This window comes from Maritimibacter sp. 55A14, assembly GCF_003122205.1.
Lineage (GTDB): Bacteria > Pseudomonadota > Alphaproteobacteria > Rhodobacterales > Rhodobacteraceae > QEYE01.
In genome coordinates, this window is record NZ_QEYE01000002.1 from 57,062 (window position 1) to 111,717 (window position 54,656).

A 54,656-nucleotide genomic window follows, 5' to 3' on the forward strand; every position below is an offset into this window, starting at 1 on the left:
CTCCTTGGCGTCGCCCGGAGGGAAACCGGCGCGCAGCGCCAGTTGCGGGCGGCCTTCGGTATTGACGAAGAGTCCCTGCTCCTCGGTATAGGCGGCACCGGGCAAGATCACGTCGGCGCGGTGCGCGCCGCGGTCGCCGTGGCTGCCCTGGTAGATCACGAAGGGACCCTCGGCGATCTCCAATTCGTCGGCGCCGAGATTGTAGATCACCTCCGCCCCGTCCAGCGCCGCGCCGATGCCGCCTTCGGTGGTGCAGCCCGCATCCATCGCGCCGACACGGCCCACGGCCGTGTGCAGCACCAGCAGGCCCGCCCCGGTCTGGTCGGCCAGCTTCATCGCGGCGGCCAGCACCGCCTCGCCGTCATCGTCCTGCAGTGCGCCCTGCCCGACGATAACGATGGACGGCTCGTCGCGTTTTGCGCCGTGGTCCCCGTCAAGCAACCCTTGCAGCGCCTTCCGATCGGTGCCGGCATGGTTGTACTCATAGGTCAGGTCCACCGCCGCGCCCACCAAGGTAACGTCGGCGCCCGCCGTCCACGCCTTGCGGATGCGCGCGTTGAGCACCGGGGCCTCGGCGCGGGGATTGGTGCCGATCAGCGTGATGCGGCGGGCGCTGTCGATATCCTCGATCGCCGCTGTGCCGACATAGCCCGACCGGTTGCCCGCCGGCAGCTTGGCACCGTCGGTGCGGCATTCCACCGTGCCGCCCTGCCCCTCGACCAACTGGCGCAGCGCAAAAGCCGCCTCGACCGGGGCCAGATCGCCCACCAGCCCAGCAACCTTGCGGTCCTTCATCGCCTGCGCCGCGGCGGCCAGCGCCTCGGCCCAGCTTGCCGGCCTCAGCTTGCCGTTCTCGCGCAGATAGGGCCGGTCCAGCCGCTGCTTGCGCAGCCCGTCCCAGACGAAGCGGGTCTTGTCGGAAATCCATTCCTCGTTCACGCCGTCATGGTTGCGGGGCAGGATGCGCATCACCTCGCGCCCCTTGGTGTCGACCCGGATCGAGGCACCCATCGCGTCCATCACGTCGATGGTTTCGGTTTTCTTGAGTTCCCAGGGCCGCGCGGTGAAGGCATAGGGCTTGGAGACCAGCGCGCCCACCGGGCAGAGGTCGATGATGTTGCCCTGCAACTCGCTGTCGATCAACTCGCCCAGATAGGTGGTGATCTCGGCATCCTCGCCGCGGCCGGTCTGCCCCATCACGGTCACGCCCGCCACCTCGGAGGTGAAGCGCACACAGCGCGTGCAGGAGATGCAGCGCGTCATATGGGTCTCGACCAGCGGCCCCAGATCGAGGTCCTCGGAGGCGCGCTTGGGTTCGCGGTATCGGCTGAAGTCCACCCCGTACGCCATTGCCTGGTCTTGAAGATCGCATTCCCCGCCCTGATCGCAGATCGGGCAGTCAAGCGGGTGGTTGATGAGCAGGAACTCCATCACCCCCTCGCGCGCCTTCTTGACCATGGGCGAGTTGGTGCGGACCACCGGCGGCTCCCCCTCGGGGCCGGGCCGCAGGTCGCGCACCTGCATCGCGCAGCTTGCCGCGGGCTTGGGCGGGCCGCCCACGACCTCGACCAGGCACATCCGGCAATTGCCCGCGATGCTGAGCCGTTCGTGATAGCAGAAGCGCGGGATCTCCACCCCGGCCTGTTCGCAGGCCTGGATGAGCGTCATCGCCGGATCGACCTCGATCTCGGTGTCGTCGATGATGATCTTGCGAAGATCAGACATGGCTTGCGTCCCTTTGCGTCAGCATGCGGACCCGTCCGGCCGGGCGCATCGCGCCCCGCTGCCGGACCGGCCCGCAGGTTCCTCTTTTCGTTCCGTCACCGCGTTCGGTCATGACCGGCACCGCCCCCGAAAGACCATTGCGTTGCCCTCGATCGGCTCGGCGATCTCGCCGGTGGCCGGGTCGATCACCCAATCCACCTCCGACGAGCCGATGCGCCCGATGCAATGCTGGGTCGCAGCATAGCGCGCCTCGGCCCGGATCTCGCGGATATCGGCCAGGACCGGCGTCACGCGGATACGGAAATTCCGCTTGTCGCCCAGCGTTGTCAGCTTCGCCTCCACGCCGCGGCCCTGGGTTTTCGTGTCCGGCCCGAACGGGTTGAGCCGGGCGACCGAATCCCCCAGCCGGGCGCAGCCCGCACCCAGCGTCAGCCCTGCGAGCAGAGAGGCTATGACAAGGGTCCGGGTCACTCGGCGGCCACCGCGCTGTTGCGTGCCATCCGCTTGCCCTTGATGCGGTCCTCGATCTCGTCGCGGAAATGCCGGATCAGACCCTGAATCGGCCAGGCCGCCGCATCGCCCAGCGCGCAGATCGTGTGGCCCTCGACCTGCTTGGAGACATCGAGCAGCATGTCGATCTCCTCGGGCTCGGCGTCGCCGGTCACGAGGCGGTCCATCACCCGCATCATCCAGCCCGTGCCTTCGCGGCAGGGCGTACACTGGCCGCAGCTTTCATGCTTGTAGAACTTCGACAGCCGCCAGATCGCCTTCACCACATCGGTGGACTGATCCATCACGATCACCGCCGCCGTTCCCAGGCCCGAGCGCTGTTCGCGCAGCCAGTCGAAATCCATGATCGCATCGTCGCAGAGCGAGCCCGGCAGGCAGGGCACCGACGAGCCGCCGGGGATCACCGCCTTGAGGTTGTCCCAGCCGCCGCGCACGCCGCCGCAATGGCGGTCCAGAAGCTCGCGCAGGGTGATCGACATCTCCTCCTCGACCACGCAGGGGTTGTTCACATGGCCCGAGATCGCGAAGACCTTGGTGCCGGAATTGTTGGGCCGTCCCATGCCTGCGAACCACTGCGCGCCGCGCCGCAGGATCGTGGGCACCACAGCGATGGATTCCACGTTGTTCACCGTCGTCGGGCAGCCGTAGAGCCCCGCGCCCGCCGGGAAGGGCGGCTTCATGCGCGGCATGCCCTTCTTGCCTTCGAGGCTTTCCAGCAGCGCCGTTTCCTCGCCGCAGATATAGGCGCCCGCGCCGTGATGCAGGTAGAGGTCGAAATCCCAGCCCGACCCGGCGGCGTTGCGCCCCAGCAGGCCCGCGTCATAGGCCTCGTCGATGGCAGCCTGCAGCGCCTCGCGTTCGCGGATATACTCGCCGCGCAGATAGATGTAGCAGGTGTTGGAATTCATCGCGAAGGAGGCGATCAGGCAGCCCTCGATCAGCGTATGCGGATCGTGGCGCATGATCTCGCGGTCCTTGCAGGTGCCGGGTTCCGACTCGTCGGCATTCACCACCAGATAGGCCGGCCGGCCGTCGCTTTCCTTGGGCATGAAGGACCATTTCAGGCCGGTCGGGAAGCCCGCACCGCCGCGCCCGCGCAGGCCCGAGGCCTTCATCTCGTCGACGATCCAGTCGCGCCCCTTGGCGATGATCGCGGCGGTGCCGTCCCAATGCCCGCGGGCGCGTGCGCCTTTCAGCGTACGGTCATGCATACCGTAGAGATTGGTAAAGATGCGGTCTTCGTCCTTGAGCATGCCCTACTCTCCATCTTCCCGGCGTTGCCGCCAGACCCTGTAAAGGACGACGAGCGCCCAGAAAAACGCGGCCAGCGCGGCCAGATCGAAAAGGAAGGCGTAACGCGGTGGCAGGCCCAGCCGGCCGCCCAGGAAGGACGCCGCCATCCACAGGATCATCGTCACGATGATGACCCCGGCGGCCAGCCGCATCTGCGTGCGGTGTGCGCTCCTGTCTTCCGTCTTCACGGTCAATACACGTCGCCCTTGTCGACCTTCTTCGAAAATTCCGTCTCGCCACCCTGGGCGAGGATGCGGGCCTGCTCGACCCAGTTGTCGCGCTCCACGCGGCCCTTGAAGCCCCGAAGATTGGCGTCCACCCAGGCGGCGTCGTCGGCGCTCCAGCCCGCGATCTGGTCGAAATGCCAGAAGCCCAGGCTGTTGAGTTGCGCCTCCAGCTTGGGGCCGACCCCCTTGATCCGCTTGAGATCGTCCGCCTGGCTGCCGCGCGGGGCTTCCAGCCGCTCCGGCGCGCCCGTCCCGGACGCGGCCTCACCGGGCTGCGGCGCGGGTGGCTCGTCGCGGTCGAAAGGCGAGGGCACCGGCACCACGCCGGCTGCCGCGCTCTCGGCCATGGCGCGTTCGTGCGGCGTCTCCGCCACGTCCGCCGTGCTAGTCTCGATCCTGCCGGGCTCATCCTCCTTCGCCACATTGCCCTTCACGCCACGCGCGACCCGGCCCTCCGACTGCACATCGGCGCCGCCGCAGACAAACCGGATCAGCAGCCAGCCCGCGGCGATCGCCCCCGCGACGCCGAGCACGAAAGCCAGCAGTCCCGGCATGTCGAGACCCGCCGCGAAGAGCCAGACCGCGATCAGGCCCAGCACGACCGCCGCAACCCAGCATTTCGTGCGGCACGCCGCAGCATCGGAATTCAGCTCTGGCATCTCTCTCTCCCCCCTATGTCGCAATGCGCCACGCCGCGCTCGGCAGAGCCCGGCTGCGCACCGCCCCTGCGGTGTCCTGCCTGCCCGTCTCTCTGCCTTGCCGTCATAAGCACAACTCGTTCTTCAGGGGCGGGGGCGATCAGTAAATGTCGCCCTTCTCTACCCGTTTGGAAAATTCGGTCTCGCCACCCTCGGCGAGCGTCCTGGCCTGTTCGACCCAGCCGTCGCGGCTGACGCGGCCCTTGAAACCCTTGAGGTTCTCGTCGACCCAGGCGACCTCCTCCGCGCCCCAGGCGGCCACCTGCGCGAAATGGAACACGCCCAGCTCATGGAGCTGCTTTTCCAGCGCCGGGCCCACACCCTTGATCTGTTTCAGATCGTCGGGCTGTCCACCTTCCGGCGCCGGGAGCGCCGGCGGCCGGATACCCGGCCCGGCATCGGCCGGACCTTGCGCTACGCTGCCGGTGTCGGGCTTGGCGCGGGGTTTCTCGCGCGCCTCCTGTTCGGTCACGCCGGTCCCGTTCACGGGCTTGCCGCGCGCGGGCCTCGGATCGGCCGCTTTGCGGCGCGTGCCCTTCATCTCGTCACCCAGCCAGGGCGTCAGAACCGGCATCTCGCTGCCGTCGATTCGCTTCACGGTATCGCCCAGTTCGACTGCGCGCGCGACGGAGGCGTTGTATTGCGTGCGCCCGCTCTCGAACTCGGTCAGGCTGGTCAGCCCGGCCAGCGGCTCCGAGGCGTAGCGGCCGTTCTGCGGACCCGGCACCGGAACCTTGCCCGCCGCCAACTCATCGAGGATTTCACCGAAGCGCGCGGCGGTCAGATCCTCGTAGTAATCCTTGCCGATCTGGGCCATCGGCGCGTTGGAGCAGGCGCCCAGGCATTCCACCTCTTCCCAGCTGAATCGACCGTCGGCGGACAACTCATGCGGGTTGGCGGCGATCTTGTCACGGCAGACCGCGATCAGATCCTCGGCGCCGCAGATCATGCAGGAGGTCGTGCCGCAGACCTGCACATGCGCGACCGAGCCCACGGGCGCGAGTTGGAACATGAAATAGAAGGTCGCCACTTCCAGCGCGCGGATATGGGCCATGCCCAGCATGTCGGCGATATGCTCGATCGCAGGGCGCGACAGCCAGCCTTCCTGCTCCTGCGCGCGCCACAGCAGCGGGATCACAGCGCTGGCCTGGCGGCCCTCGGGAAATTTGGTGATCTGCGCCTCGGCCCATTTCTGGTTGGCCTTGGTGAAGGCGAAGCTCTCCGGCTGGTCGTGATGCAGTCTGCGCAGCATTACTCGCAAACCTCCTTGTGAAGGGTCAAACGGTCGTCGTCGGACATCGTCGCCGCGCCGCTCGCGATGAGATCCTGGACGATGGCGCGCACGATGCGCGGCTCGAAGCCGGCCTCGTCAAGCTGCACCTGCGCCTCAGAGCGGGTGAGCGAACAATCGACAGAGGCCATGTAGTCGATGAATTTCCCACGCGCCGCATCCATATCCGTCGCGGCGTCCTCCACCTCGCGGTTATGCGCGTCCGCGGCAACGATCTCGGCCGAGAGGCCGGCGAACTTCTCGCACAGGCCCTGCTCCAGATAGACCGTGCGCTCGTCCTCCGAGAGCGACACCTCGGCCATCGAGACCATGCGCGCCATCAGGAGCCGCACCTCCTGCATCTCCACGCCGACGCGCGGCAGCAGGAAGGCGGCCTGTTTGCTGTCCATCTTGCAGCCATTGTCGGCGAGCACCGCGAAGAACCGTTCACGGCCGGTGAAACCCGGCCCGGACGGACAGTCGCCGCCGAAAACCACGAGCTGGCCGTCGAGAATGCGCGCGCGCCCGGTCTCGATCAGTTGCCGGGTCAGCGCCTTGGTCTCCGTCTTGTCCGGGAACCCGGCCTCGGGATAGACGAGGTCCGCCCGCCGGTTGGTCATGCGGCAGTCATTGGCCTTGATGACATCGACGAAAGCCTCAACCCGTTCCGGCGACACCGCCGTTTCGGCGCGCAGGGGAAGCGCGGCCAGCGCCGCCAGCAGCAGCGCCGCGAGAGCCCCCGCGCCGCGACGCGCAGCAAGGTGGCGCGCGCCCGATCTCACCTGTCGATCTCCCCGAAGACCACGTCCATCGTGCCAATGATTGCGGCCACGTCGGCCAGCTGGTGGCCACCCGCGACATGGTCCATCGCCTGGAGATGCAGGAAGCCCGGCGCACGCAGCTTGGCGCGGTAGGGCCGGTTCGTCCCGTCGGCGACCATGTAGACGCCGAATTCTCCCTTCGGCGCCTCGACCGCGGCATAAACCTCGCCCGGCGGCACGTGGAAGCCCTCGGTGTAGAGCTTGAAGTGATGGATCAGCGCCTCCATCGAGGTCTTCATCTCGGTCCGCTCGGGCGGGGATATCTTGCCGCGCGCCATCACCGGTCCGGGCTCCGCCCGCAGCTTCTCGATGGCCTGGAGGATGATCTTAACGCTCTCGCGCATCTCCGCCATGCGGCAGAGGTACCGGTCGAAACAATCGCCGTTCTTGCCCACCGGCACCTTGAACTCGAACTCGTCGTAGCATTCGTAGGGCTGCGCGCGCCGCAGGTCCCAGGCCAGGCCCGAGCCGCGCACCATCACGCCGGAAAAGCCCCAGTCGAGGACGTCCTGCTCGCTCACCACGCCGATATCGACATTGCGCTGCTTGAAAACCCGGTTCTCGGTCAGAAGCTCGTCGATATCGTCGAGCACGGCAGGGAAGGTGCCGCACCATTCCTCGATGTCATCGAGCAGTTCCTCGGGCAGGTCCTGATGCACACCGCCGGGCCGGAAATAGGCCGCGTGCAGGCGCGCCCCGCAGGCGCGCTCGTAGAAGATCATCAGCTTCTCGCGCTCCTCGAAACCCCAGAGCGGCGGGGTCAGCGCGCCCACGTCCATCGCCTGCGTGGTGACGTTGAGCAGATGGCTCAGCACACGCCCGATCTCGGAATAGAGCACCCGGATCAACTGGCCGCGCCGCGGCACGGGCGTGCCGGTCAGCCGTTCGATCGCCAGGCACCAGGCATGTTCCTGGTTCATCGGCGCCACGTAGTCGAGCCGGTCGAGATAGGGCAGGTTCTGCAGGTAGGTGCGGCTTTCCATCAGCTTCTCGGTGCCGCGGTGCAGCAGGCCGATATGCGGATCGCAGCGTTCCACGATCTCGCCGTCAAGTTCCAGCACCAGCCGCAGAACGCCGTGTGCAGCAGGGTGTTGCGGGCCGAAGTTGATGTTGAAGTTGCGGATTTTCTGCTCGCCCGTCTGGGCGTCTTCGAATTTCGTTCCGTCCATCACGCCCGGCCCCCCAGTTTGTCGCGGAAAGCCATGATCCAAAGCAGGATCAGCGCACCGAGCGGGATAATCGCCACCAGCGAAATCCAGTTCGGAATGCCGAATTTCGGCAGCAGCCGCCAGAACGGCACAACCACGAGAATGGCGTAGATCAGCAGCCAGACCAGACCGCCGCCGCCCATGCCGCCATAGGCCGATCCCATCATTTCGCCCCCTCCTTCTCGTCACCCGGCAGGATGTATTCCGCCCCCTCCCAGGGAGACATGAAATCGAACATCCGGTATTCCTGCACCAGCTTCACCGGCTCGTAGACGACGCGCTTCTGCTCCTCGTCATAACGCAGCTCGGTATAGCCTGTGGTGGGGAAGTCCTTGCGCAGCGGATGGCCGCGGAAGCCGTAATCGGTGAGGATGCGGCGCAGGTCCGGGTGGCCCGAGAAGAGGATGCCGAACATGTCGAAGACCTCGCGCTCGAACCAGTTGGCGCACGGGTAAAGATCGGTGATCGAGGCGACCTTGGTCTCCTCGCGCACCTTGATCCTCACGCGGATGCGGTGGTTCCGGTACATCGACAGGAAATGATAGACCACGTCGAAACGCTTCTCCCGCTCCGGGTGGTCGACCGCGGTGATGTCCACGAGGGTCGTGAACTGACAGGCCCGGTCGGTCTTGAGATACTCGACGAACCCGACAAGGTCGCTGGCGCCGATGGTGACGGTCAACTCGCCCAGGGCGATCTCCGACGCGCTGACCGCATCGGGCTGCTTGGCCTCGATCTGGGCGGCCAGTTCCTGAAGTGCCTCGCTCATCTCGCCCCCTTATCTGACGATCGTGCCGGTGCGGCGGATCTTGCGCTGCAATTGCAGGATGCCGTAGACGAGTGCCTCCGCCGTCGGCGGGCAGCCGGGCACATAGATGTCCACCGGCACGATCCGGTCGCAGCCGCGCACCACGGAATAGCTGTAGTGATAATAGCCGCCGCCATTGGCGCAGGACCCCATCGAGATCACATAACGCGGCTCGGGCATCTGGTCGTAGACCTTCCGGAGCGCGGGCGCCATCTTGTTACAAAGCGTCCCGGCCACGATCATCAGGTCGGACTGGCGCGGGCTGGCGCGCGGCGCCGTGCCGAAACGCTCCAGATCGTAGCGCGGCATGGAGGAATGCATCATCTCCACCGCGCAGCAGGCCAGGCCGAAGGTCATCCAGTGCAGCGACCCGGTGCGCGCCCAGTTGATGATGTCCTCGGTCGAGGTAACGAGGAAGCCCTTGTCCTGAAGCTCGCGGTTGAGCGTCTGGGTGGCGACCTCGGGGTCGCGGCCGGCGGAATTGGCTGTCGTGCTCACTCCCATTCCAGCGCTCCTTTCTTCCATTCATAGGCGAAGCCGATGGTCAGCACCGCCAGGAACACCATCATCGACCAGAAGCCCAGCAGCCCGACATCCTGGAACGCGACCGACCAGGGAAAGAGAAAGGCCACTTCCAGGTCGAAGATGATGAACAGGATCGCAACCAGGTAGTATCGCACGTCGAACTTCATCCGCGCGTCGTCGAAGGCGTTGAAGCCGCATTCGTAGGCCGAAACCTTCTCGGGGTCCGGGTCCGATGGCGCCAGCATCACCGCCGCCAGGATCAGGACCAGGCCAAGTCCGACGGCAACGCCCAGAAACACGAGGATGGGGAGATATTCTCTCAGCAGCTCTTCCACGCGGCGCTCCTTCTGCGGCTGACCTGTCCCAGCGGTTTAAACCCGCGTCCGGGGGAGGTCAACAGAACGCCACCCACATTGGGGCCGATATGACGCGCCAAATCGGGGACTTGGCGGCTCAGCCGGCCCAGCGCGGCTTGCGTTTGCCGAAGAAGGCGTCGATTCCCTCCACCGCCTCGTCGGTCTCCCACGCCGCGACAAGCTGGTCGATCGTGGCCGCGATAACCGCCTCGTCGATGTTTGGACCCAGCATTCGCGCCAGCCGCTTGGAGGCCGCCACCGCACCCGGCGCGCAGGCCAGGTAAGGTACGACCTCGGCCTCCACCGCCGCATCCAGCGCCTCGGGCGCGACAACGCGCGCCAGGAGCCCCAGTTCTACCGCCTCGGCCGCATCGAAGAGCCGCGAGGACATGAAGACCCGCCGTGCCCGCGCTTCGCCCATCCGGGCGATCACATAGGGCGAGATAGTGGCCGGGATCAGACCCAGCCGGGTCTCCGTCAGCCCGAAGGTCGCGCCCTCGGCGCCCAGAGCCACGTCGCAGACAGACATCATGCCGACGCCGCCGCCGAACGCGTTGGCGTGGACCCGCCCGATCAACGGCTGCGGCAGGGTGTTGAGCGCGTGCAACATCCGCGCCAGCTTCGTAGCCTCGGCGCGGCGGGTTTCGGCATCGGCCTGCATCTGCGCGCGCATCCAGCCCAGATCGCCGCCGGCGCAAAAGCTGCGCCCCTCGGCGGCCAGCACCACAACGCGGATCGCACCGTCGCCGGCGATGCGCGCCGCAGCCTGCGTCAGTTCCGCGATCATCTGCGCGGACAGCGCGTTGTGCTTCCCGGCCCGCGCGAGGGTCAGCGTCGCCACCCCGCGCCCGTCCACATCCAGCCTGACCGTGTCCATCGCGTTCTCCCCGCTCTATTGCGCCCGCATCACGCGGGCCATCTCCGCCGCCGCCAGCAGCCGCGCGCGGTCCAGCCCGGTTGCGTATCCCAGCGCTTCCAGCCGCTCCTGCACCGCCTCGCTGGCCACGTTGCCGGTGGCGCCCTTGGCATAGGGGCAGCCGCCCAGCCCGCCCACGGCGGCATCGAAGACCCGCAGGCCGCGATCGAGCGAGACCTCGATATTCTCCAGTGCGCGGCGGCCGGTATCGTGATAATGGCCCGCCAGCCGGCCGGCCGGCACTTCGCCCAGCACCGCGTCGAGCATCGCTGCAATGGTCTCGGGCGTACCCTGCCCGATCGTGTCGCCCAGGCTGATCTCGTAGCAACCCATGTCGCGCAGCGCCGCGGCCACGCGCGCCACCGACCCCGGCGGCGTCGGGCCGTCATAGGGGCAGTCGGTGACGCAGGAGATATAGCCGCGCACCGGCACCCCATCGGCCGACGCGGCCTCGGCCACCGGACGGAAACGTTCCAGGCTTTCGGCGATGGAGGCGTTGATATTGGCGCGCGAGAACCCCTCCGAGGCCGAACCGAAGATCGCTACCTCGTCGGCACGGGCGGCGCGGGCGCGCTCGTAGCCCTTCATGTTGGGGGTCAGCGCGGCATAGCGCACCCCCGGCGCGCGGTCGATCCCCGCCAGCACCTCGGCCCCGTCGGCCATCTGCGGCACCCATTTGGGGCTGACGAAGCTTGCCACCTCGATGCGCCGGAACCCGCAGGCCGAGAGCGCGTCGACAAGTGCGATCTTCTCGGCCGCAGGGATCATCCGGGCCTCGTTCTGCAACCCGTCGCGCGGGCCGACCTCGAAAATCTCCACCGTCTCAGTCATCCGGGGCCTCGTAGAAATCGCGGGTGTAGATCTGGCTCTCTCCATCCTCGGCAAGGGCCGCGCGGAAGGCGGGGCGCCGCGCCAGCCGCGCGTGATAGGCCTTGACGTTGGGCAGCCAGTCGAGCGGCACGAACCGGCGCGCGATCTCGACGCCGTAGCCCACATTCGTGTCCACCGCCGAAAACCCCGAGGGCAGGAGCCAGTCATGCCGTGCGACAACCCGTTCCACGACCTCCAGCACCTTTTCCAGCCGCTTGGCCTCCAGCCGCATGACGGTGGGCGAACGCATTTGGTCCTCGCGCAGCACGATATGCTGCTGGGTCAGGTTCGCGATATGCTGGCCGATGGTTTCCGCGAAATGCAGCCATTCGAGCCATTCCAGGCGTTCGGCGTCGGGCGGCAGCCGGCCCAGCCCCGCCTCGGGCCGGGTCTCGCAGAGATATTCGGTGATCGCTCCGGATTCGAAGAGCACCCGTCCGTCGATCTCCAGCGCCGGCACCCGGCCCGCGGGCGAAAGCGCCAGATAGTCCGGGTCGCGCAGCGAGCGGTCGAAGAAGCTGTGATGGACGACCTCGACCTCCAGCCCCATCTCGTGCATCAGCCAGAGCGTGCGGAATGACCGCGCCTGCGCCACATGGTGCAACCGGGGTTTCATGCCGCGTCCTTCTCTTCCGCCTCGAAACGGATCAGCGCGGCGCCGGCCTCCACCTGCGTGCCCGCGCCGGTCAGCACCTCGGCCACCGTGGCGTCGTGGCTTGCGGTCAGCGTATGCTCCATCTTCATCGCCTCCAGCACCGCCAGGCGCGCGCCCGCTTTCACGGCCTGTCCGGGCTCCACGAAGACCGCCTTGACCATGCCGGGCATCGGCGCCTCGACAATATCGCTGCGCGCGCCGGCGGCCTCGGCCCGTTCCAGCGGGTCGATCATGCGGAACCGGTGCGCCAGCGCGCCGAAAACGCTGATCTCGGCCCCGTCGCGGCGGATGCGGGCGCGCGCCGGGCCATCGTCCACCCACCAGCCGCCGGGCCGCAGATCGCAGTCCATCGCGCTGCCCGCGATCTCCACCGTCACGCGGCCGGGGCCGCGCGGCGCCAGGCGTGCGGCAATCTCCGCCCCGTCATGCTCCAGCAGAAAGGTCTGGCGCAGCGGCGCCCAGAGCGTGAAGCCCTGCAGGGGTTCCGCGCCTGCCTCCAGCCCCGCCGCGGCGAGCGCGGCCAGCGCGACCATCGCGCGCGGCGTCTCGGGGACATGGGTCAGCGCGTCCAGATCACGGCCGATAAGTCCGGTATCGACATCGCCCGCGGCAAAGCCCTCATGCCGGGTCAGGGCCGCGAGGAAGGCCAGGTTGGTCACGCTGCCAACCACCTCGGTCTGCGCCAGCGCGCTTGCCAGACGCCGCAGCGCCACCGCCCGCGTGGGACCATGCACGATCAGCTTGGCGATCATCGGGTCGTAGAAGGGCGAGATCGCGTCGCCCGACCGCACGCCGCTATCGGCGCGCACCCCGTCGGGAAAGCGCAGATGCCTGAGCGTGCCCGTCGCCGGCAGGAACCCCGCCGGCACGTCCTCGGCATAGAGCCGCGCCTCGAAGGCGTGGCCGCCGATGGCGAGCGCCTCCTGACGGACGGGCAGCGGTTCGCCCGCAGCGACGCGCAACTGCCATTCCACCAGATCGACCCCGGTGATTGCCTCGGTCACGGGATGCTCCACCTGAAGGCGGGTGTTCATCTCCATGAACCAGAACCGGTCGGGACGCAGCCCCTGGGAGGCGTCCACGATGAACTCCACCGTGCCCGCGCCCCTGTAGCCGATGGCCCGCGCCGCGCGCACCGCCGCCTCGCCCATCGCCGCGCGCATCTCCGGCGTCATGCCCGGCGCGGGGGCTTCCTCGATCACCTTCTGGTGGCGGCGCTGGAGCGAGCAATCGCGCTCGAAGAGATGCACCGCATCGCTGCCGTCGCCGAAAACCTGCACCTCGATATGGCGCGGCTTGGAGACGAATTTCTCGATCAGCACCGTGTCGTTGCCGAAGGCCGTCCGGGCCTCGCCGCGGGCGCTGGCCAGCGCGTCGGCGAAATCGGCAGGCTTTTCGACCAGCCGCATCCCCTTGCCGCCGCCGCCCGCGACGGCCTTGATCAGGACCGGATAGCCGATCGCATCCGCCGCGCCCGACAGGTGCTCGTCATCCTGGTTGTCGCCGTGATAGCCCGGCACGACGGGCACGCCCGCCTCCTCCATCAGCTTCTTGGCGGCGTCCTTGAGGCCCATCGCGCGGATTGCCGAAGCCGAAGGCCCGATGAAGGTCAGGCCGGCGGCTTCCACGGCGTCCACGAAATCGGGGTTCTCCGACAGGAAGCCATAGCCGGGATGGATCGCCTGAGCCCCGGTGGCCAGCGCGATATCCACGATCCAGTCACCCTTGAGGTAGCTCTCGGCGGGCGGCGGCGGGCCGAGGCGCACCGCCTCGTCGGCCATCTCGACATGGCGCGCCTGCGCGTCGGCGTCCGAGTAGACCGCCACCGTCGCCACGCCCATCGCGCGAGCGGTCTCGATCACCCGGCAGGCGATCTCGCCCCGGTTGGCAATCAGGATCTTGGAAAACATCAGAGCGCCTCCAGTGCCGCGCGGTGATGCTCCGCGTCGGATTCAGAAAAACAGCAGAAGATGACATGCGGCCCGTCCCCGTCGCGCAGCCCGGCGGCGACTGTTTCCACCGCGATCCGCGCCGCCTGATCGGGCGGGTAGCCGTAGACGCCGGTCGAGATCGCCGGAAAGGCCAGCGACGCCGCGCCCAGATCGCGGGCGGCGTCGAGCGCATTGGCATAGCAGGCCGCCAGCAGCGCCGGCTCACCCGCCTCGCCGCCGCTCCAGACCGGTCCGACGGCATGGATCACCCAGCGCGCGCGCAGCCCGTGGCCGCCGGTCACGCGGACCTCGCCAGTGGGGCAGCCGCCCAGGGCACGGCATTCCTCCAGCAGGCCGGGCCCCGCGGCGCGGTGGATCGCGCCATCGACGCCGCCCCCGCCCCTGAGCCCGCTATTGGCCGCGTTCACGATGGCTTCCACGTCGAGCGTGGTGATATCGGCGACGATCACCTCCATCAGCGCAGCGCCCCGTTCCAGCCGCCGTCCAGCAGCGCCTCCGCCCCGTCGGCGATGCGCGCCATGATCTCGGCCACGGGCGGGCGGTCGTGGATCAGGCCCGCGGCCTCGCCCACGAAGGTGTTGGAGGTTTCCGGATCGCCGGCCTCCCAGCCCGCGCGCCAGGCCGCCGCGATTTGCCCCGCGTGGGCCTCCATGCCCTCCGGATCGTCGTGCCAGCGCTCGGTCACCGGGTTGCGGAGCACCCGCGCAGTGTAGCGCTCCGGCCAGTTCAGCCCGCGCGCGCGGTCCATCACGGAAGAGCGGATCGTGTCGTCGCCGGTCGCCGCGATCGCCGCATCGGTCATCGCGTCACTGACCAGGCATTCGCGCGACGCCCAGAGCCGCGAGCCGATCAGCACACCGTCCGCGCACAGCATCAGGCAGGCCGCCAACCCGCGGCCGTCCGCGATGCCTCCGGCGGCCACCAGCAGGGTCTGCGGCGCCTCGCCGGCCAGCCAGTCCGCGACCTCGGGCACCAGGGTCAGCGTCGCGCGGGACTGCCCGTGTCCGCCGGCCTCGCCCCCCTGGGCCACGATCACATCCGCCCCCGCCCCGGCCGCCGCTTGCGCGTCGCGCAGCGTCTGCACCTGGCAGATCAGCGGCACACCCGCGGCCCGCAGCGCCGGCGCGAAAGGCGCGGGATCCCCGAATGACAGGAAGATCGCCGCCGGTTCATGCTCCAGCGCGCGTTCCAGCAGTTCCGGCTGCTCGGCCAGCTTCCAGGTGATGAAGCCGCAGCCCACGGCGGCGTTGCCGGCCTGGGCGAACTCGCGTTCCAGCCAGGCGGGATCGCCATAACCCCCGCCGATGAACCCCAGCCCGCCGGCCCGCGTGACCGCCGCCGCCAGTCGCCCGCCCGCGGCCATCGCCATCGGCGCCGAGAGGATCGGCACGTCGAGCCCGAAGCGCGTGGTCAGTCTGGTCTCGATCATCTTTTCCTCCCGTGGTCCGGGCGCCGCGCGCCTCTCACATCCGGAAGACGCCGAACCGCGTCTCCTCGATCGGCGCGTTGAGGGAGGCGGACAGCGACAGCGCCAGCACGTCGCGGCTCTTGCGCGGGTCGATCACCCCATCGTCCCAGAGTCGTGCCGAGCCGTAAAGCGGGTGGTTCTGTTGCGCGAACATCTCCAGTGTAGGGCGCTTGAACTCGGCCTCCTCCTCCGCCGACCAGCTTCCGCCCGACCGTTCGATTGCGTCGCGCTTGACGGTGGCCAGAACGCCCGCGGCCTGTTCCGCCCCCATGACGGAGACGCGGGAATTGGGCCAGGTCCACAGGAAGCGGGGCGAATAGGCGCGCCCGGCCATGCCGTAATTCCCCGCGCCATAGGAGCCGCCCACGATCATCGTGATCTTGGGCACTTTCGTGGTCGCCACCGCGGTGACCATCTTGGCGCCGTGCCGCGCGATGCCCTCGTTCTCGTAGCGTTTGCCGACCATGAACCCGGTGATATTCTGAAGGAAAACCAGAGGGATGTTGCGCTGGCTGCACAATTCGATGAAATGTGCGCCCTTCACCGCGCTTTCCGAGAAGAGCACGCCATTATTGGCGACGATCCCCACCGGACAGCCCATCAGATGCGCGAAGCCCGTGACCAGCGTCTCGCCGAAACGCGGCTTGAACTCGTCGAAGCGCGAGCCGTCCACCAGCCGCGCGATCACCTCGCGAATGTCGTAGGGTGTGCGCAGGTCGGTCGGCACGACGCCGAAAAGCTCGGCCGGGTCATAAAGCGGATCCTCCGGCGCCTGCCATTGCACGCTGGCCGGGCGGGCGCGGTTGAGATGGCTCAGCGCGCGGCGCGCCAGGGCCAGCGCGTGGGCATCGTCCTCGGCCAGGTAGTCGGCCACGCCCGAGAGCCGCGTATGCGCGTCGCCGCCGCCCAGCTCCTCGGCGCTCACGACTTCGCCCGTGGCGGCCTTCACCAGTGGCGGGCCGGCCAGGAAGATCGTGCCCTGTTCCTTGACGATGATGGTGACATCCGACATTGCCGGAACATAGGCGCCGCCGGCGGTGCAGGACCCCATGACCACGGCGATCTGCGGAATGCCCTTGGCCGACATGTTGGCCTGGTTGAAGAAGATGCGCCCGAAATGGTCGCGGTCGGGGAAGACCTCGTCCTGGTTGGGCAGGTTCGCGCCGCCGCTGTCCACCAGATAGACGCAGGGCAGGTTGCACTGTTCGGCGATCTCCTGGGCGCGCAGGTGTTTCTTGACCGTCATCGGATAATAGGTGCCGCCCTTCACGGTGGCATCGTTGCAGACCACCATGACCTCGGCCCCATGGACCCGCCCGATCCCCGCGATCACACCCGCGCAGGGCGCCGCGCCGTCATACATGCCATGCGCCGCGGTCGCGCCGATCTCCAGGAACGGGCTGCCCGCGTCGAGCAGGTTGGCCACCCGTTCGCGCGGCGGCATCTTGCCGCGCTCGCGGTGGCGGTCGCGGGCCTTCTTGCCGCCGCCTTCCGCCGCCGCGGCAGCCGCCTCGGCGATCTCGGCCAGCGCGGCCTCATGCGCGGCGCGGTTGGCCTGGAACGCGTCGGAGGAGGGGATCACATTGGATTTCAATTGCATGTGCGGGCCTTCAGCTGATCGGCGACGGGATGGGCAGCACCGGGTGGCCGCGTTGGGACAGGCGGCGTGTGCTCATGCCCGATGCTCCGGGTTCTCGAAATCGAAGCGGCAGCCCGCATCCCAGGCGCGCCGGTCGTTACCATGGGCGGGGAAGCCGCCCGCGTCCTTTAGCATCCGCGCCATGTGCAGCAGGTTCCATGTCATGATCGTGGTGTTGCGCTGGGTGAACTCATTGTCGAAACCCGCGCGCCCGCCGTCAACCTCGTCGCCATAGGACGGCCCCGGACCGGCCTCGCCGATCCAGCCGCAATCGGCCTGCGGCGGGATCGCGTATCCCAGATGCGACAGCGCGAAGCCGATGGTCATGGCCGCGTGTTTCACGCCGTCCTCGTTGCCGGTGATGACCGCCCCGCCGGTCTTGCCATAGAAGACCGACTGGCCCTTGTCGTTGAGTTCGCCCGACATGCCATAGAGCCTCTCGATCAGCACCCGGCAGACCGAGCTTTCCTCGCCCAGCCAGAGCGGCGTGCCAATCACCAGAATGTCGGCGGCAAGCACCTTTTTCCAAAGCGCCGGCCAGTCGTCCCGGTCCCAGCCATGGTCCGTCATGTCGGGAAAGACGCCGGGTGGGACGGCATGGTTGAGCAGGTGGATATGCTCCACCCGCACACCGCTTCTGGACATGATTTCCGCCGAGGCATTCAGGAGCAGCTTGGTATGGCTTTCCTCGGGTGTCTTCTTCAGCGTGGTGTTGATGAACAAAGCCCGGATATCCGAGAAATCGGTCCGGTTTTCGGCGCAGAGCTTTTCCTGGCGGTCGTTGAGCGGCATGATCGTCCTCCTGTCCTGCGGCGACGGATCACCCCATCGCCCCCATCATCTCGCGTCCGATCAACATCCGGCGTATCTCGGAGGTTCCCGCGCCAATTTCCATCAGCTTGGCGTCGCGGAAGAGCCGGCTGACCGCGGTGTCGTTCATGAAGCCCGCGCCGCCCATCGCCTGTACCGCCTGATGCGCCTGCTTCATCGCCTCTTCCGAGGAATAGAGCACGCAGGCCGCCGCATCCTGGCGCGTGACCTCGCCCCGGTCGCATGCCGCTGCCACGGCATAGACATAAGCGCGGGCGGAATTCATCGCCGTGTACATGTCGGCGATCTTGCCCTGCATGAGCTGGAACGACCCGATGGGCGCGCCGAATTGCTTGCGCTCGGCGAGATAGGGCATCACCTCGTCCAGGCAGGCGGCCATGATGCCGATGCCGATGCCCGCCAGCACCACGCGCTCGTAATCGAGGCCGGACATCAGAACGCGCACGCCGCGCCCCTCCTCGCCCAGCACGTTCTCGAACGGCACTTCCACATCCTCGAAGATCAACTCGGCCGTGTTGGAGCCGCGCATCCCCAGCTTGTCGAAATGCGGGCTGGTGGAAAACCCCTTCATCGACTTCTCGACGATGAAGGCGGTGATGCCCTTGGAGCCCGCCGCCGGATCCGTCTTGGCATAAACGACCAGCGTGTCGGCGTCGGGGCCGTTGGTGATCCAGTATTTCGTGCCGTTGAGCTTGTAGTACCCATTGCCCTTCTCGGCCTTGAGCTTCATCGACACCACGTCGGAACCCGCACCGGCCTCGGACATGGCCAGCGCGCCCACATGCTCGCCCGACACGAGGCCGGGCAGGTACTTGCGCTTCTGCTCGTCGCTGCCGTTCAGCTTGATCTGGTTGACGCAGAGATTGGAATGCGCGCCATAGGACAGGCTGACCGAGGCCGAGGCACGTGCGATCTCCTCCACCGCGACGACATGGGCCAGATAGGACATGCCGGCGCCGCCGAATTCCTCGGGCACGGTGATGCCCAGCAGGCCCAGTTCGCCCATCTCGCGCCAGAGATCGGGCGGGAAGACATTCGTCGCGTCGATCTCGGCGGCCATCGGCTTCAGCCGCTCCTGCGCCCAGCGCTGCACCATATCGCGCAGCGCCTGGATGTCCTCGCCCAAACCGAATCCCATCGTCGCGGTGAACATGCCCCAGCCTCGCATTAATTGAACGTGTGTTCATTTCTAGCGCAATCGCGGCATCCGGTCAAGCGCCGCCGCGCGTCTGCGGCGGGGGTTCGGCCCCTCCGCCGGTCAGGCCGCGGCGCGGGCGATCCGGGTGGCCTCCCCGCGGACGATCCGGGCGATCAGCGCGCAATCCTCAAGGCTGAAGGTCAGTGGCAGGCGCATGTCCAGAAGCCCGGCCAGAACGCGGTCCGTGCGCGGCAGGCATTGCGGCGGGGCGTACCGCCAACTGTCATGGCGCGAGGTGAAGGCCGCAGGCTCCGCCGCGCCGAACCATTTCAGTTCCACCCCGCGGTCGCGGCAAGCGGCGATGAGCGTTTCGATCGCCTTCGTGCCCAGCCCCGGCATCAGGAACTGGATCGAGGAGCCGACGAAGCCTTCCGCCGCCGGCCGCTGGATGAGGTGAAGGCCCGGCGTGTCGGCAAGCCCCGCCTCGACGGCGCCGTAGCGCGCGTTCCAAGCCGCGCATTGCCCGGCAAGCCGGGCGAGTTGCGGGCGCAGGATCGCGGCCCTGAGATTGTCCATGCGGCCCGAGCAATTCGGCGTTTCGTAGCGGATTGTATCGAATATCTCTGCCGCCGGACCGGCGGGGTGGCGGTCGTAGAACATATAGCTGCCCGAGAACATCGTGGCCCGCGCCATCAGTTCCGCATCGTCGGAGATCAGCAAGCCGCCCTCGCCCGAGTTGACGTGTTTGTAGGTCTGGGTCGAGAAGCACCCAACCCGGCCGAAACGGCCCGAGGGCACGCCCGCCCAACTCGCGCCCATCGTGTGGGCGCAATCCTCCACTACCGTGACACCGGCCCGGTCGCAGAGCGCCATCAGCGCCTCCATGTCGCAGATATGCCCGCGCATATGGCTGAGCATCAGCACGCGGGCACCCGACGCCTCGATCTTCGCGGCCAGATCGTCGAGGTCGATCACCAGCGCCTCGGTCACTTCCACGAAGACCGGCACCGCGCCCGCGCCCGCTATGGCGCCGGGCACCGGGGCGAGGGTGAAGGCATTGGTCAGCACCGGATCGCCCGGCGTCACGCCGCAGGCGCGCAGTGCACAGGTCAGCCCGTAGCCGCCCGACGCGAGGGCCAGGCAATAGCGCGCGCCGGTCAGCGCTGCAAAATCACGCTCCAGCGCGGCGGCCTCGGCCTCCTCGCCGGGCGCGGTGTTGTAGCGGTGCAGCCGCCCGCTGCGCATCACCTCCAACGCGGCCGCGACGGCTTCCTCGGGGATCGGCTCCTGCTGTGTGAAACTGCCGGTGAAAACCTCCGCCATGCGCACCTCCTGCATCCCCGGACAGGGCCGAGAGTGCGGCGCGCCGGTCAGCCGGTCAAGGGGCGCGCGTCGCGGTTCAGCCTATCAGTCCAGAGACCACACCGCCCAGATCGCGGTAATGGTCCAGCAGCCCGTCGGGATCGTGACGGCGCACGCCTACGCCTTCGGGCCCGAAAGTGACCAGCACGCAGGGTACGCCCGCGGCACGCGCGGTGGCACGGTCGGTTTCGGTGTCGCCCACCAGCAGAGAGCGGCCCAGCGTGCCGCCCGCCCCCTCCACCGCAGCGCGGTATGGGGCCGGGTCGGGCTTGCGCACCGGCAGCGTGTCCGCGCCGATCACCGACGCGAAAAGCTCCCGCACCCCGAGCCGCATCAGCAGTGTCTCGGCCAGTTCCGCGGGCTTGTTGGTGCAGATGCCCACCCGGTAGCCCGAGGCCGCCAACGCCTCCACCGCGGCCACCGCACCGGGATAGAGCCGCGTGTGCCGGTCTATCGCATCGGCGTAATGGCGCAACAGCAGCGGATATTGCGCCTCTACCGCGGCGATGTCCCCGGCCCGGCCCAACCGCTCGTAGCCCAGGGTCAGCATCGCCTTGCCGCCACGCAGCGCGGTAAACTGGTCGCGAGCCGGGTCCAGCAACTCGCCGTGGCCCAGCGCCCGGAAACAGGCATTGGCCGCGGCGATGAGGTCGCCGCTCGTGTCGGCCAGCGTCCCGTCGAGATCGAAGATCACCGTTCGCATGTTGCAGCCCGTCCCTGCTATGGATGCCAGCCGGTGCTGAAACCCGTGGTAAACATTCTTGATGTGCCGCCCCGCCGATCCGGCCTTGCGCCACGCCACCCGCTCGATAAAACGGAGAGGCGCGGAAGGAAAGACAAGACGACATGGCGACAGCCCTTATCATACTGGCGGCCGGCCAGGGGACGCGGATGCGCTCGGCGCTGCCGAAAGTGCTGCACCGGGTCGGCGGCCAGCCGCTGCTCTGCCACGCGCTCGACGGTGCCGCGCCGCTGGACCCCGAACGCACGGTGGTCGTGGCCGGCGTCGGCGCCGAGGCGGTGGAGGCCGCCGCCCGCGCCCACAGCCCCGAAGCCGTGACCCTGCGCCAGGACGAACAGCTCGGCACCGCGCATGCCGTGCTCCAGGCGCGCCCGGCGCTGGAAGGGTTCGAGGGCGACGCGCTGGTGCTTTACGGCGACACACCCTTCATCCGCCCCGAGACGCTAGAGCGGATGATCGCCGCGCGGCGGGCGGGCCACGCAGTTGTCGTGCTGGGATTCGAGGCGGCGCGGCCGGGCCGCTACGGGCGGCTGGTGATGGCGGGCGAAACGCTCTCACGGATCGTGGAGGCCAAGGACGCCACGGATGAAGAGCTTTCCATAAGTCTTTGCAATTCAGGCGTTGTCTGCGCGGATGCCGCAACACTGATGGAGCTTGCGGCCGCGGTCGGCAACGACAATGCCAGTGGTGAGTATTACCTGACCGACATCGTGGCGCTGGCCAATGCGCGCGGGCTGGGCTGCACCGCCATCACCTGCCCCGAGGCCGAGACGATGGGCGTCAACACCCGCGCCGACCTGGCCGGGGCGGAGGCCGTCTTCCAAGCCCGCGCGCGCGCCACTGCGATGGCGGCGGGCGTGACCCTGACCGCGCCCGAGACCGTGTTCCTGTCGCATGACACGGCGATCAGCGCCGATACGGTGATCGGCCCGAATGTTGTGATCGGGCCCGGCGTCACCATTGGCGAGGCGGCCGAGATCCGCGCCTTCTGCCATCTGGAGGGCTGCCGCATCGGACCCGGAGCGCAGATCGGCCCTTTCGCACGGCTGCGCCCCGGCGCGGAACTGGCCGAAGGCGTCCATGTCGGCAATTTCGTGGAGGTGAAGAACACCACGCTGGGCCCCGGCGCCAAGGCCAATCACCTGACCTATCTGGGCGACGCCAGCATCGGCGCGGGCACGAATATCGGTGCGGGCACAATTACTTGCAACTATGATGGCGTGATGAAATACCGCACCGAGATCGGGCGCGACGCCTTCATCGGCTCCGACACGATGCTGGTCGCCCCGGTGCGCGTCGGCGACCGCGCGATGACTGCGACCGGCGCGGTCATCACCGAGGACGTGCCGGACGAGGCGCTGGCCGTGGCGCGCGCGCGCCAGGAGAACAAGCCGGGACTGGCGGTGCGGCTGATGGAACGTCTGCGCGCGGCCAAGGCTCGCGACAAGGGTTAGGAAAGAGTACGAAATGTGTGGAATCGTTGGAATACTCGGAACCCATGAGGTCGCGCCGATCTTGCTGGACGGGCTCAAGCGGCTGGAATATCGCGGCTATGACAGCGCCGGCATCGCCACGGTCAATGACGGGCATCTGGACCGCCGCCGCGCCACCGGCAAGCTGATCAACCTGTCGGACCTGCTGGTCAACGATCCGCTGCGCGGCAAGGCCGGAATCGGCCACACGCGCTGGGCCACGCATGGCGCGCCCAACACGATGAACGCGCACCCGCACAAATCCGGTCCCGTGGCAGTCGTCCACAACGGAATCATCGAGAATTTCAAACCGTTGCGGCAGGAACTTGAAGAAGCGGGCTACGCATTCGAGACCGACACCGACACCGAGACCATAGCGGTGCTGATCCGCAGCCTGCTCGATGCGGGGCGGGATGCGCGCAGCGCCGCTGCCGAGGCCATCGGACGGCTCGAAGGGGCCTTCGCGCTACTGCTGCTCTTCGAGGGCGAGGACGACCTGATGATCGCGGCGCGCAAGGGCTCGCCGCTGGCCATCGGGCATGGCGACGGCGAAATGTATGTCGGCTCCGACGCGCTGGCACTGGCCCCGATGACCAGCCGTGTCACCTATCTGGAGGAAGGCGACCGCGCCGTCATCACCCGCGCCGGCGCCGAGATTTTCGACACCGCGGGCCGCCGCGCCAACCGGGACATGGAGGTGATCCAGCTCGACCTCGCGGCGAGCGAGAAGGGCCAATACCGGCATTTCATGGCCAAGGAAATCCACGAGCAGCCAACCGTGGTGGGCAACGCGATCTCGCATTACCTGACGCCCGATTGCGACGACACCCGCCTGCCCGATGGCGGGCTCGACTTCGCTTCGGCGGACCGGGTGATCCTGGTGGCCTGCGGCACCGCCCATTACGCTTGCCTGGTTGCGAAATACTGGTTCGAGCAACTCGCCGGCCTGCCTGTGGACATGGATATCGCCTCGGAATTCCGCTATCGCGAGCCGCCGGTTTCGGACCGGTCCATCGCGATCTTCGTCAGCCAGTCGGGCGAGACCGCCGACACGCTTGCCGCGATGCGCTATGTCCGCGGCAAGGCAGCCCGGATCGTCTCGGTCGTCAATGTGCCGACCAGTTCCATCGCGCGTGAAAGCGATCTCGCACTGCCGATCCTGGCGGGAACGGAAATCGGCGTGGCCTCCACCAAGGCCTTCACCTGCCAGCTCGCCGTGCTGGCCGCGCTTGCGATCGAGGCCGGGCGCCAGCGCGGGGCGCTGGATGCGGGCCGCGTCGCCGCGCTCTGCCAGTCGCTGCGACGGGTGCCGGGGCTGATGAATATCGCGCTGGCCTGCGAGTCGGAGATCAAGTCCATCGCCGCGCGCATATCCGAGGCCCAGGACGTGCTCTTCCTGGGCCGCGGCGCGATGTTCCCGCTGGCGCTGGAAGGTGCGCTGAAACTCAAGGAAATCAGCTATATACATGCCGAGGGCTATGCCTCGGGAGAATTGAAGCACGGCCCCATCGCGCTCATCGACAAGAAGGTGCCAGTGGTGGTGATGACCCCCCATGACGCGCTGTTCGAGAAGACCGTCTCCAACATGCAGGAGGTGATGGCGCGCAAGGGCCGGGTGCTGCTGATCACCGATGCGACGGGTGCTGCGGAAGCCGGCGAAGGCATCTGGCGCAGTATTATCATGCCTGAGATCGACCCGATTTTCGCACCCATCCTCTATGCCATCCCGGCGCAACTGCTGGCCTATCACGCCGCCGTCACCAAGGGCACGGACGTGGACCAGCCGCGCAACCTGGCGAAATCGGTGACGGTGGAATAGGCGCCCGCGGTCAGCCCCGGTCGCGCAGCGCGCGGCGCATGATCTTGCCTGTGGCCGTCATCGGCATCTCGTCGATCGCCTCAATGCTGCGGGGGGCGACATGGGGCGAGACGCGCGCGCGCACCCGCGCGATCAGTTCTGCCTCCAGCCCGTCGCGCGCCGCCCCCTCGCGCAGCACGACATAGGCTTTCACCACCTCGGTACGCTCCGGATCGGGCACGCCCACCGCGGCGGCCATCACCACGTCCGGGTGGCCCGCCAGGCAGGTCTCGATCTCGGTCGGCCCGATCCGGTAGCCCGCCGAAGTGATCACATCGTCGTCTCGCGCCACGAAGGTGAAATAACCCTCGGCATCCCGTCGGCCCAGATCGCCGGTGCGCATCCAGTCGCCGGTGAATTTCCCGGCGGTCTTCTCCGGTTGCTTCCAGTAACCCAGGAACATCACCGGATCGGGCCGCCGCACGGCGATCTCGCCGATCTCGCCGGGCGGCATTTCGCGTCCGTCCGCGTCGATCACGGCGACCTCGTGGCCCGGCACCGCCTTGCCCATCGAACCCGGCCGCACCTCCATCGTGCCGTGGCACGACGCCAGCACCAGGTTGCACTCCGTCTGGCCGTAGATCTCGTTGATTCCCACCCCCAGCATCTCGCGTCCCCAGGCCAGGATTTCCGCACCCAGTGACTCGCCGCCCGATCCGATGGTGCGGATATCGACGCCCGCGGGCACCTCCGCCCCGCGCATGAGCTTGAGCGCCGTGGGCGGCAGGAAAAGGTTGCGGATGCCCTCGTGCGCGATCAGCGCCCAGGCCGCGGCGGGGTCGAATTTCGCCATCCGGTGCGCGACCAGCGGCACCCCGTAATAGAGGCAGGGGATCGCCATATCCATCAGCCCGCCGATCCAGGCCCAGTCAGCCGGTGTCCAGCCCTTGTCGCCGGGCTGCGGAAAGCCTTCGTGATGGCATTCCATCGACGGCAGGTGGCCGATCAGGAACCGATGCGCGTGGAGTGCCCCCTTGGGCGGCCCGGTCGTGCCGGAGGTGTAGATCAGCACCGCCGGATCCTCGGCCATCGTTTCGACCGGGGTGAAGTCCGGCGAGGCCTCGGCCTGTGCCCCCTGCCAGTCGAGCGCGCCTTCGGCCGGGCCGTCCACGCTCAGCACCAGGCGGAGGTCCGGAAGGCGGTCGCGCAGCCCGGCCAGCTTGGGCAGGTTGGCGCGGTCGCTCACCACCGCGGCGGCACCGCTGTCGGCCAGCCGGTATTCCAGCGCCTCGGCCCCGAAGAGCGTGAAGAGCGGCAGAACGATCGCACCCAGTTTGTAGGCCGCCATGTGGGCGATCAGAACCTCCGCCGATTGCGCCAGGTAGACTGCGACGCGGTCGCCCTGCCCCACGCCCCCGTCCCGCAGGACGTTCGCCAGCCGGTTCGATGCCTCCGAAAGCGCACCATAGGTAATCTCGCGGCGTGCGCCCCCAGCCCCGATTTGCACAATTGCGACTTTTTCAGGGCAAAATCTGGCCCATTCCTCGCAACACACGTCAGCAATGTTGAACCTTTTCAACACCGGCCAGCGGAACGCCTTCCGCATATCCTCCCAAGGCGCGAGCGCGGGAACCAGGCGGCGTTCGGGCTCGCTCATCGCGCATAGACCTTCAGTTCGGGCAGGTCCGTTAGCGGCAGATCCAGCACCCGCATCGCGGAAAGCGAGATCAGGCTGCCGCCCTGATGCGGGATCAGCACCACCTGCGCCGAACGGCCCGCGGCGCTGACCACGCGGCCGGGCCGCTCACGCGTGACGAGCGGGGTCTTCACCCAGAAGCCTTCGGTGCGGACATCGCCCAGCGCCGCCACGGTCGTGCCAAGAAGGCGGCCGGCGCCGCCCTGTCCGGCCGCGGCCTGTCGCTGCGCCGCGCTGGAGGTGTCGAATTCTTCGGCCGTGCGGGCCTGCGGGTTCGCCGGCGCCGGTGCGGGCGCCTCGGGCGCGGTGGCGGGCGCAGGCTCGGGCGCCTTGCGCCACGGAAGCTTCGGACTCCAGCTGCAGCCTGCCAGCGAAAGAACCAGAACGATAAAAGCGAGACGAACAGGCAAACCGGACCTCCCAGCGGTTGATGCGCCCAAGCTAGGCTGCCCTTGGGACCAGTTCAACGCAGGATCGCGCTTGCCGCGGCGGGACCGCGCGCATAGGTTACCGGGCATGACATCCGCACCGCTCATCGACCCGTTCGCACGCCCGATTACCTATCTTCGGGTGTCGGTGACCGACCGCTGCGATTTCCGCTGCGTTTATTGCATGTCGGAGAACATGACGTTTCTGCCCAAGCGCGAGCTTTTGACGCTGGAGGAACTGGACCGCATGTGCACCGCCTTTATCGGGCTGGGGGTGGAGAAGCTGCGCATCACCGGCGGTGAGCCGCTGGTGCGCCGGGGCATCATGACATTCTTCGAGTCGATGGGCCGGCATCTGGAGAGCGGCGCGCTGAAGGAACTGACGCTGACCACCAACGGCTCGCAGCTTCGCCGTTTCGCCGCCGATCTGGCCGCTTGCGGGGTCCAACGGGTCAATATCTCGCTCGACACGCTCGATGACAGGAAATTCTCCGACATCACGCGCTGGGGCCGGCTGGCGCAGGTGCTTGACGGGATCGACGCGGCGCAGGATGCGGGGCTTCGGGTGAAAATCAACACCGTGGCGCTCAAGGGTTTCAACGAGGACGAGCTATTCAGCCTCGTGGAATGGTGCGAGGGCCGCGGCATGGACCTGACCTTCATCGAGGTCATGCCGATGGGCGATCTCGGCAACGAGGACCGGCTGGACCAGTACTGGCCGCTCTCCGACCTGCGGGGCCGGCTGGCGGAACGCTTCACACTGCAGGATCTGGCAGAAAGCTCCGGCGGGCCTGCGCGCTATGTCCGCCTGATCGAGACTGGCCAGAAGATCGGCTTCATCACGCCGCTCACGCATAATTTCTGCGAAAGCTGCAACCGGGTGCGGATGACCTGCACGGGCGAGCTTTACATGTGCCTGGGCCAGGAGGACAGGGCCGACCTGCGCGCGCCGCTGCGCACCAATCCCGAGGACGACGGCCCGCTTCTGGACGCGATCCGAGAGGCGATCGGCCGCAAGCCGAAGGGTCATGATTTCGACTATTCGCGCCAGCGCGTGGACGGGCAGGTCTCCCGCCACATGAGCCATACCGGCGGCTAGCCGGCCGTGGCCCGCAAGAGCCGCGCGCGGCCGGGCGGGATGGCGCGGATTTCCAGTCCGGTGAAGACATGCAGCGTGTTGAGTTCCCGGTCCACCACGGCATGGTCGCTGACCCAGCCGCCCATCAGCAGATAGGTTCGCAGCAGGGGCGGCATCCGGCTCATCGCGAGCTTCAAATCGGGAGTGGAACGTCCGAGCTTGCGCGCGAAACGGAAGACCGCCGGCGCCTTGACCCGCGGCAGCCAGCGTTTCGGCGCAAGGTGGCGTTCGGCCAAAAGCGCGAAGGCGTCCATATAGGCCTCGGCCTCGGTCCCGTCGAAGGAGGAGCAGCCGAAGAGCATCTCCACCCCCTGCGCGTCCACATAGCGCGTCATCGCCGCCCAGGCCACGCGCAGCACGTCCGGGTCGTGCACGTCGGGATGGATGCAGAACCGGCCCATCTCGACCATGGGGCCGTCAAAATCCTCCAGTGCAGACAATTCGTAATACTGCGCCGAATAGCTGCGCCCGATCTCGGCGCCGCCGCTAAGATGCAGGATACGGAAGCAGCAGACCAGCCGCCCGGTGCGCGTGTCCTCGACCAGCACATGGGCGCAAGCGGCGTCGAAGGCGTCGGCGTCGCGGCCCTCCTCGCACGCCAGGCCACGTCCCGCCCCGCGCGCCGCGATGAACGCGGCGTAGCGAAGGCGTTGCGCCGCCTCGACATCTGCCGTCCCTTCGGCGAAGCGGGCACGGTACCGCCCCTTGGAAAAGCCCCGCATGCTCAACGCCTCCACTCGGCCCGGACGCGGCCGACGCCGCGCCACGTCCCTGCCGGGCACAGTCTATCCACAAAAGCCGCTACAGGGAAATTACAACCGGCCCGGCGCCGGGGAATTGCCGTCGCGTCAGCCGTTCGGTCCGGGTTGGCCGCCCCCGATCGTATCGGCCAGGCCCAGCCGGCCGAAGTTTCGCGTGAGCTGTTCGAGCAGCGTCATGTCGCGGATCGAAGTCTCCGTGACCCGGCGCGACAGCGCGACGACCCGCCCGTCTTCCAGCCCGAAGCGCTCCACGTTGCTCACCACGTCGGCATCGTCGAAGGAGATCGCGACGATCTCGCGCTGCACTTCCTTGGGCTTGAGCGCCCCGAAATGGCGCATCCGGCTGGAAACGTAGTACCAGGCCGAATCTTCCAGAACCCCGGTCGAGGAGGGCCGGCCGATCGTCTCCTCCACGGAGCCGCGCGTGTCCACGCCGACGATGACATTCTCCAGCTCCGTCTCGGGCGGGGTGTATCCGTGGTCACGGTATTGCGTGGCGCAGGCGGCAAGCCCGGCCAGCCCCAACGCCGCCACGAGCGCCCGTCCCAACCGGAGAATCCCATGCATGCCGCCCTCTTGCCTCGCCTGCAAATCCTTCGTATCCGCTTATAGAAGACAGCCAACGCATTCAAGGACGCAAAACCCTGCAACAACGCGGGGCAGCGCCGCCGGATACGAACATGACCGATACCTCTCCCCGCCCTGGCCACCGGCTACGCCCCGGCGAGCTTGCGACACGGCGCGAAACTCCCTTCAGGGTGGAGCCCGACGCCGCCGCGCGCGCCGCGATGGCGGACGAACTCGATGTGCTGAACCTGGCCAAACTGCGGCTGGAGGGCAGCCTCGGCCCCAGCGGGCGGCGCGACTGGCTGCTGCGCGCGCAGCTTGGCGCGACCGTGACGCAGGCCTGCGTCGTGACGCTGGCACCGGTGACAACGCGCATTGACGTGCCGGTGCGCCGCCTCTACCTCGCGCAGATGGAAGATCCCGGCAGCGGCGAGGTCGAGATGCCCGAAGACGACACGCGCGAGCCGCTGCCCGAAGAGATCGACCTCGAGGCGCTGATGCTGGAGGCGCTGGCGCTGGCCATTCCGCCCTATCCGCGGGCCGAAGGCGCGGCGCTGGACCAGGCCATTTTCGCGCCGCGCGGGGCCGAACCGCTGACCGACGAGGCGATGCGGCCCTTCGCCGGTCTGGCGGGGTTGAAGAAGAAACTGGACGAATAGCGCCGGGAAAGACGAAAAGGGGCTTGCGAATTCATCCTATCGCAGTATGTTCCCGGCCTCGTTTGCACGCAGGATCGAAGGCGGTGACGCACCGGGTGCGATCCGAACATCACGCCCGAATTCCGGGCAAGTCACAGGGGTTCCGACCCCACAAACCCGAGGTTGAGATATGGCAGTCGGTCAAAACAAGGTTACGCGCTCCCGCCGGAACATGCGCCGTGCGCATGATGCGCTGACGGCCGAGAATCCGAACGAATGCTCGAACTGCGGCGAGCTGAAGCGTCCCCATCACGTCTGTGCGGCCTGCGGCCATTACGACGACCGCGAGGTTGTCGCGCTGGCCGATGAGGTGGAACTGGACGACGAAGACGCTGCGTAACCCGCAAGGGCGCAGGCGCGCATGACAGTCGATCCCGTCCGCAAGGCCGCGAAGGCCCCCGACACCGTCATTTCCATCGATGCGATGGGCGGTGACAAGGGACCGTCTGCGGTCGTTGCCGGCATGGCGAAATCGGCTGAGAAGAATCCGGATATCCGGTTCATCGTGCATGGGCCGGAACCCAAGCTGCGCGCCTTGATCGGCCGCCGCCGCGGCCTGGCCGAACGCTGCGAAATCAGGCATTGCGACCTGGCCGTGTCGATGGGCGAGAAGCCCAGCCACGTGATGCGCCACGGCAAGGGCACCTCCATGTGGTCGGCCATAGAATCGGTGCGCGAGAAGGAGGCGACGGTCTGCGTCTCCTGCGGCAATACCGGCGCGCTGATGGCACTGTCGATGGTACGGCTGCGCAAGGTGCCGGGCGTGAACCGGCCCGCCATCGCCTGCCTGTGGCCCTCGCGCAATCCCGGCGGTTTCAACCTCATGCTCGATGTCGGCGCCGATATCCGCGCGGATGCCCAAGACCTGCTGCAATACGCGATCATGGGCGCCTCCTATGCGCGCAACGGCCTGAACCTGACGCATCCGCGCATCGGCCTGCTCAATGTCGGCACGGAAGATCACAAGGGGCGCACCGAACTCAAGGCCGCGCATGAGCTGATCGCGGCAAGTGCGGCGGATCACGATTTCACCTATGTCGGCTTCGTGGAGGGCGGCGACATCCCCTCCGACCGGGTGGACGTTGTCGTGACCGACGGCTTCACCGGCAATGTCGCGCTCAAGACCGGCGAAGGCACCGCGACTCTGGTGCGCGACCTGCTGCGCGATGCCTTCAAGCACTCGCCGCTGTCGCGCATTGGCGCACTCTTCGCGTTGACCTCGCTCAAGCGGCTGCAAAAACGCATCGACCCGCGGCGGGTGAATGGCGGGGTTTTCCTCGGGCTCAACGGCACGGTGATCAAGTCGCACGGCGCGGCGGATGCGACGGGGGTCTCGGCGGCGATTAAGCTGGCCTTCCAACTGGCCCAGTCGGGCTTTACCGAAAGGCTCGCGGCGCGGGTTGCAACCGGGATACCGCCGCGCCATGATCCCGAAACGGAAATATCGGAAAGCGGTTCGAATAAATGACCATAACACGGGCCGTCATAAGAGGTGTCGGGCATTACCTCCCCACGCGGGAAGTTCCCAACAGCGAGTTCGAGAAGACCCTCGACACCAGCGACGAGTGGATCCGCTCCCGCAGCGGAATCGAGCGGCGGCATTTCGCGGCCGAGGACGAGACGACGGCCAGCATGGCGCTGGAAGCCGCGCGCGCGGCCCTGGCCGATAGCGGCGTGGACGCGGCCGATCTGGACGGCATCATCGTCGCCACTTCGACCCCCGATCTGACCTTCCCCTCGACCGCGACCAAGGTTCAGGCGGCGCTCGGCATGACCGCCGGCTTCGCTTTCGATCTGCAGGCGGTCTGTGCAGGTTTCGTCTATGCGCTGGCCAATGCCAACGGCATGATCCTCTCCAACCAGGCCAAGCGGGTTCTGGTGATCGGTTCGGAGACCTTCTCGCGCATCCTGGACTGGAGCGACCGGACCACCTGCGTGCTCTTCGGCGACGGCGCCGGCGCGGTCGTGCTGGAAGCCGCCGAGGGCGAGGGTACTCCGGAGGATCGCGGCATCCTCTCGGCCGATCTGCATTCCGACGGGCGCTTCCGCGACTTGCTCTACGTGGATGGCGGTGTCTCCACCACCGGGACCGCCGGTTGCGTCCGGATGGAAGGGCGCGAGGTGTTCCGCCACGCGGTCGAGAAACTGGCCAGCAGCGCCGAGACAGCGCTGGAGAAGGCGGGGCTGACCGGGGCCGATGTGGACTGGGTCGTGCCGCATCAGGCCAACCTGCGGATCATCCGCTCCACCACCGCGAGGATGGGCATCGACATGGACCGCGTGGTGGTCACCGTGCAGGATCACGGCAACACCTCGGCGGCCTCGATTCCGCTCGCGATGTCGGTCGGAAAGGCGCAGGGCAAGATCAAGCAAGGCGACCTGATCGTGACCGAAGCCATCGGCGGCGGGCTGGCCTGGGGGGCCGTTGTTTTGCGCTGGTAGCGAATTTCCACCGGCTTTCAAGCCGTTGATATTGACTCCTAATCCTGTCTCTCCGTATCCTTCCGCCGATACAGGGGGACAACAATGAGCGCAAAGACACTGACGCGCATGGATCTCAGCGAAGCGGTGTTCCGCGAAGTGGGTCTGTCGCGCAACGAATCCGCAGAACTGGTCGAGAGCGTCCTGCACCACATGTCCGAGGCGCTGGTGCGCGGCGAGACGGTAAAAATCTCGTCTTTTGGCACCTTTAACGTCCGGGACAAATCCGCACGCATCGGCCGGAACCCGAAAACCGGGGAGGAGGTTCCGATCCATCCGCGCAGGGTCCTGACCTTCCGCCCGTCTCATCTGATGAAGGACCGGGTCGCGGCAGGCAACAAGCGGTAGGCAAGGCCGGATCAGATGAAGAAATCGCCCGAGGCGTTCCGAACGATCAGCGAAGTCGCCGAATGGCTGGAGACGCCCGCGCATGTTCTCCGCTTCTGGGAAAGCCGGTTCAGCCAGGTGAAGCCGGTCAAGCGGGCCGGCGGGCGGCGTTATTACCGGCCGTCTGACATGCGGCTTCTGGGCGGCATCAAGACATTGCTCCACGATGACGGCGTGACGATTCGCGGCGTGCAGAAAATCCTGCGCGAGCAGGGCGTGAAACATGTCGCCGGCCTGTCGCCACCGGTGACTGTGGGCGAGGCGTCCACGCCGGAGGCGGCAAATCGACCCGCCCCGGCGACAGGCCGGACGCCGAGCAGGCGCGCGCGGCCGGAACCCGCCCCGGATGCCGAAGCCGTTGCACCGGGCGACGGGATCCCGGCCCCCACGACCGAGCCCGCACCGCGGGAGCCTCATACGACGCCGGTGACACCGCTGCACGAACCCGGACCCGATCCCGCCGCACCTTCCGAAACGGCGGCTGCCGATCTGCCGCCGACCGCGCCCGTGGCGCGGGAGTTGACGGTCGCGGTCGCGTCGGTCGAGGCACTGAACCCGCGTATGCGCAACCAGGTCGCCTTGCTCTGTGACCGGCTTGAGGCGCTGCGTGACCGGATGTCAGAGCCCCCCGCCTCCGAATGACCGGACCCCGCGTGCAAAACGGCGCGCTTTCATGCTTGCGCGCCCCCTTCGATCCGCTCTATACGTCCGCCGTCGGGCCGTGGCGCAGCCTGGTTAGCGCGTCCGTCTGGGGGACGGAAGGTCGCGAGTTCGAATCTCGCCGGCCCGACCATTCAAGAGAAGCGAACCAGGGATCAGGGGCATGAGTCACACCGCCGGTGTATTGCCCTCCCAGGCCATTTCCGGGCTGATCGCCAGCGGCGCCATCGCCGCCGAGCGCCCGGTGCCCGTCGACCAGATCCAGCCCGCCAGCCTCGACCTGCGGCTGGGAAGCACCGCCTACCGGCTGCGCGCCTCGTTCCTGACAGGCAGCGGGCGCAGCGTGGCCGAGCGGCTGGACGAGTTCACCATGCACCGGATCGACCTGACCGATGGCGCGGTGCTGGAAAAAGGCTGCGTCTATCTGGTGCCGCTCATGGAGAGCCTGGCGTTGCCCGGCGATATCCAGGCGGTCGCGAACGCCAAAAGCTCCACCGGGCGGCTCGATCTCCTGACCCGGCTGGTCACCGACCGGGGGGTGGAGTTCGACCGCATCGCGCCGGGTTATGCCGGACCGCTCTATGCCGAGATATGTCCGCGCAGTTTCTCGGTGCTGGTGCGGCCGGGAATGCGGCTCAACCAGGTCCGCTTCCGCCGCGGCCACGCGGTACTTAGCGATGCGACGCTGGCCGATCTGCACGCCCGCACGCCGCTCGTGGACGGCACGCCGCATATCGACGGCGGGCTCGGCTTCTCGGTCGATCTGGAACCGGGCCCGCAGGATCTTGTGGGCTGGCAGGCGCGGCCCCATACCGGGGTGATCGACCTCGACCTGATCGGGCAATACGACCCGCTGGAGTTCTGGTCGCCAATCCGCACGCAAGCGCGGCATATCATCCTCGATCCCGGCGCCTTCTACATCCTGGTCAGCCGCGAGGCAGTCCATATCCCGCCCGATTGCGCGGCCGAGATGGCCCCCTACCTGGCCATGGTCGGCGAGTTCCGCGTCCATTACGCGGGTTTCTTCGATCCCGGCTTCGGCCATGCGCCGGCCGGCGGCGCGGGCGCGCGCGGCGTGCTGGAAGTGCGCTGCCACGAGGCGCCTTTCGTGCTGGAACACGGGCAAGGCGTGGGACGGCTCGTCTACGAGCGCATGGCCGAGGTGCCAGAGCGGCTTTACGGCGCCGACATGGCGTCGAACTACCAGGGCCAGGGCCTGAAGCTCAGCAAGCATTTCCGCGCGCCCTGAAGCGGCACGGCGGGTACGCCGCCTTCCTACCCCTCCAGGATGCGCGCCACCAGCAGGCGCTCCAGCGGCGGCAGAGCGGCGGCGAGCCCCAGCCCGGCGCGCGCGGCGCCGCGGCGCAGGGTATTGCCACCCAGCAGCAACCGCCGGCCCCACTCGCTCTGACAGATGACGCGCGCGCCCGCCGCGTGGCGGCAGTCGTGGTAGCCCTCAAGCCCGCCCTCGGCGAAGCGCCGCGCCAGATCGGCGGCGTCGCTGATGCCCAGGTTCATCCCCCGCCCGCCGACCGGTGAATGGCAATGCGCTGCGTCACCTGCCAGGAAAACCCGCGCCGTGGCGTAGCGCGCGACCTGCCGGATCGAGATGGTAAATGTGTCGCTTCGCCGGATGGCTCTCACGTCCATCGCCACCGGCAGGGCCGCCAGCGCGTCCGGGGTGTTGGAGATCACGCGAAACCGAGCCGACTCCAGCGGCACCACGATTACGCCCCGGCCCCGCGCCAGCAGAAACATCTGGAAGGCCTGCGGATCGCGCCAGTCCGCTGCGTCCACATCGGCGATCGACCAGGTTTCGGGCAGGTCGAAGCCGTCGAACGCGATGCCGAGTTCCTCGCGCACCCGGCTGCCGACGCCGTCGGCCCCGATGACATGCGAAAACCGCGCTTCCGCGCCAGAGATCCGGACGCGCACATGGTCCTCCCGCTCCTCCAGCGACTCCAGTTCCGCGCCGAAGCGCACCCGGCCGCCATGATGCTCGAACGCAGCGCGCAGATGCGTCTCGGTGCGGTCCTGCGCCAGAGCGAAGAGCCGCCGGTCGGGGTCGGGATCGCGGTCGAACCGCAGACTGCCGAAGCGGTGCCGGCCGAGATGGAAAAACGCCCGCGGAACGGCGATCGCCTCGTCACGGATCGCATCCGCGGCGCCCGAGGGCGCCAGAATCCGCATGCTGGACGGCAGGATGCCAACGGCGCGGGACAGGGGCGATGGCGCCAGTTTGCGGTCGATCACCTCCGGCACCTGCCCGCGCCGCACCAGTTCGACCGCAGCGGTGAGCCCGGTGGGCCCCGCACCGACAATGAGGATACGCCCGGTCATCGCGCCTCCGGCGCTATCGCGTGAACGCACCGGGTGCCGCGTCAGAGGCTGCGCGCATCCGGCAGATAGACCGCCAGCAGGCAGCCGCCAACGGTCGATGAATTGTGCCTTGTGCCCGAGCGCAGCCAGACGAGGTCGCCGGGCCGGTAGACATGCCCGTCATGGTCGGTCAGGTCGCCCTCGATCAGCAGGAACTCCTCGTCGCCCAGATGCTCATGCGCCTCGGTCGTGGTACCGGGCGCCATGCGGTAGACGTGAAAGCCATAGCCCGTGCGCCCGCCATTGACCTGAAGTACCTCGCCATCGGGCTGGCCGTCGCTGCCGGGAAAGGGCACGAAGGCGTCCTCGCGGATATTGGCCACGCGGCGGTCCTCGGGCGCGATCGGCTGCATGGGCCGCGGCCTCACATCCGGCCGATCTTGCGGGCCGTGCGCGCGCCCTGCTTCATGCGGCGCGAGGTCTGCCTGGCCTGGGCGCGGTCTTCCGGCGTCTCCGCCCCGTCGCCGCCCTTGCCGCGATTGGCGAAAACATCCACCCCCTTGTTGATGCCCGCATTGATCACGCGGCGCATCACCTGACGGATGATCATGTTGATGATCTGGTTCATCCTGGCGTCTCCCTAAGGGTCGCCCCCTGCCTATTCGAACATATCGCTTTGGTCTTCGCTGTCCAACCCTTCGTCCTCCTCGTCCTCCTCGGCCCCCGAAAGGCCGGGCATGGCCGAGGGCGGCGGGCGGCTTTCCAGCAACCCGGCGGAACGCAATTCCGCAAGGCCGGGCAGGTCGCGCGCCGATTCGAGGCCGAAATGGTCGAGAAAGGTCTCGGTGACCACGAATGTCACCGGCCGGCCGGGGGTCATGCGGCGGCGGCCCAGCCGGATCCACTCCATTTCCATCAACTGGTCGATGGTGCCGCGCGAAACCGAGACGCCGCGGATCTCCTCGATCTCGGCGCGGGTGACGGGTTGGTGGTAGGCGACAATGGCCAGGGTCTCGATCGCGGCGCGGCTGAGCTTGCGAGTCTCCACCGTCTCCTTGTGCATCAGGAAGCCCAGATCGGCGGCGGTACGCATCGCCCAGGCGTCGCCCACCCGCACCAGATGCACGCCGCGGCCTTCGTAACGGCGACGCAGATGCATCAGCGCCTCGCCCACGTCGCAGCCATGAGGCAGCCGGGCCTCCAGGTCGCGCGCGGTGACGGGCTCGGCCGTGGCGAAAAGGATCGCCTCGACCATCCGCTCCTGCTCGGCCATCGGCGGCGCCTCGAAGAGGCTCTCGCGGACGGTTTCCGTGTCGTCGTCAGCGTCCATGCGCGGGGTCTTTCTTCTGTCTCAGGCGGATCGGGGCGAAGGTTTCGTCCTGGCTCAACTCTATTTCGCCGCGTTTTGCAAGCTCCAGCGAGGCCGCGAAGGTCGACGCGGTGGCCGAGCGGCGGCGGGCCGGTTCGGTCTGCCAGCCTTCGGGCAGGTAGCTGGCCAGATCGGTCCAGCTTCCGGCGAAGCGGATCAGCCCACGCATCTGCTCGAGCGCCTGGTCAAGCGTGAAGACCGCGTCGCGGTCCATCGCGTAGGGGCGGAACTCATCGCGGGTGCGCAGTCGCGCGTAGCCCTGCATCAGGTCGAGCAGCGTTGCGGTGTAGCGCACGCTGCGGATGCGGGTCACGTCCTCGGGCAGGCCACGCGCGAAGATGTCCCGGCCAAGCTGGTCGCGGCCCATCAGCTTCGCCGCCGCCTCGCGCATGGCGTGCAGCCGTTCGAGCTGGAAGGCCAGATGGGCGGCCAGTTCCTCGCCCGAGGGGCCATCCTCCGCCGGGTCGGGCGGCAGCAGCAGGCGCGATTTCAGGAAGGCCAGCCAGGCGGCCATCACCAGGTAATCCGCGGCCAGTTCGATGCGCAACTGTTTGGCCTTCTCGATGAAGGACAGGTATTGCTCCGCCAGTTGCAGGACCGAGATTTTCAGCAGATCGACCTTTTGGGTGCGCGAGAGCGTGAGCAGCAGGTCGAGCGGCCCCTCGAACCCGTCCACATCGATGATCAGCGCCTCGGCCTCCAGCCGGGCGGCGACATCGCGACTCTCACAGCTTTCGTCAGATGCGGCCATGGCGCCCCCTGCCCGTCAGCGCGGAATATTCGGCCTCAAGCGCGGCGACATCGGCGGGCTCGGGCGGGCGGCGGGCTTCCAGAGCGGCCGCAGCGCGGGCGATGCCCGGCCCCTCCAGCGCCCCGGCGGCCGCCACAACATCCGCCATCTCCGCCGGATCGCCGTTGCAATGCAGGACCAGATCGCAGCCCGCCGCCCGCGCGGCGGCGCTGCGCCGGGTCATGTCGCCTTGCAGCGCGGACATGGAGATATCGTCGCTCATCAGCAGCCCGCCAAATCCGAACTCCTCGCGTATCATCCGGATCGCCGCCGCCGATTGCGTGGCCGGCGCCTCCGGGTCGAGACAGTCATAAACGATATGCGCCGTCATGCCGAGGGGAAGCTGCGCCAGAGCGCGGAATGCCGCGAAGTCGCTGGCCTCCAGCACCGCGCGCGGGGCGGTCACGCGCGGCAGTTCCGCATGGCTGTCGCGGGTTGCGCGCCCGTGGCCCGGAATATGCTTGAGCACCGGCAGAACGCCGCCTGCCAGAAGCCCCTCCGCCGTGGCGCGCGCGGCCGGCACGACCGCCGCGAGCGTTTCGCCGTAGCAGCGGTTGCGCAACACCGGGTGCGTGGCAGGCGTCGCGATATCCGCGAGCGGGGCGCAATTGCCGTCGATGCCCACCGCCGCCAGTTCCGCCGCAATCAGTCGTGCCCTGAGCCACATGGCGCGGGGGCCGTCGCGCGGACCCGTGGCCCGCATCTGGTCGAGCGCGGGCGGCCAGTCGCGCCAGTGCGGCGGACGCAGCCGGGCCACGCGCCCGCCTTCCTGATCGACGAAGACCGGGGCCGCGCGTCCCACCGCGTCGCGCAGATCGCCGGTCAGCCGCACAAGCTGCACCGGATCGGCCACGTTGCGTGCAAAAAGGATGAAGCCCCAGGGTTGCGCGCGGGCGAAGAAGCGGCGCTCCCCGCGTCCCAGAACCTCCCCCGCGCAGCCCAGGATCGCGGCGGCTGGCGCCATCAGCGTGCGGTCACCGGGATGCAGGCCGCGTCGCGCGCCAGCATGGCCGAGCAGAACCGCCGGCTGTCGTCGAGCCCTTTGAACCCCGCGACACGCAGGCGGAAGAACCGCCGCCCGCTACTCTCGGCCTCCTGGATGACGCGCGACTTGCCCTCCAGCAGATCGTCATGGGCGGCCGTCAGCCGGTCCCATTCCGCGCGCGCGGTGGACGCGTCGTCGAAAGCACCAAGCTGGACCAGCCGGGTGCCCGGCGCGATCTCGGTCGGGTCGAGCTCGGGCGACTGCGCGGCGCTCACCGCTGCGGCGTCCGTCACGTTGCGCAGGGCGGCGACTTCAACGTCCGGGCGCGGTTTGGGCCGCGGCGAGAGATCGGGACCAGCCACATCTTCGGGCAGGGCCTCCACCGCATCAGACTCGCCGGCCTCCGCGGCCACGGCCACGGCCTCGCTGGCGGCCTCGGCCACTGCGGCACGCACCACCTCGTCCTCGGGGCTGAGTGCCAGCGGCACCGGCGCCTCATGCTCGGGCGCGGGCTCCAGCCGCAGCGCGGCCGGGATCGCCACGCCCTCTTCCAGCGCCTCCTCGCGCATCGGCGGGCGCAGCGCCGCGCGCGGCTTGTCCTCCTCGGCCAGCTCGACCGGCGGCGGGGCCAGAATGACCTTGTCCGCCGGACCATCGACGCCGCCCTCCGCCTGCACGGAATTCACCGCCAGTCCCTGATGCGCGGCGTCCAGCCCGCCCGGCTCTTCCGGCGCCTCGCGCATCGGTCCTTCGAGCGCGCGTACCACGGGGATCTGCCCCACGTCGCGCATACCGAGCTGATAGCCCCAGACCGCAAGGCCCACGACCAGCCCGACCGAAACCAGCGCGCCGGCCCAGTTGATCACCGCGCCTGCGACGCCGGGATCGTCCGGCACGCCGGACGCCGGATCCTCTTCATAGAGATCGTATTCGATATCTGCCATTGCTCCGCCTCTTGTCCGCCCGCTTATTGATGCGTGGCTTCGACTGCTCAGAGCCCGGACCGTGCGCCTTGATTTTGGGTGCCTGTCAGCGCATTTCCTCGACCGGGGTCACCCCAAGAATACCAAGACCGGACGAAATAACAACGCCCACGGCCCGGCAAAGCGCGATTTTGGGCCGGGAAACCTCGGGCGCACCCTCCTGGAGGAAGCGTAGCGCGGGGTCTTCATGGCCCCGGTTCCACAGCGCATGGAACTCCGACGCCAGATCGTAGAGGTAAAAGGCAATCCGGTGCGGCTCGTGATGCCGGGCGGCCTGCTCCACCTGGCGGGGCCATTCGCCCAGCTTGCGCGCCAGCGCCAGCTCCGCCGGATGATCCAGCCCGGCAAGGTCGAGCGCGGCCAGTTCCGCGTCGTCCGCGGCGATCCCCGCCGCGGCTGCCTTGCGCATCACGGAAGCCTGGCGCGCATGGGCGTATTGAACGTAAAAAACCGGGTTGTCCTTGGATTGTTCCAGCACCTTGTCGAAATCGAAATCCAGCGGCGCGTCGTTCTTGCGGGTCAGCATGACGAAGCGGGTCACATCCGGCCCCACCTGATCGACCACGTCGCGCAGGGTGACAAATGTGCCGGCGCGTTTCGACATCTTGAAGGGGGCGCCGTTCTTGTAGAGCTTCACGAGCTGCGTAAGCTTGATGTCGAGCGGCACGCGCCCCTCGCTCAGCGCCGAGACGGCGGCCTTCATCCGCTTCACGTAACCGCTGTGGTCGGCACCGAATACGTCGATCAACTCGTCGAAGCCGCGCTCGATCTTGTCGAAATGATAGGCGATGTCGGGCGCGAAATAGGTCCAGGCACCGTCGGACTTGCGGATCGGGCGGTCCACATCGTCGCCATGCGCGGTGGAGCGGAAGAGCGTCTGCTCGCGCGGCTCCCAATCCTCGGGCAGCTTTCCCTTTGGCGGCTCCAGCACGCCCTCATAGATCAGGCCCAGCCGTTCCAGTTCGGCCACCGCGGCCTCGATCCGGCCGGAGCCGTAGAGCGCCTTCTCGGAATAGAACACATCCATCGCGACGCCCAGCGACGCCAGGTCCGCGCGGATCAGTTCCATCATCTTGTCCGTGGCATAGGCGCGCAGTTCCGCCAGCCAGACGCCTTCGGGCTGATCGGCCCAGACCTCGCCCACCTCTTCGGCCAGCGATGCGCCCACCGGCACCAGGTAGTCGCCGGGATAGGTGCCGTCCTCGAAGGCGACCTCGCGGCCCAGGGCCTCCAGATAGCGCAGATAGACCGACCGGGCGAGTACATCGACCTGCGCGCCGCCGTCGTTTATGTAGTATTCCCGCGTCACCTCGAAGCCCGCATGGTCGAGCAGGCTGGCCAGCGCGTCACCGAAGACCGCGCCGCGGGTATGGCCCACATGCAGGGGGCCCGTCGGGTTGGCCGAGACGTATTCGACATTCATCCTCCGCCCGCGCCCCATCGTCGAGCGCCCGAAATCCGCACCCTCGCGCAACGCGGTGGCCAGAACGCCCTGCCAGGCGGCGGGGCTCAGGCGCAGGTTGAGAAACCCCGGCCCGGCAACGTCGGCACTTTCCACGCGCGGGTCGCCGGCGAGCCTTGCGGACAGCATCTCGGCAATGTCACGGGGCTTCAGCCCGGTGGGCTTGGCCAGAACCATCGCCGCGTTGGTGGCCATGTCGCCATGCGCGGGGTCGCGGGGCGGCTCCACCGTGACATTGGCATGGTCAAGCCCGGCCGGAAGCTCGCCGCCGGCGGCCATCGCCTCCAGACTGTCGGTCACCAGAGTTCTGATATCGGCAAAGAGGTTCATTTCGGGCTTCCTTTCGCCGGGCGGGTGTAGCACTCCCCCGCCGCGCGTCAAGACGCAGGCGGCTCCGGCTTGCCGTTCTCGGGACCGAGCGCGAAGAGCCGTGCCCCGTCGCCACCGCGTGGTTCGGCATCCGGTCCCAGAAGGCGAAGCTGGCCGGCTGGCGTGATCTCGGCCAGCGCCGTGGCGTCGGGCTGTTTCTCTCGCCAGTCCTCCAACGTGAATGCCTCGCTCAGCCCGGTGCGCCGCACCACTTCGCCCTTGCGCACGCGCGCGTCGAGATCGGCCAGTGTCTCGCCCCCGCCCAGCAGGCTGCCGCCGAGTGTCGGCGGCAGGGAATGGCGCTGGCTCTCGGTCCGGGCGCGCTTGAGCTGGAAGACATGCTCGCGGCCGAACTCCGGCGCCAGGTCGGTCGCCACGAGGGTGTTGTAGGCGTCGTTGTCGCTGGCCGCGATCACCGCCCCGTACTGCACCAGTTCGACCTTGTGCTCCGCGGCTTCCGACAGGATATCGCCATAGAAGACCGGCAGCCCGGCCTCGCGCGCATCGCGCAGGTGCTGGTCGTTCGGGTCGGTCACCAGAACCGGCACCTCCTCGGCGTCGAGCGCGCGTCCCAGTGCCGCGGTGAACTGCCCGCCACCCACCAGGATCACGCCGGGAATGCGCGCCGAGGTCTGACCCAGCAGACGCGCCAGCGGAATCAGCGTGAAGCCGTGCAGGATCACGGTCACACCGACCAGCGCGAAGGCCAGCGGCACCAGCGCCGCCCCATCGGCCACGCCCAGCGCCACCAGCCGTTCGCCAAAGAGCCCGGCCACCGCGACGAGCACCACGCCGCGCGGGCCGGTCAGCGCGATCAGGAGCCGCTCGCGCCAAGGTAGATCGGTGCCCAGAAGCGCCGTCAGCACAGTGACGGGCCTGGCCAGCAGAACAACCGCGGCGATAAAGACCGCGGCCCGCCAATCCAGCCGCGCGAGCGCCTCGGGATCGAGCCCTGCGGCCAGCAAGACGAAGACGCCCGAGACGAGCAGGATCGTCGCATGTTCCTTGAAACGGTAGAGCTCGGTGAAGGAGGGCAGCCCGGCATTGGCTATGACCAGCCCCATGACGGTCACGGCCAAGAGCCCGCTTTCATGAAGCACCGCGTCGGTCGCCGCGAATGTCACGAGCACCGCGGCGAAGAGTACGGGCACCTTCATGTATTCGGGCACCAGCGCGCGGCGGAAGGCCCGCGCCACGGTCCAGCCAGCCGCCGCGCCGCCCGCGCCCGCCACGGTGGTGCCGAAGGCCACATGGCCCAGCGCCGGGCCCAGCGCCTGCCCCGGCGCGCCCGTCGCCTCGACCAAAACGACAATCTGGAAGGCCAGCACTGCCGCCAACGCCCCGATCGGGTCGTTGACGATCGCCTCCCATTGCAGCAGTGCCGCCGGCCGGCGCGCCAGCCGCGCCTGACGCAAGAGCGGCGCGATCACCGTCGGGCCGGTGACGATCATTATGCCCCCGAAGACCGCCGAGGTCTCCCAGCCCAGCCCAGCCCCGTAGTGCAGCGTCAGCGCGGAGAGCAACCAGCCCAGCGGCGCGCCGATCAGCACCAGCCGCCGCACGCCCTTGGCCGCGTCGCGCAGGCTCTCGAAATTCAGGGTGAGCCCGCCTTCGAAGAGGATGATCGCCACGGCGATGGCCACGAAGGGCTGCATCAGCGGGCCGATATCGCGGGCAGGGTCGAAAACACCCAGCACCGGCCCGACAACGAGCCCCGCCACCAGCATCAGCACGATTGCGGGCATCCTGAGCCGCCAGGCCAGCCATTGCGCGCCGACGCCCAGCAGCCCCACGAGCGCAATGCCGGTGACCGGGGAAAGCGCGCCGTCCGCGCCTGCTGCCATCTGCCCTGCCTTTCGGTTCCTGTCGCCTGGAGCCAATGTCGTCAAAGCCGCGCGGGCGCACAAGGGTCTTAGCCCGCCGCCCCCTCCGGGCCGCAGTGCCGGGCATGGGCCTGAAGCGCGAAGCGGTCGGTCATGCCGGCGATGTAGTCGGCCACCACGCGGGCCAGTTCGGTCCGGTCCCCGGCCGCGGCCACGTCGCGGCGCCATTGCGGCGGCAGCAGGTCCGGGCGCTCCATGTAGAGCGGGAAGAGATCCTGCACGACGCAGGTGACGCTGGCGCGCATCTCCACCACCTCGGGCGCGCGGTACATGCGCGAGAAGAGAAACTCGCGGATCGCGCCCAGATCCCGCCAGAGCCCGTCGGAGAAGCGGATCACCGGGCGGCCCAGAAGGCGCACATCTTCGGGACTCTCCGCGCCCGAGGCCGCGATCAGTCCGCGGCTGGTGTCGATCACATCGGCCACCATCACCCCGAAGACCCGGCGCAGTGCCTCGTGGCGGCGCCGCTGCGGCTCGATCCCCGGATAACGGCGATCCACCTCGGTAAAACAGTAGCCGACGATGGGCAGCGCGCAAATCTCCTCCTCGGTGAAGAGTTCGGCATGCAGCCCGTCATGCAGGTCGTGGTTGTTGTAGGCGATGTCGTCGGAAATCGCGGCGACCTGCGCCTCCGCCCCGGCATGGGTGGCGAGTTCCAGATCGTGGATCGCGACATACTCGGCCAGCGCATAGGGCAGCGCGCCCGTGACGGGCCCGTTATGCTTGGCCAGCCCCTCCAGCGTCTCCCATGTCAGGTTCAGCCCGTCGAATTCCGCGTAATGCCGCTCCAGCCGGGTGACGATGCGGATCGCCTGGGCATTGTGGTCGAAGCCGCCATAGGGCGCCATCAGCGCGGCCAGCGCGTCCTCGCCGGTATGGCCGAAGGGCGTGTGGCCCAGATCATGCGCCAGCGCCACAGCCTCGGTCAGTTCGCCGTTGAGCGCCAGCACCCGCGCGATGGTGCGCGCCACCTGCGCCACCTCGATCGAATGGGTCAGGCGGGTGCGGAAATAGTCGCCCTCATGCTCGACGAAGACCTGCGTCTTGTGCTTGAGCCTGCGGAAGGCCGAGGAATGGATGATCCGGTCGCGGTCGCGCTGGTACGGTGTGCGGAAGGCGCTCTCCTCCTCTGCGTGGAGCCGCCCGCGCGTTCTCGCGGGATCGCAGGCTATGGCCGCGTACATCCGATGATCCGCCCGTTCTTGTCGTCTGTCCCTGTGGCACATATATTCGAAGCAGTTGACGGACGAAACGGGAAACCACGCCGATGCAGATGAGCCTGCCGCCGAAAGTGACGGATCGTGCCTTTGCGCGCCTGGCGGAAATCAATGCCGATGCCGAGACCCCGCAGGCGCTGCGCGTCGCGGTCGAGGGCGGCGGCTGTTCGGGGTTTCAGTACGCGATCGAGCTCGACAGCCCCGCCGACGAGGATCTCGTGCTGGAAAAGGACGGCCAGAAAGTGGTCGTGGACAGCGTCTCGCTGCCCTTCCTGGCCGACGCGGTGATTGACTTCACCGAGGAACTGATCGGCGCGCGTTTCACCATCGAAAACCCCAACGCCTCGTCCAGTTGCGGCTGCGGAACGAGCTTCTCGATCTAGGCACGGGCCACGCAGCGCGGGCGGGTATGGGCATCGCAAACCGGAACCGGAGGTCCAAGCGCCATGATGAAGATCGAACGTGAAGATGACGGACTGATCCGTGTCGAGATCGGCGGCAAGATCGACGCCACGGATATGCGCGCGGGCATCGAGGAGTTGCTGCGCCTTGCCGAGGACACAGGGAAGATGCGCTTGCTCTACCGCATCACGGATATCCAGATTCCCACGGCCGAGGCCATCGGGGTGGAGTTCAGCTACCTGCCCCGCCTCTTCGGGCTGATCTCGAAATTCGACCGGGTCGCGTTGCTCGCCAACCAGGCCTGGGTGCGCAACGCCGCCAAGGTGGAAAGCGCCCTGATACCGGGCCTCAGGATCGAGATATTCGATCCCGGCGACGAGGCCGGCGCGCGCGCCTGGCTATCCGCGACGGCAGAGGCCTGAACGCTCGCGACACGGCGGCAGACAAGCGCGTCGGCGGCGGTTAGGCTATCGCGGTGACCAACCGGACGACCATTGCGATGCGCGACGAAGGCCTGCCCTTTCTCGATCTGGCCGCCCCCGGCTTCTCCACCCGCTCGCCCGCCGTGGCGGAGGCACGCGCGGCGCATTGGTGCGCGCGCACGCCCTTCGGGCTGGCGGTGCTACGCCACACGCAGGCGGGGCGGCTGCTGCGCGACCGGCGGCTCCGGCAGGGCAGCCATGCCTGGCCCGCGGTGATCGGGCTCGAGGGCAGTTTCGCTTCGTTCTGGCGGCGCAGCGTCATCGGGCAGGAGGGCACCGCGCATCGCCGCCTGCGCGACCTGGCCGTGCCGGTGCTGACGCCGGATTTCGTCGCCGGGCTGGAGCCCGCCTTCACCCGCATCGCGCGCGATCTGGCCGCGCCGCTGGCCGCGTCCGGCGGAGGCGAGTTCATGTCGGCCTTTTCCACGCCTTTCGCGGGCCGGGCGATCTGCGCGCTGATGGGGCTGCCGGATGCCGACTGGCCCCGGATCGCGGACGACGCGATCGACCTGGGGCTTGCGATGGGCGTGGATGGCGGACGCCACGCCGCGCGCATCAACGCCGCCTGCGACCGGCTCATGGAGGTGGCCGACGGTCTGGCCGCGGCGGCCCGTGCGGGGCGCGCGCCCCGGAGCTACCCCTCCCGGATCGTCGCGCGGTTCGACGCTGCGGGCGACCTGCCGGAAGAGGCGCTGCGCGACATGATCGTGATCTCGATCTTCGGGGGCGTGGACACGACCCGCGCGCAACTCGGCTTCGCGATGGCGCTTTTCGCCGATCATCCCCGGCAATGGGACATGATGCGCACCGATCCCGCGCTGATCCCCGCCGCGATCGAGGAGGCGATCCGCACCCGACCGACCACCACATGGGCCACGCGCGAGGCGCTGGAGGATTTCGAGATCGACGGTCAGAACGTGCGCCGGGGCGAGACGCTGCACATCCTCGTGCATGCCAGTGCCCGCGACCCGGCGGTGGATGACGGATCGGGCTTCGACATCACCCGCCCGCGCAAGGTCCATTTCGGCTTCGGCGGCGGCGCGCATCACTGCATCGGCCATCTGGTGGCGCGCAGCGACATGGCCGCGGCGCTGGGCGTGCTGTCGGAGACGTTCGCCGGGATCGGCTGGGCGGGCGAGCCGGAGTTCCTGCCCGACAGCGGCAACACTGCGCCCCGGTGCCTGCCGCTGGCGCTGCGCCCCGCCTGACCGCCCGCGCGGCGCTTGCCCTTCGCCCCGGCATCGGTCAGAACGGGCGCAGGAGGCCCGACATGCAGATCGCCACATTCAACATCAACGGCATCAAGGCGCGGATCGAGACACTGCTGGCCTGGCTCGACGACGCGGCCCCCGACGTGGCGGTGCTTCAGGAGATCAAGTCGGCCGACGACGCCTTCCCCCGCGGGATGATCGAGGACAAGGGATACACCGTCGAGATCCACGGCCAGAAGGGTTTCAACGGCGTGGCGATCCTGTCGAAGCTGCCGCTGGAGGATGTAACCCGCGGCCTGCCAGGCGACGACGGCGACGAACAGGCCCGCTGGATCGAGGCCACGGTGATGGGCGCGCGGCCGGTGCGGGTGTGCGGGCTCTACCTTCCCAACGGCAACCCCGCGCCGGGGCCGAAATACGACTACAAGCTGAATTGGATGGACCGGCTCCGGGCGCGCGCGCAGGCGCTGCTGGCGGCCGAGGAACCGGCACTGATGGCCGGCGACTACAACGTGATCCCGCAGGCCGAGGACGCCGCACGGCCGGAAAAATGGGAGGAGGACGCGCTCTTTCTCTATGACACGCGCGCGGCCTTTCGGCGCATCCTGAATCTGGGGTTCACCGACGCGTTCCGCGCAGTGGAGCCCGCGCCGGGGCATTACAGTTTCTGGGACTACCAGCGCGGCGCATGGGACCGGAACGACGGCATCCGCATCGACCATGTCCTGATGACGCCGCAATGCGCCGATCTGCTGACCGGCGCCCGGATCGAGCGCGATCTGCGCGGGCGCGAGAAACCCTCCGACCATGTGCCGGTCTGGGTGGAGATGGACGCCTGACCCGGCGGCGGTCAACGATTTCTTAACGGCTCTGGTTTCTGCTCTCCCGCGCGTGACCGCGCGCTGGAGGGCGGATGCAACACAGGTCGGCAGCGGATCGGCGCGAGGATCGCCTCGCCGAACTCAACCGGAAATACTCCGCACCCGGCCGGATGGAACGGTTCTGCGCCGGGCGGCTGCGCCTCCTGTGGCTGCGCATCGCCTACGAGATCGTGGGCGGGCTGCTGATGGCCTGGATCGTCTCGCTGGGTACAGGCGCGCTGACCTTGGCCGTCGCGCTGGCGGGCGAACTGGGCGAAACCGCCGTCTTGATCCATGTGAACAGGCAAGCCCGCTTCCATGAGGAACCGCGGCGCTGCGGGTGCTGGCTGACCGCTGGTTCGGTCCTCTGGTCGTTCGGCATATCCGGCGCGGTCTTCGTGATGTGGAGCGCAGGCGGGCAGGAAACATGGATCCTCGCCCTGACATTCCTGGCCGCGGCCACGATCAACGGCCATCTCGTGGGCAAACTCCACCGGCAGTCGCTCTTCGTCAAACACGTGATCTTCACCGGCACGCTGGGCGGGCTCTTCGTCTATGAGTTCCTGAGCGCGCCGGTGCCCACCACGGAAATCCTGATCCACCTCTTCTCCAGCGTCATCCTCACCGGAACGTTTTTCGGGCTCTTCTACCGGCTGCACCTTCAGAACGACAAACGCCACCACGCCGAGCATGACCTGATCGCCGCCAATATCGCGCAGGAGGAGATGAACGAGGAATTGCAGCGCTCGCAAGACGATCTGCGGCGGCGCGCGCTGGAAGCCCGCGATCTGGCGCGCAAGGCCGAGGCCGCGAGCGTCGCCAAGTCCGAATTCCTGGCCACGATGAGCCACGAGATCCGCACCCCGATGAACGGGATAGATGAACGGGATAATCGCGATGGCCGAACTGATGCGGCGCAGCCCCCTCACCCCCGAACAGGCCGACCTGCTGGAAACGATCGACCGTTCCGGCAGCGCACTGATGCATATCATCAACGACGTGCTGGACTTCTCGGGGATCGAGGCCGGGCACCTGCAGATAGAAGCGGCCCCCTTCAACCTGTCCGCGACGCTGCGCGACGTGGGCCGGATCATCGGCCCGCTTGCCGCCGAGAAGGGGCTGGACTTCGACTGCGGTGCGCCGCCCGCGCAGTTGCCGCTGCTGATGGGCGATGCCGGACGGCTGCGCCAGATCCTGATCAACCTGACGGGCAACGCGGTGAAATTCACCGAGGCCGGGTCCGTCAGCCTGCGCGTGGTCCGCGAGGACGGCGCCCAAAGCGCAGCGGTGGCCTTCTGCGTGACCGACACCGGTGCCGGGATCGCCCCTCAGGACAAGGCGCGCATTTTCGAGCCTTTCGAACAGGTGGACGGCAAGCTTACCCGGCGCCACGGCGGCACCGGGCTGGGGCTGGCCATTTCCCGCAGGCTCGCACGGGCGATGGGCGGCGATATCGAACTGACCTCGACGCCGGGCGCGGGCAGCAGCTTCTGGCTCACACTCCCGTTGCGGGCCGCGCCTCGCGCCGCGACCGCGCGGCATCCGGCCCCGCGAACCGTCCCGGCTGTGGATGGCGCGGCGGTGGCGGACGGCGCACTGGCCGGGGTCACGATCCTGGCGGCCGAGGACAACGCGACCAACAGGCTGATCCTGCGCAAGATGCTGGAAGACACCGGGGCGGCGCTGCACCTGGCCCGCGACGGGGTCGAAGCGGTGGACCTCTTTTCCCGCCTTCGCCCCGACCTGGTGCTGATGGACATGTCGATGCCGCGCCGCAACGGGCTGGACGCCACCGCCCATATCCGCGGCATCGAGGCCGCGCGGGGCTGGCCGCGCTGCTCGGTCCTGGCGCTGACCGCCAACGCCTTCGCCGAGGATCGCGTGCAATGCGGGGCCGCTGGTATGGACGGTTTCCTGATCAAGCCGATCCGGCGTGCCGATCTGCTGGACGCGCTCGCCGGCGCGCTGCGCCCTGGCCCGGCGGCACCGGCCGTTCAGGGCCGCGTCACGTCCTCGCCATAAACCCAGTCGAACTGGCCCAGCGCAAATCCCGGCATCACCGCACCGCCCAGCCGCATCGCCGCATGCGTCGCGCGTCGGCCCAGCGGATTCGACAGGTGGTAGACCCGCGCGTTGCGGTTGGCGGCATCCACGACCCGGCTCACCCGCGGTACCCGCGCCGCCTGATAGGCCGCCAGCGCCGCCGCGCGGTCGCCGCCCGCGGCGCCCAGCGCCTTGGCCAGCACCCATGCGTCTTCAAGCGCCATGTTCGCCCCCTGCGCCAGGAAGGGCAGCGTCGGATGAGCGGCGTCGCCCAGGATTGCGATGCCGTCACCATGCCAGCGCCGCGCCACCTCGTGCCGGAAGAGGCCCCAGACATAGACCTCCCGCGCGCGCTCCAGCCAGGTGCGCAACTCCGGCGCGAAGTCCGCAAACGCCTCGCGCAGCGTTTCGGGGTCGTCGCGGTGGCTCCAGCCCTCGGCGACCCAGCTGTGGCGTTCCTCCACCGCGACGATGTTGAGCGCCCGTCCGCCGCGCACCGGATAGGTGACGGCATGGCGTCCCGGCCCCAGCCAGACCTGCGCCACGGGCGGTGGCGCCTCGGCCGGATCGGTGGGTACCAGCATCCGCCAGGCCACCTGGCCGGTGAAAAAGGGCTCGGCCTCGCCATTGAGCGCCGCGCGCATGGCCGAGCGCAGCCCGTCGGCGCCGATCACCATCCCGCCGGAGTGCGCCAGCGCCTCCTCCGGCGACAGTTCCAGTCCAAGATCGAAGCGCACCCCGGCGGCGTCGGCGGCTTCGGCCAGGATGGTGATCAGATCCGCCCGGTGCAGGAAGACGTAAGGGTGCGGGTTGGAATGCCGGCGCCGGTCGAAATCGAGCCGCAGCACCCCGGCACCGGCGCGGTAGTCGCGCAGACGTACGCCCTCGGCCCGAACACCGCGCGCCAGGCAGGCCTTCTCCAGCCCCAGCGCGGCCAGCACGGCCATGCCGTTGGGGGTGATCTGGATGCCCGCGCCGACCTCGCTGATCGCCTCGGCCTTCTCGGCCACGCGCACCGCCGCCCCGGCCCGCGCCAGCGCCGTGGCCACGGCCAGCCCGGCGATCCCGGCCCCGACGACGGTGAAATCCTGCCCTGCCAGCGTCATTGCATCCCCTTCACGAAAAGGCACCGGGACATACCTGCCCCGGTGCCTGTTCTGTCACGCCCTGCATTCGCCACGGTCAGTCGTCGCGATGCACCTTCTCGCGCCGTTCGTGGCGTTCCTGCGCCTCCAGGCTCAGCGTCGCGATCGGGCGGGCGTCGAGACGCTTGAGCGAGATCGGCTCGCCCGTCTCTTCGCAATAGCCGTACTCGCCTTCCTCGATCCGGCGCAGCGCGGCGTCGATCTTGGCCACGAGCTTGCGCTGCCGGTCGCGGGTGCGAAGCTCCAGCGCGCGGTCGGTTTCCTCCGACGCGCGGTCGGCGATATCGGGGATATTGCGGGTGCCTTCCTGCATTCCCTCGATCGTGTCGCGGCTGTCTTCCAGAAGGTCGGCCTTCCAGTCGAGCAGCTTGCGGCGGAAATACTCCACCTGTCGGGGGTTCATGAACGGCTCATCCTCAGCCGGACGATAATCGTCAGGCAAGAATACCTCTGCTTTCATTGTGTTTTGCTCCACGTCGTGAAGACGGCGGTCTGCGATTTCCATCGTCGTCACCTCCACTCAACGAGGCCTCGCTTAAAGGATCGCGGGCGGTTTGTCACCCCCGGATCAGCATCCCTTGAAGCTTTGTGCAGGCATGGTATCACTCGCTTCAACTAAGCTATGCAGGGGCCCGCAAGCGTTATGAAATTTTCCGGAACCGACTCCTATGTCGCGACAGACGACCTGACTGTTGCCGTGAATGCGGCAATCGCACTGGAACGCCCGCTATTGGTGAAGGGCGAACCGGGTACGGGAAAGACCGAACTTGCGCGCCAGATCGCCGACGCGCTGGCGCTGGAGATGATCGAATGGCATGTCAAATCCACCACCCGCGCGGCCCAGGGGCTCTATGAGTACGACGCGGTCAGCCGGCTGCGCGACAGCCAGCTCGGCGACGAGCGGGTGCATGACATCGCCAACTACATCAAGCGCGGCAAGCTCTGGGATGCATTCACGGCGCAGGACAAGATCGTGCTTCTGATCGACGAGATCGACAAGGCGGACATCGAGTTTCCAAACGACCTGTTACAGGAACTCGACCGGATGGAATTCCATGTCTATGAGACGGGCGAGACGATCCGCGCCCGCACGCGCCCCATCGTCATCATCACCTCCAACAACGAAAAGGAACTGCCAGACGCCTTCCTGCGGCGCTGTTTTTTCCACTATATCCGCTTTCCGGACACCGACACGATGCGCGCCATCGTCGATGTGCATTTCCCTGGCATCAAGCCGGAGCTGGTGACGACCGCGCTCACGCAGTTCTACGAATTGCGCGAGACGCCGGGGCTCAAGAAGAAACCCTCGACATCGGAGATGCTGGACTGGCTCAAGCTGCTGCTGGCCGAGGACCTCGCGCCGGAGGATCTGAAACGCGACGGTAAAAACGCGCTGCCCAAGCTGCATGGCGCGCTGCTGAAGAACGAGCAGGACGTGCACCTCTTCGAGCGTCTGGCGTTCATGACCCGCGCTCAGCGGTGAGCCCGCGCGGCTTCCCCGAATCGCCACCGGCGTCTAGGCTGACCGGCGTGGGGCGATCATTTCGGGATTTCACGTTGATAGCCAGGTTTCCTGAGACATCCGCCGGACGCCCCGGTCTGCGCCCGAAGGGCTGGACGCTCCGCGGATTTATGCTGCCCTGTCTCGTGGTACTGGCCGGATGCGGGCTTTCACCGTCGGCGGACGTGTCGGAGCGCCATGCCCATGCGCCCGGTGCCGCCCTGCCGATGACGCTGCCGGAGATGAAGCTCTTCGGCACCCCGCCGCGCGAGACGCCGGCGCGCGCCAATGCCGATATCGCGCGGGATTTCCTGGATCTGGCCTTCGAGATGGAAAGCGGGCGCGCCATCCCGCGCCTGACCCGCTTCACCGAGCCCGTCACGGTCGCGGTGGTCGCCGGTGCCCCCGACAGCCTGCGCCATGACCTCGACCGGCTGATGGCGCGGCTCACCGACGAAGCCGGCATTTCCATGCGCCATATCCGTCCCGGCGAGACACCCAATATCGTGATCGAGACCCTCCCCCGGCGCGAGCTGCAGCGCGCCGTGCCGCAAGCCGCCTGCTTCGTCGTGCCGCGCGTGTCGAGCTGGGCGGAGTTCTTGCGCAACCGGCGCGGCGGGCAGCTCGACTGGACGACGCTGGCGCGCCGCGAGCGCACCGCGATCTTCATCCCCGCCGATGTCAGCCCGCAGGAGGTGCGCGACTGCCTGCATGAAGAAATCGCCCAGGCGCTGGGGCCGCTCAACGACCTTTACCGCCTGCCCGATTCCATCTTCAACGACGACAATTTCCACACCGTCCTGACCGGCTTCGACATGCTGATCCTGCGCGCCTATTACGCGCCGGAGATTCGCAACGGCATGACCCGCGACCAGGTCGCGCAGGTGCTGCCGCGGGTGCTGGCACGGCTCAACCCGCGGGGCGAGCGTATCGCGCCCGAGCCGCTGCCGCGCACCTCGCGCGCCTGGATCGAGGCGATGGAAACCGCGCTGGGTCCGAAAGTGTCGTCGCAACGCCGGCTGACCTCGGCGCGCCGTGCGCTCTCCATCGCGCGGCAGGAGGAATGGCTCGACAACCGGCTGGGGTTCAGCCTCTTCGCATTCGGCCGCCTGGCGCTGACCAGCGACACGCCCGAGGCGCTGAGCGCCTTCGCCGCCGCGCATGCGCTCTACCGCAGCCTCTACGGACCCGGCGACATCCATGCCGCCCATGTCTCGATGCAGCTCGCCGCCTTCGCGCTTTCCAGCGGGCAGGCGGAGGCCGCGGTCGAACTGGTCAATGACAGCCTGCCCGCGGTGTCGCGGGGCCAGAACGCCGCGCTGCTGGCCACCCTGCTGATGATCAAGTCCGAAGCGCTGGGCTACCTGGGCCGCGCGGACGAGGCGCAAATCGTCCGGCTCGACAGCCTGGGCTGGGCGCGCTATGGCTTCGGCTCGGCCAAGGCCGTGCGCCAGCGCGTCTCGGAGATCACGGCGCTGACGCCCAAACGCAGCAAAACGGGGGCCTGATGCTGGTCATCATCGGATTTGTCGTCGGCGCGCTCTGGGGCGCGCGGGTCGCCATGGTGCGCAAGGGCAACCGGGCGGATATCGCGCAATATGCCGCCGGCTACGGCATCGCATTCGGCATCCTGGGCCTGTTCGCCACGATGGTGATCGGCTGGACGGGCCTGGGCTGATCCCGTGTTCCTGCCTTTCTTCGAGCATCTGCGGGCGGCCAGAATTCCGGTTTCCCTGCGCGAGTACCTGACCTTCCTCGCCGCGATGCGCACCGGGCTGGTGACCTTTGACGTGGAGGGTTTCTATTACCTCGCCCGTGCCGCGATGGTGAAGGACGAACGCAATCTCGACAAGTTCGACCGCGCCTTCGCCGCCGCCTTCAAGGGGCTGGAGGAGATCAGCGCGCAGGACGTGCTGAACGCCGTGGACCTGCCGCGCGACTGGCTGGCGAAGATGGCCGAGAAGCATCTGACGCCCGAGGAGATGGCCGAGATCGAAGCGCTGGGCGGCTTCGACAAGCTGATGGAGACCCTCAAGGAGCGCCTGCGCGAGCAGCAGGCCCGCCACCAGGGCGGCAGCAAGTGGATTGGCACTGCCGGAACCAGCCCCTTCGGGGCCTATGGCTACAACCCCGAGGGCGTGCGCATCGGCCAGAAGGAAAGCCGCCATCGGCGCGCGGTCAAGGTCTGGGACAAGCGCGAGTTCCGCAATCTCGACGACAGCGTGGAGTTGGGCACGCGCAACATCAAGGTGGCGCTCAAGCGGCTGCGGCACTGGGCGCGCGAGGGCGCGCATGAAGAGCTGGACCTTGACGGCACGATCCGTGCCACCGCCGAGCACGGCTATCTGGACGTGAAGACCCGTCCCGAACGCCGCAACGCGGTCAAGGTGCTGCTCTTTCTGGATGTGGGCGGCTCGATGGACCCGCATATCCGCGTGGTGGAGGAGCTCTTCTCGGCCGCGCGGGCCGAGTTCAAGCATCTCGAATACTACTACTTCCACAACTGCCTTTACGAAGGCGTCTGGCGCGACAACC

59 protein-coding genes and 1 tRNA gene (2 of these 60 running past the window's edge) are annotated in these 54,656 nt (G+C 68.1%); 20 read left to right on the forward strand and 40 right to left on the reverse strand.

From position 1 onward, the window contains the following. From nuoG to DDZ14_RS01980, 23 genes are all read right to left on the reverse strand, one after another. Positions 1-1,725: the 5' portion of an NADH-quinone oxidoreductase subunit NuoG gene (gene nuoG / locus DDZ14_RS01870; protein WP_109423252.1), read on the reverse strand. The gene continues 294 nt to the left of window position 1, outside the view; 1,725 of the gene's 2,019 nt are visible here — the first part of the coding sequence; the start codon lies at positions 1,723-1,725; the stop codon falls past the left edge of the window. Between the two features lie 108 nt (positions 1,726-1,833). After that, positions 1,834-2,196, reverse strand: coding sequence for a hypothetical protein (locus tag DDZ14_RS01875; protein WP_109423253.1), 363 nt, complete (start codon positions 2,194-2,196; stop codon positions 1,834-1,836). Beyond that, on the reverse strand, positions 2,193-3,488 hold the full coding sequence (nuoF, locus tag DDZ14_RS01880; protein WP_109423254.1) for an NADH-quinone oxidoreductase subunit NuoF: 1,296 nt from the start codon (positions 3,486-3,488) through the stop codon (positions 2,193-2,195). Before nuoF ends, DDZ14_RS01875 begins: the two co-directional genes overlap by 4 nt. Before the next feature lie 3 nt (positions 3,489-3,491). Continuing rightward, a complete protein-coding gene (locus tag DDZ14_RS01885; RefSeq protein WP_369914383.1) occupies positions 3,492-3,716 on the reverse strand; it encodes a DUF5337 domain-containing protein in 225 nt (74 codons plus the stop codon). A gap of 2 nt (positions 3,717-3,718) precedes the next feature. Then, on the reverse strand, positions 3,719-4,414 hold the full coding sequence (locus DDZ14_RS20205) for a hypothetical protein (protein WP_369914309.1): 696 nt from the start codon (positions 4,412-4,414) through the stop codon (positions 3,719-3,721). A gap of 139 nt (positions 4,415-4,553) precedes the next feature. Continuing rightward, entirely contained in the window at positions 4,554-5,705 is a 1,152-nt protein-coding gene (locus tag DDZ14_RS01895) for an NADH-quinone oxidoreductase subunit E (RefSeq protein ID WP_109423255.1), read from the reverse strand. Beyond that, a complete protein-coding gene (locus DDZ14_RS01900) occupies positions 5,705-6,505 on the reverse strand; it encodes a hypothetical protein (protein WP_109423256.1) in 801 nt (266 codons plus the stop codon). The genes DDZ14_RS01895 and DDZ14_RS01900 overlap by 1 nt, the downstream gene beginning before the upstream one ends. Continuing rightward, positions 6,502-7,713 (reverse strand): NADH-quinone oxidoreductase subunit D, encoded by a 1,212-nt coding sequence (locus DDZ14_RS01905; protein WP_109423257.1) that lies wholly within the window; start codon positions 7,711-7,713, stop codon positions 6,502-6,504. The genes DDZ14_RS01900 and DDZ14_RS01905 overlap by 4 nt, the downstream gene beginning before the upstream one ends. Further along, complete coding sequence (locus tag DDZ14_RS01910; RefSeq protein WP_233252439.1) at positions 7,713-7,919, reverse strand: hypothetical protein; 207 nt, start codon at positions 7,917-7,919, stop codon at positions 7,713-7,715. Before DDZ14_RS01910 ends, DDZ14_RS01905 begins: the two co-directional genes overlap by 1 nt. Then, complete coding sequence (locus DDZ14_RS01915; protein ID WP_109423258.1) at positions 7,916-8,521, reverse strand: NADH-quinone oxidoreductase subunit C; 606 nt, start codon at positions 8,519-8,521, stop codon at positions 7,916-7,918. Before DDZ14_RS01915 ends, DDZ14_RS01910 begins: the two co-directional genes overlap by 4 nt. A gap of 9 nt (positions 8,522-8,530) precedes the next feature. After that, positions 8,531-9,064 (reverse strand): NADH-quinone oxidoreductase subunit B family protein, encoded by a 534-nt coding sequence (locus DDZ14_RS01920; protein WP_109423259.1) that lies wholly within the window; start codon positions 9,062-9,064, stop codon positions 8,531-8,533. Further along, positions 9,055-9,420: an NADH-quinone oxidoreductase subunit A gene (locus DDZ14_RS01925; RefSeq protein WP_109423260.1), complete on the reverse strand. Its 366-nt coding sequence runs from the start codon at positions 9,418-9,420 to the stop codon at positions 9,055-9,057. The genes DDZ14_RS01920 and DDZ14_RS01925 overlap by 10 nt, the downstream gene beginning before the upstream one ends. A gap of 118 nt (positions 9,421-9,538) precedes the next feature. Continuing rightward, on the reverse strand, positions 9,539-10,318 hold the full coding sequence (locus tag DDZ14_RS01930) for a crotonase/enoyl-CoA hydratase family protein (RefSeq protein ID WP_109423261.1): 780 nt from the start codon (positions 10,316-10,318) through the stop codon (positions 9,539-9,541). A 15-nt stretch (positions 10,319-10,333) separates the two neighbouring features. Beyond that, positions 10,334-11,188, reverse strand: coding sequence for a hydroxymethylglutaryl-CoA lyase (locus DDZ14_RS01935; protein WP_109423262.1), 855 nt, complete (start codon positions 11,186-11,188; stop codon positions 10,334-10,336). Then, positions 11,181-11,843, reverse strand: a complete 663-nt coding sequence (locus DDZ14_RS01940; RefSeq protein ID WP_109423263.1) for a glutathione S-transferase family protein — start codon at positions 11,841-11,843, stop codon at positions 11,181-11,183. The genes DDZ14_RS01935 and DDZ14_RS01940 overlap by 8 nt, the downstream gene beginning before the upstream one ends. Then, the gene (locus DDZ14_RS01945; protein WP_109423264.1) at positions 11,840-13,792 is read right to left on the reverse strand and encodes an acetyl/propionyl/methylcrotonyl-CoA carboxylase subunit alpha; all 1,953 of its coding nucleotides are present in this window, start codon (positions 13,790-13,792) and stop codon (positions 11,840-11,842) included. Before DDZ14_RS01945 ends, DDZ14_RS01940 begins: the two co-directional genes overlap by 4 nt. Beyond that, entirely contained in the window at positions 13,792-14,289 is a 498-nt protein-coding gene (locus tag DDZ14_RS01950; protein WP_109423265.1) for an O-acetyl-ADP-ribose deacetylase, read from the reverse strand. Before DDZ14_RS01950 ends, DDZ14_RS01945 begins: the two co-directional genes overlap by 1 nt. Next, positions 14,289-15,263 (reverse strand): nitronate monooxygenase family protein, encoded by a 975-nt coding sequence (locus DDZ14_RS01955; protein ID WP_109423266.1) that lies wholly within the window; start codon positions 15,261-15,263, stop codon positions 14,289-14,291. The genes DDZ14_RS01950 and DDZ14_RS01955 overlap by 1 nt, the downstream gene beginning before the upstream one ends. 34 nt (positions 15,264-15,297) lie before the next feature. Next, positions 15,298-16,902: a carboxyl transferase domain-containing protein gene (locus tag DDZ14_RS01960; protein WP_109423267.1), complete on the reverse strand. Its 1,605-nt coding sequence runs from the start codon at positions 16,900-16,902 to the stop codon at positions 15,298-15,300. A gap of 72 nt (positions 16,903-16,974) precedes the next feature. Then, on the reverse strand, positions 16,975-17,733 hold the full coding sequence (locus DDZ14_RS01965) for a flavodoxin family protein (RefSeq protein ID WP_109423268.1): 759 nt from the start codon (positions 17,731-17,733) through the stop codon (positions 16,975-16,977). Between the two features lie 28 nt (positions 17,734-17,761). Continuing rightward, positions 17,762-18,925 carry an acyl-CoA dehydrogenase family protein gene (locus tag DDZ14_RS01970; protein ID WP_109423269.1) on the reverse strand — a complete coding sequence of 388 codons (1,164 nt, stop codon included), beginning with the start codon at positions 18,923-18,925 and terminating at the stop codon, positions 17,762-17,764. Between the two features lie 105 nt (positions 18,926-19,030). After that, the gene (locus DDZ14_RS01975; protein WP_109423444.1) at positions 19,031-20,233 is read right to left on the reverse strand and encodes a DegT/DnrJ/EryC1/StrS aminotransferase family protein; all 1,203 of its coding nucleotides are present in this window, start codon (positions 20,231-20,233) and stop codon (positions 19,031-19,033) included. A 76-nt stretch (positions 20,234-20,309) separates the two neighbouring features. Next, positions 20,310-20,975: an HAD-IA family hydrolase gene (locus tag DDZ14_RS01980; RefSeq protein WP_109423270.1), complete on the reverse strand. Its 666-nt coding sequence runs from the start codon at positions 20,973-20,975 to the stop codon at positions 20,310-20,312. A gap of 143 nt (positions 20,976-21,118) precedes the next feature. On the opposite strand from DDZ14_RS01980, the gene glmU reads away from it, so the two are divergent. Both glmU and glmS read left to right on the forward strand, forming a co-directional pair. Continuing rightward, positions 21,119-22,468, forward strand: a complete 1,350-nt coding sequence (gene glmU / locus DDZ14_RS01985; protein ID WP_109423271.1) for a bifunctional UDP-N-acetylglucosamine diphosphorylase/glucosamine-1-phosphate N-acetyltransferase GlmU — start codon at positions 21,119-21,121, stop codon at positions 22,466-22,468. A gap of 13 nt (positions 22,469-22,481) precedes the next feature. Next, the gene (gene glmS, locus DDZ14_RS01990) at positions 22,482-24,305 is read left to right on the forward strand and encodes a glutamine--fructose-6-phosphate transaminase (isomerizing) (RefSeq protein ID WP_109423272.1); all 1,824 of its coding nucleotides are present in this window, start codon (positions 22,482-22,484) and stop codon (positions 24,303-24,305) included. Positions 24,306-24,315: 10 nt separating this feature from the next. Here glmS and DDZ14_RS01995 read toward each other — a convergent pair whose 3' ends face one another. Next, positions 24,316-25,890 carry an AMP-binding protein gene (locus DDZ14_RS01995; RefSeq protein WP_109423445.1) on the reverse strand — a complete coding sequence of 525 codons (1,575 nt, stop codon included), beginning with the start codon at positions 25,888-25,890 and terminating at the stop codon, positions 24,316-24,318. A gap of 47 nt (positions 25,891-25,937) precedes the next feature. Continuing rightward, the gene (locus DDZ14_RS02000) at positions 25,938-26,390 is read right to left on the reverse strand and encodes a hypothetical protein (RefSeq protein ID WP_233252440.1); all 453 of its coding nucleotides are present in this window, start codon (positions 26,388-26,390) and stop codon (positions 25,938-25,940) included. Positions 26,391-26,496: 106 nt separating this feature from the next. On the opposite strand from DDZ14_RS02000, the gene moaA reads away from it, so the two are divergent. Next, positions 26,497-27,507, forward strand: a complete 1,011-nt coding sequence (gene moaA, locus DDZ14_RS02005; protein ID WP_109423273.1) for a GTP 3',8-cyclase MoaA — start codon at positions 26,497-26,499, stop codon at positions 27,505-27,507. Here moaA and DDZ14_RS02010 read toward each other — a convergent pair. Then, a complete protein-coding gene (locus DDZ14_RS02010; RefSeq protein ID WP_109423274.1) occupies positions 27,504-28,268 on the reverse strand; it encodes a GNAT family N-acetyltransferase in 765 nt (254 codons plus the stop codon). The two genes, moaA and DDZ14_RS02010, sit on opposite strands and share 4 nt — an antisense overlap. Before the next feature lie 126 nt (positions 28,269-28,394). Further along, positions 28,395-28,874, reverse strand: a complete 480-nt coding sequence (locus DDZ14_RS02015; RefSeq protein ID WP_109423275.1) for an outer membrane protein assembly factor BamE — start codon at positions 28,872-28,874, stop codon at positions 28,395-28,397. A 113-nt stretch (positions 28,875-28,987) separates the two neighbouring features. Between DDZ14_RS02015 and DDZ14_RS02020 the strand changes: the two genes are divergently transcribed. From DDZ14_RS02020 to DDZ14_RS02055, 8 genes are all read left to right on the forward strand, one after another. Beyond that, entirely contained in the window at positions 28,988-29,533 is a 546-nt protein-coding gene (locus DDZ14_RS02020; protein WP_109423276.1) for a DUF177 domain-containing protein, read from the forward strand. Positions 29,534-29,702: 169 nt separating this feature from the next. Further along, positions 29,703-29,912 (forward strand): 50S ribosomal protein L32, encoded by a 210-nt coding sequence (gene rpmF / locus DDZ14_RS02025; RefSeq protein WP_109423277.1) that lies wholly within the window; start codon positions 29,703-29,705, stop codon positions 29,910-29,912. Between the two features lie 21 nt (positions 29,913-29,933). Continuing rightward, the gene (plsX, locus tag DDZ14_RS02030) at positions 29,934-31,040 is read left to right on the forward strand and encodes a phosphate acyltransferase PlsX (RefSeq protein WP_109423278.1); all 1,107 of its coding nucleotides are present in this window, start codon (positions 29,934-29,936) and stop codon (positions 31,038-31,040) included. Continuing rightward, on the forward strand, positions 31,037-32,014 hold the full coding sequence (locus DDZ14_RS02035) for a beta-ketoacyl-ACP synthase III (RefSeq protein WP_109423279.1): 978 nt from the start codon (positions 31,037-31,039) through the stop codon (positions 32,012-32,014). Before plsX ends, DDZ14_RS02035 begins: the two co-directional genes overlap by 4 nt. An 84-nt stretch (positions 32,015-32,098) precedes the next feature. After that, positions 32,099-32,401 (forward strand): integration host factor subunit alpha, encoded by a 303-nt coding sequence (gene ihfA, locus DDZ14_RS02040; protein WP_109423280.1) that lies wholly within the window; start codon positions 32,099-32,101, stop codon positions 32,399-32,401. Positions 32,402-32,416: 15 nt separating this feature from the next. Next, the gene (locus tag DDZ14_RS02045; protein WP_109423281.1) at positions 32,417-33,082 is read left to right on the forward strand and encodes a MerR family transcriptional regulator; all 666 of its coding nucleotides are present in this window, start codon (positions 32,417-32,419) and stop codon (positions 33,080-33,082) included. 73 nt (positions 33,083-33,155) lie between these two features. Next, positions 33,156-33,233, forward strand: a tRNA-Pro gene (locus DDZ14_RS02050). 30 nt (positions 33,234-33,263) lie between these two features. Beyond that, a complete protein-coding gene (locus DDZ14_RS02055) occupies positions 33,264-34,349 on the forward strand; it encodes a 2'-deoxycytidine 5'-triphosphate deaminase (protein ID WP_109423282.1) in 1,086 nt (361 codons plus the stop codon). 26 nt (positions 34,350-34,375) lie between these two features. On the opposite strand, the gene DDZ14_RS02060 is transcribed toward DDZ14_RS02055, so the two are convergent. From DDZ14_RS02060 to DDZ14_RS02105, 10 genes are all read right to left on the reverse strand, one after another. Beyond that, entirely contained in the window at positions 34,376-35,440 is a 1,065-nt protein-coding gene (locus DDZ14_RS02060; protein ID WP_109423283.1) for an NAD(P)/FAD-dependent oxidoreductase, read from the reverse strand. 41 nt (positions 35,441-35,481) lie between these two features. Beyond that, a complete protein-coding gene (locus tag DDZ14_RS02065) occupies positions 35,482-35,832 on the reverse strand; it encodes a cupin domain-containing protein (RefSeq protein WP_109423284.1) in 351 nt (116 codons plus the stop codon). Positions 35,833-35,843: 11 nt separating this feature from the next. Beyond that, the gene (locus DDZ14_RS02070; RefSeq protein ID WP_109423285.1) at positions 35,844-36,047 is read right to left on the reverse strand and encodes a hypothetical protein; all 204 of its coding nucleotides are present in this window, start codon (positions 36,045-36,047) and stop codon (positions 35,844-35,846) included. Positions 36,048-36,077: 30 nt separating this feature from the next. Then, positions 36,078-36,749, reverse strand: coding sequence for an SMC-Scp complex subunit ScpB (gene scpB, locus DDZ14_RS02075; protein ID WP_109423286.1), 672 nt, complete (start codon positions 36,747-36,749; stop codon positions 36,078-36,080). Continuing rightward, a complete protein-coding gene (locus DDZ14_RS02080; protein WP_109423287.1) occupies positions 36,739-37,539 on the reverse strand; it encodes a ScpA family protein in 801 nt (266 codons plus the stop codon). Before DDZ14_RS02080 ends, scpB begins: the two co-directional genes overlap by 11 nt. Then, positions 37,526-38,542, reverse strand: coding sequence for a glycoside hydrolase family 3 N-terminal domain-containing protein (locus tag DDZ14_RS02085; RefSeq protein WP_109423288.1), 1,017 nt, complete (start codon positions 38,540-38,542; stop codon positions 37,526-37,528). The genes DDZ14_RS02080 and DDZ14_RS02085 overlap by 14 nt, the downstream gene beginning before the upstream one ends. After that, positions 38,542-39,507, reverse strand: a complete 966-nt coding sequence (locus DDZ14_RS02090; protein WP_109423289.1) for an SPOR domain-containing protein — start codon at positions 39,505-39,507, stop codon at positions 38,542-38,544. Before DDZ14_RS02090 ends, DDZ14_RS02085 begins: the two co-directional genes overlap by 1 nt. An 85-nt stretch (positions 39,508-39,592) precedes the next feature. Next, positions 39,593-41,338, reverse strand: coding sequence for an arginine--tRNA ligase (argS, locus tag DDZ14_RS02095; protein WP_109423290.1), 1,746 nt, complete (start codon positions 41,336-41,338; stop codon positions 39,593-39,595). A gap of 47 nt (positions 41,339-41,385) precedes the next feature. Beyond that, a complete protein-coding gene (locus DDZ14_RS02100; protein WP_109423291.1) occupies positions 41,386-43,221 on the reverse strand; it encodes a sodium:proton antiporter in 1,836 nt (611 codons plus the stop codon). A gap of 68 nt (positions 43,222-43,289) precedes the next feature. Continuing rightward, complete coding sequence (locus tag DDZ14_RS02105; protein WP_109423292.1) at positions 43,290-44,444, reverse strand: deoxyguanosinetriphosphate triphosphohydrolase; 1,155 nt, start codon at positions 44,442-44,444, stop codon at positions 43,290-43,292. 89 nt (positions 44,445-44,533) lie between these two features. On the opposite strand from DDZ14_RS02105, the gene DDZ14_RS02110 reads away from it, so the two are divergent. The 4 genes from DDZ14_RS02110 to xth all read left to right on the forward strand — a co-directional run bounded on the left by DDZ14_RS02110 (position 44,534) and on the right by xth (position 47,411). Next, positions 44,534-44,860 (forward strand): iron-sulfur cluster assembly accessory protein, encoded by a 327-nt coding sequence (locus DDZ14_RS02110; protein ID WP_109423447.1) that lies wholly within the window; start codon positions 44,534-44,536, stop codon positions 44,858-44,860. Between the two features lie 63 nt (positions 44,861-44,923). Then, the gene (locus DDZ14_RS02115; protein WP_109423293.1) at positions 44,924-45,301 is read left to right on the forward strand and encodes an STAS/SEC14 domain-containing protein; all 378 of its coding nucleotides are present in this window, start codon (positions 44,924-44,926) and stop codon (positions 45,299-45,301) included. A 53-nt stretch (positions 45,302-45,354) separates the two neighbouring features. Next, entirely contained in the window at positions 45,355-46,569 is a 1,215-nt protein-coding gene (locus tag DDZ14_RS02120) for a cytochrome P450 (protein ID WP_146193048.1), read from the forward strand. Between the two features lie 62 nt (positions 46,570-46,631). After that, entirely contained in the window at positions 46,632-47,411 is a 780-nt protein-coding gene (gene xth / locus DDZ14_RS02125) for an exodeoxyribonuclease III (protein ID WP_109423295.1), read from the forward strand. A gap of 11 nt (positions 47,412-47,422) precedes the next feature. Here the strand turns inward: xth and DDZ14_RS02130 are convergent, their stop codons facing one another. Further along, positions 47,423-48,283 (reverse strand): hypothetical protein, encoded by an 861-nt coding sequence (locus tag DDZ14_RS02130; RefSeq protein ID WP_146193049.1) that lies wholly within the window; start codon positions 48,281-48,283, stop codon positions 47,423-47,425. A gap of 28 nt (positions 48,284-48,311) precedes the next feature. Here DDZ14_RS02130 and DDZ14_RS02135 point away from each other — a divergent pair, with 28 nt between their 5' ends. Next, complete coding sequence (locus DDZ14_RS02135) at positions 48,312-49,454, forward strand: ATP-binding protein (RefSeq protein WP_109423297.1); 1,143 nt, start codon at positions 48,312-48,314, stop codon at positions 49,452-49,454. Here DDZ14_RS02135 and DDZ14_RS02140 read toward each other — a convergent pair. Both DDZ14_RS02140 and dksA read right to left on the reverse strand, forming a co-directional pair. Continuing rightward, positions 49,427-50,581 (reverse strand): FAD-dependent monooxygenase, encoded by a 1,155-nt coding sequence (locus DDZ14_RS02140; RefSeq protein WP_109423298.1) that lies wholly within the window; start codon positions 50,579-50,581, stop codon positions 49,427-49,429. The two genes, DDZ14_RS02135 and DDZ14_RS02140, sit on opposite strands and share 28 nt — an antisense overlap. Positions 50,582-50,657: 76 nt before the next feature. Continuing rightward, on the reverse strand, positions 50,658-51,080 hold the full coding sequence (gene dksA / locus DDZ14_RS02145; protein ID WP_109423448.1) for an RNA polymerase-binding protein DksA: 423 nt from the start codon (positions 51,078-51,080) through the stop codon (positions 50,658-50,660). Positions 51,081-51,263: 183 nt separating this feature from the next. Here dksA and DDZ14_RS02150 point away from each other — a divergent pair, with 183 nt between their 5' ends. From DDZ14_RS02150 to DDZ14_RS02160, 4 genes are all read left to right on the forward strand, one after another. Beyond that, the gene (locus DDZ14_RS02150; RefSeq protein ID WP_109423299.1) at positions 51,264-52,103 is read left to right on the forward strand and encodes a MoxR family ATPase; all 840 of its coding nucleotides are present in this window, start codon (positions 51,264-51,266) and stop codon (positions 52,101-52,103) included. 149 nt (positions 52,104-52,252) lie between these two features. Next, the gene (locus DDZ14_RS02155; protein ID WP_109423300.1) at positions 52,253-53,629 is read left to right on the forward strand and encodes a DUF2927 domain-containing protein; all 1,377 of its coding nucleotides are present in this window, start codon (positions 52,253-52,255) and stop codon (positions 53,627-53,629) included. Further along, positions 53,629-53,799, forward strand: coding sequence for a hypothetical protein (locus tag DDZ14_RS19835; protein WP_199221261.1), 171 nt, complete (start codon positions 53,629-53,631; stop codon positions 53,797-53,799). The genes DDZ14_RS02155 and DDZ14_RS19835 overlap by 1 nt, the downstream gene beginning before the upstream one ends. 4 nt (positions 53,800-53,803) lie before the next feature. Further along, positions 53,804-54,656, forward strand: partial view of a VWA domain-containing protein gene (locus DDZ14_RS02160; RefSeq protein ID WP_109423301.1) — the 5' portion only. Its footprint extends 332 nt past the window's final position; the window shows 853 of its 1,185 coding nt (coding positions 1-853); it begins with the start codon at positions 53,804-53,806; its stop codon lies off the right edge, out of view.

Coding starts and splice junctions, on each gene's coding strand:
- DDZ14_RS02010 (WP_109423274.1), bottom strand. CDS start 28,268: ATGCGGGGCTTTTCCAAGGGGCGGTACCGTGCCCGCTTCGCCGAAGGG.
- DDZ14_RS02100 (WP_109423291.1), bottom strand. CDS start 43,221: ATGGCAGCAGGCGCGGACGGCGCGCTTTCCCCGGTCACCGGCATTGCG.
- DDZ14_RS01940 (WP_109423263.1), bottom strand. CDS start 11,843: ATGAAACCCCGGTTGCACCATGTGGCGCAGGCGCGGTCATTCCGCACG.
- argS (WP_109423290.1), bottom strand. CDS start 41,338: ATGAACCTCTTTGCCGATATCAGAACTCTGGTGACCGACAGTCTGGAG.
- DDZ14_RS01905 (WP_109423257.1), bottom strand. CDS start 7,713: ATGGACGGAACGAAATTCGAAGACGCCCAGACGGGCGAGCAGAAAATC.
- DDZ14_RS02035 (WP_109423279.1), top strand. CDS start 31,037: ATGACCATAACACGGGCCGTCATAAGAGGTGTCGGGCATTACCTCCCC.
- DDZ14_RS02110 (WP_109423447.1), top strand. CDS start 44,534: ATGAGCCTGCCGCCGAAAGTGACGGATCGTGCCTTTGCGCGCCTGGCG.
- DDZ14_RS01980 (WP_109423270.1), bottom strand. CDS start 20,975: ATGCGAACGGTGATCTTCGATCTCGACGGGACGCTGGCCGACACGAGC.
- ihfA (WP_109423280.1), top strand. CDS start 32,099: ATGAGCGCAAAGACACTGACGCGCATGGATCTCAGCGAAGCGGTGTTC.
- DDZ14_RS01935 (WP_109423262.1), bottom strand. CDS start 11,188: ATGACTGAGACGGTGGAGATTTTCGAGGTCGGCCCGCGCGACGGGTTG.
- DDZ14_RS02045 (WP_109423281.1), top strand. CDS start 32,417: ATGAAGAAATCGCCCGAGGCGTTCCGAACGATCAGCGAAGTCGCCGAA.
- DDZ14_RS01995 (WP_109423445.1), bottom strand. CDS start 25,890: ATGCGGAAGGCGTTCCGCTGGCCGGTGTTGAAAAGGTTCAACATTGCT.
- DDZ14_RS01930 (WP_109423261.1), bottom strand. CDS start 10,318: ATGGACACGGTCAGGCTGGATGTGGACGGGCGCGGGGTGGCGACGCTG.
- DDZ14_RS01975 (WP_109423444.1), bottom strand. CDS start 20,233: ATGGCGGAGGTTTTCACCGGCAGTTTCACACAGCAGGAGCCGATCCCC.
- DDZ14_RS02140 (WP_109423298.1), bottom strand. CDS start 50,581: ATGACGCTGGCAGGGCAGGATTTCACCGTCGTCGGGGCCGGGATCGCC.
- DDZ14_RS02015 (WP_109423275.1), bottom strand. CDS start 28,874: ATGCATGGGATTCTCCGGTTGGGACGGGCGCTCGTGGCGGCGTTGGGG.
- DDZ14_RS01970 (WP_109423269.1), bottom strand. CDS start 18,925: ATGTTCACCGCGACGATGGGATTCGGTTTGGGCGAGGACATCCAGGCG.
- DDZ14_RS02070 (WP_109423285.1), bottom strand. CDS start 36,047: ATGAACCAGATCATCAACATGATCATCCGTCAGGTGATGCGCCGCGTG.
- DDZ14_RS02020 (WP_109423276.1), top strand. CDS start 28,988: ATGACCGATACCTCTCCCCGCCCTGGCCACCGGCTACGCCCCGGCGAG.
- DDZ14_RS02115 (WP_109423293.1), top strand. CDS start 44,924: ATGATGAAGATCGAACGTGAAGATGACGGACTGATCCGTGTCGAGATC.
- DDZ14_RS01920 (WP_109423259.1), bottom strand. CDS start 9,064: ATGGGAGTGAGCACGACAGCCAATTCCGCCGGCCGCGACCCCGAGGTC.
- DDZ14_RS01955 (WP_109423266.1), bottom strand. CDS start 15,263: ATGATCGAGACCAGACTGACCACGCGCTTCGGGCTCGACGTGCCGATC.
- DDZ14_RS02065 (WP_109423284.1), bottom strand. CDS start 35,832: ATGCAGCCGATCGCGCCCGAGGACCGCCGCGTGGCCAATATCCGCGAG.
- DDZ14_RS01945 (WP_109423264.1), bottom strand. CDS start 13,792: ATGTTTTCCAAGATCCTGATTGCCAACCGGGGCGAGATCGCCTGCCGG.
- DDZ14_RS02090 (WP_109423289.1), bottom strand. CDS start 39,507: ATGGCAGATATCGAATACGATCTCTATGAAGAGGATCCGGCGTCCGGC.
- DDZ14_RS01915 (WP_109423258.1), bottom strand. CDS start 8,521: ATGAGCGAGGCACTTCAGGAACTGGCCGCCCAGATCGAGGCCAAGCAG.
- glmU (WP_109423271.1), top strand. CDS start 21,119: ATGGCGACAGCCCTTATCATACTGGCGGCCGGCCAGGGGACGCGGATG.
- DDZ14_RS01950 (WP_109423265.1), bottom strand. CDS start 14,289: ATGGAGGTGATCGTCGCCGATATCACCACGCTCGACGTGGAAGCCATC.
- DDZ14_RS02085 (WP_109423288.1), bottom strand. CDS start 38,542: ATGGCGCCAGCCGCCGCGATCCTGGGCTGCGCGGGGGAGGTTCTGGGA.
- glmS (WP_109423272.1), top strand. CDS start 22,482: ATGTGTGGAATCGTTGGAATACTCGGAACCCATGAGGTCGCGCCGATC.
- DDZ14_RS02055 (WP_109423282.1), top strand. CDS start 33,264: ATGAGTCACACCGCCGGTGTATTGCCCTCCCAGGCCATTTCCGGGCTG.
- xth (WP_109423295.1), top strand. CDS start 46,632: ATGCAGATCGCCACATTCAACATCAACGGCATCAAGGCGCGGATCGAG.
- scpB (WP_109423286.1), bottom strand. CDS start 36,749: ATGGACGCTGACGACGACACGGAAACCGTCCGCGAGAGCCTCTTCGAG.
- plsX (WP_109423278.1), top strand. CDS start 29,934: ATGACAGTCGATCCCGTCCGCAAGGCCGCGAAGGCCCCCGACACCGTC.
- nuoF (WP_109423254.1), bottom strand. CDS start 3,488: ATGCTCAAGGACGAAGACCGCATCTTTACCAATCTCTACGGTATGCAT.
- rpmF (WP_109423277.1), top strand. CDS start 29,703: ATGGCAGTCGGTCAAAACAAGGTTACGCGCTCCCGCCGGAACATGCGC.
- DDZ14_RS01965 (WP_109423268.1), bottom strand. CDS start 17,733: ATGCCGCTCAACGACCGCCAGGAAAAGCTCTGCGCCGAAAACCGGACC.
- DDZ14_RS02135 (WP_109423297.1), top strand. CDS start 48,312: ATGAACGGGATAATCGCGATGGCCGAACTGATGCGGCGCAGCCCCCTC.
- dksA (WP_109423448.1), bottom strand. CDS start 51,080: ATGAAAGCAGAGGTATTCTTGCCTGACGATTATCGTCCGGCTGAGGAT.
- DDZ14_RS19835 (WP_199221261.1), top strand. CDS start 53,629: ATGCTGGTCATCATCGGATTTGTCGTCGGCGCGCTCTGGGGCGCGCGG.
- DDZ14_RS20205 (WP_369914309.1), bottom strand. CDS start 4,414: ATGCCAGAGCTGAATTCCGATGCTGCGGCGTGCCGCACGAAATGCTGG.
- DDZ14_RS01960 (WP_109423267.1), bottom strand. CDS start 16,902: ATGCAATTGAAATCCAATGTGATCCCCTCCTCCGACGCGTTCCAGGCC.
- DDZ14_RS02060 (WP_109423283.1), bottom strand. CDS start 35,440: ATGACCGGGCGTATCCTCATTGTCGGTGCGGGGCCCACCGGGCTCACC.
- DDZ14_RS02155 (WP_109423300.1), top strand. CDS start 52,253: ATGCTGCCCTGTCTCGTGGTACTGGCCGGATGCGGGCTTTCACCGTCG.
- DDZ14_RS02150 (WP_109423299.1), top strand. CDS start 51,264: ATGAAATTTTCCGGAACCGACTCCTATGTCGCGACAGACGACCTGACT.
- DDZ14_RS02105 (WP_109423292.1), bottom strand. CDS start 44,444: ATGTACGCGGCCATAGCCTGCGATCCCGCGAGAACGCGCGGGCGGCTC.
- moaA (WP_109423273.1), top strand. CDS start 26,497: ATGACATCCGCACCGCTCATCGACCCGTTCGCACGCCCGATTACCTAT.
- DDZ14_RS02080 (WP_109423287.1), bottom strand. CDS start 37,539: ATGGCCGCATCTGACGAAAGCTGTGAGAGTCGCGATGTCGCCGCCCGG.
- DDZ14_RS01910 (WP_233252439.1), bottom strand. CDS start 7,919: ATGATGGGATCGGCCTATGGCGGCATGGGCGGCGGCGGTCTGGTCTGG.
- DDZ14_RS01895 (WP_109423255.1), bottom strand. CDS start 5,705: ATGCTGCGCAGACTGCATCACGACCAGCCGGAGAGCTTCGCCTTCACC.